The 53,112-nt window shown below is 69.6% G+C and carries 59 protein-coding genes and 1 tRNA gene (1 of these 60 only partly in view); 25 read left to right on the top strand and 35 right to left on the bottom strand.

Annotated elements, in window-relative coordinates:
* Positions 1-320, top strand: partial view of a hypothetical protein gene (locus tag ACFKCF_RS52235; protein WP_394503675.1) — the final stretch only. Its footprint begins 1,249 nt before the window's first position; the window shows 320 of its 1,569 coding nt (coding positions 1,250-1,569); its start codon lies off the left edge, out of view; its stop codon occupies positions 318-320.
* Positions 321-356: 36 nt separating this feature from the next.
* Here the strand turns inward: ACFKCF_RS52235 and ACFKCF_RS52230 are convergent, their stop codons facing one another.
* Positions 357-1,604: a hypothetical protein gene (locus ACFKCF_RS52230; RefSeq protein WP_394503673.1), complete on the bottom strand. Its 1,248-nt coding sequence runs from the start codon at positions 1,602-1,604 to the stop codon at positions 357-359.
* 215 nt (positions 1,605-1,819) lie between these two features.
* Here ACFKCF_RS52230 and ACFKCF_RS52225 point away from each other — a divergent pair, with 215 nt between their 5' ends.
* Positions 1,820-2,368 carry a helix-turn-helix domain-containing protein gene (locus ACFKCF_RS52225; protein WP_394503671.1) on the top strand — a complete coding sequence of 183 codons (549 nt, stop codon included), beginning with the start codon at positions 1,820-1,822 and terminating at the stop codon, positions 2,366-2,368.
* Here the strand turns inward: ACFKCF_RS52225 and ACFKCF_RS52220 are convergent.
* The 10 genes from ACFKCF_RS52220 to ACFKCF_RS52175 form a co-directional block, all read right to left on the bottom strand.
* The gene (locus tag ACFKCF_RS52220; protein WP_394503669.1) at positions 2,365-3,102 is read right to left on the bottom strand and encodes a methylated-DNA--[protein]-cysteine S-methyltransferase; all 738 of its coding nucleotides are present in this window, start codon (positions 3,100-3,102) and stop codon (positions 2,365-2,367) included. The genes ACFKCF_RS52225 and ACFKCF_RS52220 overlap by 4 nt on opposite strands.
* A complete protein-coding gene (locus ACFKCF_RS52215) occupies positions 3,099-3,659 on the bottom strand; it encodes an RNA polymerase sigma factor (protein WP_394503667.1) in 561 nt (186 codons plus the stop codon). Before ACFKCF_RS52215 ends, ACFKCF_RS52220 begins: the two co-directional genes overlap by 4 nt.
* An 86-nt stretch (positions 3,660-3,745) precedes the next feature.
* A complete protein-coding gene (locus ACFKCF_RS52210; protein WP_192789757.1) occupies positions 3,746-4,048 on the bottom strand; it encodes a DUF1416 domain-containing protein in 303 nt (100 codons plus the stop codon).
* Positions 4,048-4,887, bottom strand: coding sequence for a sulfurtransferase (locus ACFKCF_RS52205; RefSeq protein WP_364850206.1), 840 nt, complete (start codon positions 4,885-4,887; stop codon positions 4,048-4,050). Before ACFKCF_RS52205 ends, ACFKCF_RS52210 begins: the two co-directional genes overlap by 1 nt.
* Positions 4,884-5,297: a DUF4395 domain-containing protein gene (locus ACFKCF_RS52200; RefSeq protein WP_394503665.1), complete on the bottom strand. Its 414-nt coding sequence runs from the start codon at positions 5,295-5,297 to the stop codon at positions 4,884-4,886. Before ACFKCF_RS52200 ends, ACFKCF_RS52205 begins: the two co-directional genes overlap by 4 nt.
* 171 nt (positions 5,298-5,468) lie before the next feature.
* The gene (locus tag ACFKCF_RS52195) at positions 5,469-5,918 is read right to left on the bottom strand and encodes a thioredoxin family protein (protein ID WP_394503663.1); all 450 of its coding nucleotides are present in this window, start codon (positions 5,916-5,918) and stop codon (positions 5,469-5,471) included.
* A 28-nt stretch (positions 5,919-5,946) separates the two neighbouring features.
* A complete protein-coding gene (locus ACFKCF_RS52190) occupies positions 5,947-6,783 on the bottom strand; it encodes an anti-sigma factor family protein (protein ID WP_394503661.1) in 837 nt (278 codons plus the stop codon).
* Entirely contained in the window at positions 6,780-7,292 is a 513-nt protein-coding gene (locus ACFKCF_RS52185) for a sigma-70 family RNA polymerase sigma factor (protein ID WP_192789752.1), read from the bottom strand. The genes ACFKCF_RS52190 and ACFKCF_RS52185 overlap by 4 nt, the downstream gene beginning before the upstream one ends.
* Positions 7,293-7,329: 37 nt before the next feature.
* Positions 7,330-7,995 (bottom strand): DUF2993 domain-containing protein, encoded by a 666-nt coding sequence (locus tag ACFKCF_RS52180; protein ID WP_394503659.1) that lies wholly within the window; start codon positions 7,993-7,995, stop codon positions 7,330-7,332.
* A gap of 85 nt (positions 7,996-8,080) precedes the next feature.
* Positions 8,081-8,332, bottom strand: coding sequence for a MoaD/ThiS family protein (locus ACFKCF_RS52175; protein WP_394503657.1), 252 nt, complete (start codon positions 8,330-8,332; stop codon positions 8,081-8,083).
* Between the two features lie 176 nt (positions 8,333-8,508).
* Here ACFKCF_RS52175 and ACFKCF_RS52170 point away from each other — a divergent pair, with 176 nt between their 5' ends.
* From ACFKCF_RS52170 to ACFKCF_RS52160, 3 genes are all read left to right on the top strand, one after another.
* A complete protein-coding gene (locus ACFKCF_RS52170; RefSeq protein ID WP_185070386.1) occupies positions 8,509-9,201 on the top strand; it encodes a response regulator transcription factor in 693 nt (230 codons plus the stop codon).
* Positions 9,202-9,300: 99 nt separating this feature from the next.
* Positions 9,301-12,762 carry a tetratricopeptide repeat protein gene (locus tag ACFKCF_RS52165; protein ID WP_394503655.1) on the top strand — a complete coding sequence of 1,154 codons (3,462 nt, stop codon included), beginning with the start codon at positions 9,301-9,303 and terminating at the stop codon, positions 12,760-12,762.
* 102 nt (positions 12,763-12,864) lie between these two features.
* Complete coding sequence (locus ACFKCF_RS52160) at positions 12,865-13,233, top strand: hypothetical protein (RefSeq protein ID WP_394503653.1); 369 nt, start codon at positions 12,865-12,867, stop codon at positions 13,231-13,233.
* Between the two features lie 56 nt (positions 13,234-13,289).
* Here the strand turns inward: ACFKCF_RS52160 and ACFKCF_RS52155 are convergent, their stop codons facing one another.
* Positions 13,290-13,958: a 2'-5' RNA ligase family protein gene (locus ACFKCF_RS52155; RefSeq protein ID WP_394503651.1), complete on the bottom strand. Its 669-nt coding sequence runs from the start codon at positions 13,956-13,958 to the stop codon at positions 13,290-13,292.
* Positions 13,959-14,040: 82 nt separating this feature from the next.
* On the opposite strand from ACFKCF_RS52155, the gene ACFKCF_RS52150 reads away from it, so the two are divergent.
* Positions 14,041-14,643: a dienelactone hydrolase family protein gene (locus ACFKCF_RS52150; protein ID WP_394503649.1), complete on the top strand. Its 603-nt coding sequence runs from the start codon at positions 14,041-14,043 to the stop codon at positions 14,641-14,643.
* Positions 14,640-15,008: a VOC family protein gene (locus ACFKCF_RS52145; RefSeq protein WP_394503647.1), complete on the top strand. Its 369-nt coding sequence runs from the start codon at positions 14,640-14,642 to the stop codon at positions 15,006-15,008. The genes ACFKCF_RS52150 and ACFKCF_RS52145 overlap by 4 nt, the downstream gene beginning before the upstream one ends.
* Before the next feature lie 170 nt (positions 15,009-15,178).
* Here ACFKCF_RS52145 and ACFKCF_RS52140 read toward each other — a convergent pair whose 3' ends face one another.
* From ACFKCF_RS52140 to ACFKCF_RS52130, 3 genes are all read right to left on the bottom strand, one after another.
* Positions 15,179-15,874: an anti-sigma factor family protein gene (locus ACFKCF_RS52140; RefSeq protein ID WP_394503646.1), complete on the bottom strand. Its 696-nt coding sequence runs from the start codon at positions 15,872-15,874 to the stop codon at positions 15,179-15,181.
* Positions 15,875-16,023: 149 nt separating this feature from the next.
* Positions 16,024-16,521: a sigma-70 family RNA polymerase sigma factor gene (locus ACFKCF_RS52135; RefSeq protein ID WP_387570666.1), complete on the bottom strand. Its 498-nt coding sequence runs from the start codon at positions 16,519-16,521 to the stop codon at positions 16,024-16,026.
* 196 nt (positions 16,522-16,717) lie between these two features.
* The gene (locus ACFKCF_RS52130; RefSeq protein ID WP_394503644.1) at positions 16,718-17,098 is read right to left on the bottom strand and encodes a VOC family protein; all 381 of its coding nucleotides are present in this window, start codon (positions 17,096-17,098) and stop codon (positions 16,718-16,720) included.
* Between the two features lie 82 nt (positions 17,099-17,180).
* On the opposite strand from ACFKCF_RS52130, the gene ACFKCF_RS52125 reads away from it, so the two are divergent.
* A complete protein-coding gene (locus tag ACFKCF_RS52125) occupies positions 17,181-17,642 on the top strand; it encodes a MarR family winged helix-turn-helix transcriptional regulator (RefSeq protein WP_394503642.1) in 462 nt (153 codons plus the stop codon).
* Positions 17,643-17,654: 12 nt separating this feature from the next.
* On the opposite strand, the gene ACFKCF_RS52120 is transcribed toward ACFKCF_RS52125, so the two are convergent.
* Positions 17,655-18,044 (bottom strand): hypothetical protein, encoded by a 390-nt coding sequence (locus ACFKCF_RS52120; RefSeq protein WP_394503641.1) that lies wholly within the window; start codon positions 18,042-18,044, stop codon positions 17,655-17,657.
* A gap of 376 nt (positions 18,045-18,420) precedes the next feature.
* Between ACFKCF_RS52120 and ACFKCF_RS52115 the strand changes: the two genes are divergently transcribed.
* From ACFKCF_RS52115 to ACFKCF_RS52100, 4 genes are all read left to right on the top strand, one after another.
* Positions 18,421-19,545, top strand: coding sequence for a sensor histidine kinase (locus tag ACFKCF_RS52115; protein WP_394503639.1), 1,125 nt, complete (start codon positions 18,421-18,423; stop codon positions 19,543-19,545).
* Entirely contained in the window at positions 19,542-20,192 is a 651-nt protein-coding gene (locus ACFKCF_RS52110; protein WP_394503637.1) for a response regulator, read from the top strand. Before ACFKCF_RS52115 ends, ACFKCF_RS52110 begins: the two co-directional genes overlap by 4 nt.
* 121 nt (positions 20,193-20,313) lie before the next feature.
* The gene (locus ACFKCF_RS52105; protein WP_394503635.1) at positions 20,314-20,667 is read left to right on the top strand and encodes a hypothetical protein; all 354 of its coding nucleotides are present in this window, start codon (positions 20,314-20,316) and stop codon (positions 20,665-20,667) included.
* Positions 20,664-22,781, top strand: coding sequence for a carbon starvation CstA family protein (locus ACFKCF_RS52100; RefSeq protein WP_394503633.1), 2,118 nt, complete (start codon positions 20,664-20,666; stop codon positions 22,779-22,781). Before ACFKCF_RS52105 ends, ACFKCF_RS52100 begins: the two co-directional genes overlap by 4 nt.
* Positions 22,782-22,813: 32 nt before the next feature.
* On the opposite strand, the gene ACFKCF_RS52095 is transcribed toward ACFKCF_RS52100, so the two are convergent.
* Entirely contained in the window at positions 22,814-23,239 is a 426-nt protein-coding gene (locus tag ACFKCF_RS52095; protein ID WP_394503632.1) for a MarR family winged helix-turn-helix transcriptional regulator, read from the bottom strand.
* Positions 23,240-23,301: 62 nt separating this feature from the next.
* Between ACFKCF_RS52095 and ACFKCF_RS52090 the strand changes: the two genes are divergently transcribed.
* Positions 23,302-23,919: a maleylpyruvate isomerase family mycothiol-dependent enzyme gene (locus ACFKCF_RS52090; protein ID WP_394503630.1), complete on the top strand. Its 618-nt coding sequence runs from the start codon at positions 23,302-23,304 to the stop codon at positions 23,917-23,919.
* Here ACFKCF_RS52090 and ACFKCF_RS52085 read toward each other — a convergent pair.
* Positions 23,914-24,510, bottom strand: a complete 597-nt coding sequence (locus tag ACFKCF_RS52085) for a histidine phosphatase family protein (protein WP_394503628.1) — start codon at positions 24,508-24,510, stop codon at positions 23,914-23,916. The two genes, ACFKCF_RS52090 and ACFKCF_RS52085, sit on opposite strands and share 6 nt — an antisense overlap.
* A gap of 50 nt (positions 24,511-24,560) precedes the next feature.
* On the opposite strand from ACFKCF_RS52085, the gene ACFKCF_RS52080 reads away from it, so the two are divergent.
* The 3 genes from ACFKCF_RS52080 to ACFKCF_RS52070 all read left to right on the top strand — a co-directional run bounded on the left by ACFKCF_RS52080 (position 24,561) and on the right by ACFKCF_RS52070 (position 28,761).
* Positions 24,561-25,508, top strand: coding sequence for a DNA polymerase domain-containing protein (locus ACFKCF_RS52080; protein WP_394503626.1), 948 nt, complete (start codon positions 24,561-24,563; stop codon positions 25,506-25,508).
* Between the two features lie 120 nt (positions 25,509-25,628).
* Entirely contained in the window at positions 25,629-27,131 is a 1,503-nt protein-coding gene (locus tag ACFKCF_RS52075; RefSeq protein WP_394503624.1) for a M28 family metallopeptidase, read from the top strand.
* 133 nt (positions 27,132-27,264) lie between these two features.
* A complete protein-coding gene (locus ACFKCF_RS52070) occupies positions 27,265-28,761 on the top strand; it encodes a M28 family peptidase (protein WP_394503622.1) in 1,497 nt (498 codons plus the stop codon).
* Positions 28,762-28,934: 173 nt separating this feature from the next.
* Here the strand turns inward: ACFKCF_RS52070 and ACFKCF_RS52065 are convergent, their stop codons facing one another.
* Positions 28,935-29,546 carry a hypothetical protein gene (locus tag ACFKCF_RS52065; RefSeq protein ID WP_394503620.1) on the bottom strand — a complete coding sequence of 204 codons (612 nt, stop codon included), beginning with the start codon at positions 29,544-29,546 and terminating at the stop codon, positions 28,935-28,937.
* A gap of 86 nt (positions 29,547-29,632) precedes the next feature.
* Positions 29,633-30,853 carry an MFS transporter gene (locus ACFKCF_RS52060; protein ID WP_394503618.1) on the bottom strand — a complete coding sequence of 407 codons (1,221 nt, stop codon included), beginning with the start codon at positions 30,851-30,853 and terminating at the stop codon, positions 29,633-29,635.
* 259 nt (positions 30,854-31,112) lie between these two features.
* Between ACFKCF_RS52060 and ACFKCF_RS52055 the strand changes: the two genes are divergently transcribed.
* The 3 genes from ACFKCF_RS52055 (at position 31,113) to ACFKCF_RS52045 (ending at position 33,944) form a co-directional block, all read left to right on the top strand.
* A complete protein-coding gene (locus tag ACFKCF_RS52055) occupies positions 31,113-31,661 on the top strand; it encodes a hypothetical protein (protein ID WP_394503617.1) in 549 nt (182 codons plus the stop codon).
* A 146-nt stretch (positions 31,662-31,807) separates the two neighbouring features.
* Positions 31,808-32,140, top strand: a complete 333-nt coding sequence (locus ACFKCF_RS52050; RefSeq protein ID WP_394503615.1) for a hypothetical protein — start codon at positions 31,808-31,810, stop codon at positions 32,138-32,140.
* Positions 32,141-32,291: 151 nt separating this feature from the next.
* The gene (locus ACFKCF_RS52045; protein WP_394503613.1) at positions 32,292-33,944 is read left to right on the top strand and encodes an FAD-binding dehydrogenase; all 1,653 of its coding nucleotides are present in this window, start codon (positions 32,292-32,294) and stop codon (positions 33,942-33,944) included.
* A gap of 63 nt (positions 33,945-34,007) precedes the next feature.
* Here the strand turns inward: ACFKCF_RS52045 and ACFKCF_RS52040 are convergent, their stop codons facing one another.
* Both ACFKCF_RS52040 and ACFKCF_RS52035 read right to left on the bottom strand, forming a co-directional pair.
* Positions 34,008-34,349 carry a hypothetical protein gene (locus ACFKCF_RS52040; RefSeq protein ID WP_394503611.1) on the bottom strand — a complete coding sequence of 114 codons (342 nt, stop codon included), beginning with the start codon at positions 34,347-34,349 and terminating at the stop codon, positions 34,008-34,010.
* Between the two features lie 166 nt (positions 34,350-34,515).
* Positions 34,516-35,499, bottom strand: a complete 984-nt coding sequence (locus tag ACFKCF_RS52035; RefSeq protein ID WP_394503609.1) for an NAD-dependent epimerase/dehydratase family protein — start codon at positions 35,497-35,499, stop codon at positions 34,516-34,518.
* 149 nt (positions 35,500-35,648) lie between these two features.
* On the opposite strand from ACFKCF_RS52035, the gene ACFKCF_RS52030 reads away from it, so the two are divergent.
* Together ACFKCF_RS52030 and ACFKCF_RS52025 are read left to right on the top strand one after the other, a co-directional pair.
* Positions 35,649-37,016 (top strand): sensor histidine kinase, encoded by a 1,368-nt coding sequence (locus tag ACFKCF_RS52030; RefSeq protein ID WP_394503607.1) that lies wholly within the window; start codon positions 35,649-35,651, stop codon positions 37,014-37,016.
* A 30-nt stretch (positions 37,017-37,046) separates the two neighbouring features.
* Positions 37,047-37,352, top strand: coding sequence for a pyrophosphatase (locus ACFKCF_RS52025; protein WP_394503605.1), 306 nt, complete (start codon positions 37,047-37,049; stop codon positions 37,350-37,352).
* Positions 37,353-37,570: 218 nt separating this feature from the next.
* On the opposite strand, the gene ACFKCF_RS52020 is transcribed toward ACFKCF_RS52025, so the two are convergent.
* A complete protein-coding gene (locus ACFKCF_RS52020; RefSeq protein ID WP_394503603.1) occupies positions 37,571-39,358 on the bottom strand; it encodes a bifunctional metallophosphatase/5'-nucleotidase in 1,788 nt (595 codons plus the stop codon).
* A gap of 164 nt (positions 39,359-39,522) precedes the next feature.
* Here ACFKCF_RS52020 and mshD point away from each other — a divergent pair, with 164 nt between their 5' ends.
* A complete protein-coding gene (gene mshD / locus ACFKCF_RS52015) occupies positions 39,523-40,461 on the top strand; it encodes a mycothiol synthase (protein WP_394503601.1) in 939 nt (312 codons plus the stop codon).
* Here the strand turns inward: mshD and ACFKCF_RS52010 are convergent.
* The 3 genes from ACFKCF_RS52010 to dcd form a co-directional block, all read right to left on the bottom strand.
* The gene (locus ACFKCF_RS52010; RefSeq protein ID WP_394503599.1) at positions 40,436-41,440 is read right to left on the bottom strand and encodes an inorganic phosphate transporter; all 1,005 of its coding nucleotides are present in this window, start codon (positions 41,438-41,440) and stop codon (positions 40,436-40,438) included. The two genes, mshD and ACFKCF_RS52010, sit on opposite strands and share 26 nt — an antisense overlap.
* Before the next feature lie 8 nt (positions 41,441-41,448).
* A complete protein-coding gene (locus ACFKCF_RS52005; RefSeq protein ID WP_106243913.1) occupies positions 41,449-42,066 on the bottom strand; it encodes a DUF47 domain-containing protein in 618 nt (205 codons plus the stop codon).
* Between the two features lie 167 nt (positions 42,067-42,233).
* The gene (gene dcd / locus ACFKCF_RS52000) at positions 42,234-42,809 is read right to left on the bottom strand and encodes a dCTP deaminase (protein WP_394503704.1); all 576 of its coding nucleotides are present in this window, start codon (positions 42,807-42,809) and stop codon (positions 42,234-42,236) included.
* Between the two features lie 99 nt (positions 42,810-42,908).
* Here dcd and ACFKCF_RS51995 point away from each other — a divergent pair.
* Positions 42,909-42,979: transfer RNA gene (locus ACFKCF_RS51995), tRNA-Gly, on the top strand.
* Positions 42,980-43,062: 83 nt separating this feature from the next.
* On the opposite strand, the gene ACFKCF_RS51990 is transcribed toward ACFKCF_RS51995, so the two are convergent.
* The 7 genes from ACFKCF_RS51990 to ACFKCF_RS51960 all read right to left on the bottom strand — a co-directional run bounded on the left by ACFKCF_RS51990 (position 43,063) and on the right by ACFKCF_RS51960 (position 48,392).
* Positions 43,063-44,211: a tyrosine-type recombinase/integrase gene (locus ACFKCF_RS51990; protein ID WP_394503597.1), complete on the bottom strand. Its 1,149-nt coding sequence runs from the start codon at positions 44,209-44,211 to the stop codon at positions 43,063-43,065.
* The gene (locus ACFKCF_RS51985) at positions 44,208-44,432 is read right to left on the bottom strand and encodes an excisionase family DNA-binding protein (RefSeq protein ID WP_394503595.1); all 225 of its coding nucleotides are present in this window, start codon (positions 44,430-44,432) and stop codon (positions 44,208-44,210) included. Before ACFKCF_RS51985 ends, ACFKCF_RS51990 begins: the two co-directional genes overlap by 4 nt.
* Positions 44,429-46,039 carry a replication initiator gene (locus ACFKCF_RS51980; protein WP_394503593.1) on the bottom strand — a complete coding sequence of 537 codons (1,611 nt, stop codon included), beginning with the start codon at positions 46,037-46,039 and terminating at the stop codon, positions 44,429-44,431. Before ACFKCF_RS51980 ends, ACFKCF_RS51985 begins: the two co-directional genes overlap by 4 nt.
* Entirely contained in the window at positions 46,036-46,191 is a 156-nt protein-coding gene (locus tag ACFKCF_RS51975; protein WP_394503591.1) for a hypothetical protein, read from the bottom strand. Before ACFKCF_RS51975 ends, ACFKCF_RS51980 begins: the two co-directional genes overlap by 4 nt.
* Positions 46,188-47,606: an FtsK/SpoIIIE domain-containing protein gene (locus ACFKCF_RS51970; protein WP_394503589.1), complete on the bottom strand. Its 1,419-nt coding sequence runs from the start codon at positions 47,604-47,606 to the stop codon at positions 46,188-46,190. Before ACFKCF_RS51970 ends, ACFKCF_RS51975 begins: the two co-directional genes overlap by 4 nt.
* 82 nt (positions 47,607-47,688) lie before the next feature.
* Positions 47,689-47,982, bottom strand: a complete 294-nt coding sequence (locus ACFKCF_RS51965; RefSeq protein ID WP_394503587.1) for a hypothetical protein — start codon at positions 47,980-47,982, stop codon at positions 47,689-47,691.
* The gene (locus ACFKCF_RS51960; RefSeq protein ID WP_394503585.1) at positions 47,979-48,392 is read right to left on the bottom strand and encodes a plasmid replication, integration and excision activator; all 414 of its coding nucleotides are present in this window, start codon (positions 48,390-48,392) and stop codon (positions 47,979-47,981) included. The genes ACFKCF_RS51965 and ACFKCF_RS51960 overlap by 4 nt, the downstream gene beginning before the upstream one ends.
* Before the next feature lie 263 nt (positions 48,393-48,655).
* Between ACFKCF_RS51960 and ACFKCF_RS51955 the strand changes: the two genes are divergently transcribed.
* A complete protein-coding gene (locus tag ACFKCF_RS51955; protein ID WP_394503583.1) occupies positions 48,656-50,071 on the top strand; it encodes a DUF4041 domain-containing protein in 1,416 nt (471 codons plus the stop codon).
* A gap of 11 nt (positions 50,072-50,082) precedes the next feature.
* Here ACFKCF_RS51955 and ACFKCF_RS51950 read toward each other — a convergent pair whose 3' ends face one another.
* A complete protein-coding gene (locus ACFKCF_RS51950; protein ID WP_394503581.1) occupies positions 50,083-50,814 on the bottom strand; it encodes a GntR family transcriptional regulator in 732 nt (243 codons plus the stop codon).
* Positions 50,815-50,957: 143 nt separating this feature from the next.
* On the bottom strand, positions 50,958-51,188 hold the full coding sequence (locus ACFKCF_RS51945) for a hypothetical protein (RefSeq protein WP_394503579.1): 231 nt from the start codon (positions 51,186-51,188) through the stop codon (positions 50,958-50,960).
* Positions 51,189-51,625: 437 nt separating this feature from the next.
* On the opposite strand from ACFKCF_RS51945, the gene ACFKCF_RS51940 reads away from it, so the two are divergent.
* A complete protein-coding gene (locus ACFKCF_RS51940) occupies positions 51,626-53,038 on the top strand; it encodes a helix-turn-helix domain-containing protein (protein ID WP_394503578.1) in 1,413 nt (470 codons plus the stop codon).
* Positions 53,039-53,112 lie beyond the last annotated feature (74 nt).

The raw sequence follows: 53,112 nt of genomic DNA, 5'->3' as shown, positions 1-53,112 counted from the left end.
TCACCAAGAAGATCCTCGACGAGGGCAGCGCCACCAAGACCGGCCTGTTCGAGGACGCCAAGCTGGAGGACCGCGCCGGCCGCAGCTGGGTCGTGAGCGTCGACCCGCAGAGCGACCGGCCGACGGACCGGCTGGAGGTCGGCAAGGAGTACAAGATCCTGGCGGCGGCGGTGGTGCCGACCGCGGTGGCGGACGAGGTCGAGCTGTCCTTCAGGCCGAGCAACTACCGTTCTGACACGCCCACGGCGGACCTCTTCAAGCGCGACACCGTGGCCAAGCTCGAGGACGACGTCGACGTCCTGCGGTTCAGGCGGCGCTGAGCGGTCGCGGCCGGCGACCGCCCGGGTGCCGCCGGCTCAGACGTCCTCGAACGGCTCGCCCCTGAGGCGCGCCCTGGTGGCCGCGAGGTCGTACGTGGCCGCCAGCAGCGCCATCGTGAGCACGGCCACGACCGTCTCGCGCAGGAAGCTCAGCGGCGGCCCTTGGAACTCCCACACCCATTCCCGCTGGGTGCCGATGAGCCACCGCAGCCCCCGCTCGGCGTACTCTCCGCCGACCAGCAGGCCCACGTAGCACAGGCACATCATGCCGAACAGCGGGAGGCCGGCCTTGCCCACCATCCGCAGGGAGTTGGCCAGCGGCAGCCAGCGGTCCCTGAACCCGCCGGTGAGCTGGTCGAACGACTTCTGCGTGAGGTCGTGGGCGCCCTCCAGCCGGTCCACGCTCTTCTCCAGGCGGGTGCCCTTGACCAGGGCGCGGGTCTCGTCGGAGTAGGAACCGAAGACGAGCATCGCCACGGTGAGCCAGGCCAGCGGAACGGCCACGGCGTCGAGGAAGAACGGCCAGGCGTCGCCGAAGAAGCCGGTGACGGACTCCCACAACGGCACGTTCTTCTGCGCCTCGGCCAAGAGCTCCTCCGTGTCGGCCACCACGTTGCGGTGCTCGACCCAGTCGGAGCGCGCGGTGCCGATGTAGAGGGTGGCGTTCAGGCCGTAGAAGACGAAGGCGAACTCCGAGAAGGCCGCGCAGAAGCCGTAGAACTTGCCGTTGCCCTCGGTCTTCTCGAGGAGCTTGGCGAAGAGCAGCTTCAACCCGAACATGGCGGCCATCGCCCCTAGCGACACCCGCCAGTCGAGGTCCGTGAGTCCATGGCCGACCTGGGACTGCTCCCCGAAGAAGGACGCCTCCGTCTGGTCGTAGATGTGGTGGAACAGATCCATCTGGTAGACGTCCCTGGCATCCTCCGTATGGAATCCCCAGGCCAGGTAGAGCACGGCGAAGGCCGGGGCCACCCGGTCGAGCACCCGGAAGAAGCGCTCGTCCTGCACACCCTCCTCGGTCCTCGCGCGCATCTCCCACAGGGCGTTGCGCAGCGAGTAGAGCATGCCGGCGGTGACCGTCATCGCCGCTAGAATGATCAACGTGAGCAGCGTCATCACGAGGACCAGGCGGACCTGCCTGAAGTCGCCGTAGGCGACCTCCGTGGCTGCGTAGAGCAGGACGAAGCGGGTCAGCTGACCGGCGGCGTACCAGAGGATCAGCGGCAGGGCGCACTTCCCCGCCAGCCGTAGGGCGTGCAGGGGCAGCGAATACGGCGACGGCATCCCCTGAGCCGGCGTAGGCCCAGGTCGGGGAGGCGCCGCCACACCTGTCGAACCGGACATCTGCAGAATCGTATCGGTCTGTCCCATGTGTCGCAGCAGCAACCCCGGAATGCGCGATGCTCCGCGTGCCAGTGCGGGTGTGGTCCCTGGGCAGTGACAAAAGAATTATCGGCGGGGAAATGGCGGTCCCGAAGCGGGGCGCGTGCGATTGTTCTATGGAGCCGCGGCCCGCACTCGACGCCGACCCCCACGTCGTGGGAGATCGCCTCCGGCGGCTGCGGCACGAGCGCGGCGTGTCGCTGTCGGAGCTCGCCAAGCGCGCGGGCATCGACAGGGAGACGCTGTCGGACGTCGAGACCGGCAAGATCGACGCGACGGCGGAGACGCTCTGGGCGATCACCGCGCAGCTCGGGGTGCCGATCGGGGCGATACTCGACGCGCCGCCCGAGCCGCAGATCATGCGGGGCAGGGCGATGGAGGCGGAGCTGCTGGAGGTGTTCGAGGACGACCGGGTCACGTACGAGCTCTACCGCGTGATCGTCCCGCCGGGCCTCACCCAGACCTCGCCCGCCCACCACGAGGGCGTGAGCGAGCACGTCACGGTCTTCACCGGCACGCTCAGCGCGGGCCCCATGCGCGAGCCGCTCACGGCCGGGCCGGGCGACCACATCTCGTGGATCTCCGACGTGCCGCACGGCTACCGCGCGCACGGCCCCGACGTCGTACGCGCCACGCTCCTCATGCGCTACCCGATCAAGCCTTAGGCGCTGGCGGGCCGGCAGGTGCGGCACGGCCGGTAGCCGGCGGCCCTGGCCTGGGCGATGGTGCGGAAGCCGTGCCGGTGCCGCGGCGTGATGCGCCGGGCGTTGTGGCAGGTCGGGAAGCACACCACGCCCGTGGTGTCGCTGGCCAGGTAGAACACCCGGTCCCCGGCCAGCTCCCGGACCCGGTCCAGGTCGACGCCCTCGGCCAGCAGCAGCCGCTCCTTGGCCGCCGAGCCGAACACGTAGTCCCCCACGACGCCGTCCGACCGGGTGACGCGGTGGCACGGAACGAGCAGCGGCACGGGGTTGCGGCCGAGCGCCGTGCCCACCGCGCGCACCGCCCCGGGCCTGCCGATCCGCTCCGCGATCCACGAGTACGGCCTGACCTCGCCGCGCGGGATCGTACGGGCCGTCTCCAGCACGTCACGCTGGAAGTCGCTCATCCCCCGCAGGTCCAGCCGCAGGCGGCCCAGCCGCCCCGTGCGCAGCGCGGGCAGCAGCCCGGCGGGCGGACGTTCGGCGGGCAGCAGCGGGCGGGCGAAGCGCCCCCTGAACGCCTCGGCGAACCCGTCGCCCGGGTGCACGTAGGCCACGCCCTGGTCGGTGAACGCGACGCGCAGCTCCCCGATCGGGCTCGGGACGCGTACCCAGCGGGCCGCGATCCGGTCGAGCAGTCCCTCGGGCGCGTCGGCGGCCAGCGCCGCCAGCCCGGCCAGCAGTGGATCATGGGTCATCGGGCACCTCCCAGTGCGCGCAGCCGCCGCAGTCCCCGCGACACGTGCGACTTGACCGTGCCCTGGGGGATCCTGAGCACGGTGGCGATCTCGCTGACCGGCAGGTCGACGACGTGCCTGAGCACCACCGCGACCCGCTGCTCCTCGGGCAGCAGGCCGAGCAGCCCGGCCAGCTCGTCGCCGGTCTCGCGGCGCACCGCGGCCTCCTCGACGTCCTGACGGGGGTCGGCTTCCTCCACAGGCTGGTCCTGCAGCTCCGGTGGCGGCTTGCGGGACCTGGTCCTGGCGCAGTTGCGCCAGATGTTCATCAGGATCGTCATCAGCCAGGCCCTCGGCTGGAGGGTGGCGATGCGGTCGCGCTCGTATCCGGCCAGCGCCCGGTACGCGCGCAGGAACGCCTCCGCGGTGAGATCCTCGGCGTCGGCCCAGCGACCGCTCAGCCGCAGCGCGGTCGAGAAGACCAGGCCGCGGTAGGCGCCGTACAGCTCGGCGAACCCCTCGTCGAGGTCGTCGAGCAGCGCCTTGCGCACCGGGTCGGGGCAGTCGGTTTCTCTCACGCTGGCTACAACACCGCCGCGTCCGGATCCGTTGCAGCGAAAAGACCCGCGTCCGGAAAGGACGCGGGTCTTTTACGTCAGCAGGCTCAGACGGCGACCGCGAGCGAGGAGACCTCGCCCAGCTTCGCCTCCACCTTGATGTCCCGGGTGACGCCGCCGCCCGCGATGATGCGGACGGTCCAGTCGCCGGGGGCGGCGAAGAAGCGGAAGACGCCCTCGTCGGACACCACGACCTCGCCGGTGAACTCGCCCGAGTGGTCGAGCAGACGCGCGTACGCCGTGCCGGCGCCGGTCACCACGCCCTGGATCACGGCCTGGGTGGACAGGTCGATCCCGGCGGGCAGAGTGATCGTCTGCTCCGGCGCTCCGCAACCCTGTGCAGTAGTCATCAGCGGGCCTCCCCCAGCTCGATCGGCACGCCCACGAGCGAGCCGTACTCGGTCCACGAACCGTCGTAGTTCTTCACGTTGTCCTGCTCGAGCAGCTCGTGCAGCACGAACCAGGTGTGCGCGGAACGCTCGCCGATGCGGCAGTAGGCGATGGTGTCCTTGCCGAAGTCGACCCCGGCCTCGGCGTAGAGCGTGCGCAGGTCGTCGTCGGACTTGAACGTGCCGTCGTCGTTGGCGGCCTTGGACCACGGGATGTTGCGGGCGGTGGGCACGTGGCCGGCGCGCTGCGCCTGCTCCTGCGGGAGGTGCGCGGGAGCGAGCAGCTTGCCGGTGAACTCGTCGGGCGAGCGCACGTCGACCAGGTTGAGCTTGCTGATGGCGGCGACCACGTCGTCGCGGAAGGCGCGGATCTTGGTGTCCTGCTCCTGCGCCACGTACTGCGTCTTGGCCCGCTCCGGCACGTCACGAACCAGCTCGCGGGAGTCGAGCTCCCACTTCTTGCGCCCGCCGTCGAGCAGCTTGACGTTGGAGTGGCCATAGAGCTTGAAGTACCAGTACGCGTAGGCGGCGAACCAGTTGTTGTTGCCGCCGTAGAGCACGACGGTGTCGTCGTTGGAGATGCCGCGGTCCGACAGCAGGGCCTCGAAACCGGTCTTGTCCACGAAGTCGCGGCGCACCGGGTCCTGCAGGTCCTGCCGCCAGTCGACCTTCACGGCGCCACGGATGTGGCCTTTGTCGTAGGCGCTGACGTCTTCGTCGACCTCGACGAGGACGACTCCGGGGGTGTCGAGGTTGGCCTCGACCCAGTCGGCGTCCACCAGGGCGGCGGAGCGGCTCATTTGGAAACCTCCATGTTGGCGGCGGGCAGTAGACGGCGAATGAGCAGGTACATCTCGCAGCCAAGGCAGAATCCGAAGGCTGCGTTGAGGAAAGCGGCGAGGAGAGCCGCAGCCGTGGCCGCGAGGGCCATCGGCGTGATCCCGGTGAGATATCCGACCAGGCCCGCGACCGCGAAGACCAACCCCACCGCCTGGGCGAACCGCGGCGGGCGGGAGTCCTCGGTCTCCTTCGGGGCGCTCTTGACGAGCGCCTTGAAGAGCATCGTGTACGGCGAGCGCGACACGACTCCGAGTGCGAAGACCATCGCCTGGACAGCGAGAAGCCAGGCACTCCCCGTCACCAGGACGAGGGCGAGGACCAGGGTGGTGATGGCCGCGCCGAAGCGCAGCGCTCTAGGGTCGGCACGCATCGCGGGATGCTCCTGAAGGGTCGACGGGGCGGACCGGATGTCCGCGGGATCGTCCTCAGGCAGCGCGACAGAGCGCGGTGGTCACGCGGCAGAAATCAACCGCGCGCCGCTTCGTCAGCAGCTCTGTCGTTGGGTTCATGCCGAAAACACTACTCGGCGTCTCGTCATCTGTCACATCTCGTCCGGTTGGTGAGACGATTCGTGAGACGACAGCGGCGACACGGCCGTGGCGAGGGCGGCCAGGACGTCCGCCTTGCGGGGCAGGCCGGCGGCCCTTTTCACGATCTTTCCGCTGGTGTCGAGCACGAGGACCGTCGGCGTGCGCATGATGTCCAGCCGCCGTACGAGGTCCAGCCGGGACTCGGCGTCGATCTCGACGTGGGTCACGCCCGGCACGATCCCGCTGACGTCGGCCAGGATCCTCCTGGTCGCCCGGCACGGCTGGCAGAACGCGGTGGAGAACTGCACCAGCGTCGCCCGCTCCCCCAGACCGGCGCCGAGGTCGGCCTCGGACAGCCGCTCGCCACCCGTGTCACGCACCCGTCCGTCGCGGCGCAGGCGAACCACCCCGATCACAGAGCCGAGCGCCAGAGTCGCCAGCGCCACCCACCAACCAGTCATCTCCAGATGCAACCACAGGCACCCGCGTTTACTTCCGCACCGGGATCCTGATCAGCACCTTCTCCTTCCGGTCGACCACGTAGAACGCGGTGATCTCGGACATGGGCAGCGTGGTCGACCGCTTGAAGACGGCCTTGTCCTGGTACGCCTCGCGGCTGACCGTCCAGCTCTCCGTCAGCTCGTGCCGCCCGCCGGTGGCCACGACGAGGAGGCTGCAGGTCGTGTCGACGGGCACGCCCCGCACGCTGACGTCCAGCTCCGTGCCGCTGCCGCCGGGCCAGGCCGACACGGTGGCGGAGTACTTCTCGGCCCTGTTCACGCCGGAGAACTTCAGGCCCTCGGCCATCGCGAACGGCGACGCGGACGGCGCCCTGCTGGGCCGCTTGGCCTGCCTGGTGGGCGTCGCCGACGGCTCGGCCAGACGGCTCAGCGGCGCCTGGTCGCTCTCCGAGGAGGCCGAGTCCTGCATCGTCTTCGGAGCCTCGGTGGACACGGGAGCCGCCGCCCCGGCGGTCGCCCTCTCCTGCCGCTGCGCGCTGCTGTTCACGACCGACACGACCGTGCCGCCGAGCCCCAGCAGCGCGACGGAGCCGGCCGCCACCAGCAGCAGCCGGCCGCGCCTGTTCCGTTTGGCGCGGGCGTTCAGCAGCCGGTCGAGCACCTGCCGCGGCGGGCTTGCCACCAGCTCCACGTCGCGTTCGGACACCTTGCCAAGAAAGGAGGCCACGCCTTCGAGGTCGAGCAGCTCGCGGCCGCACTCCTCGCAGGTCGCCAGGTGGTTGTCGATCTCCAGCGCCTCGTCGGGGTCGAGCGCGCCCAGCGCGTGCGCTCCCAGGGCGAGCCTTACCTCCTCGCACGTCATCATGGCGCCAACCCCCGCTCCTCGAGGGCCAGTTTGAGCGCCCGCAACGCGTAGTAGGTGCGCGATTTGACCGTGCCCGGCGGTATGCCCAGCGTCGCCGACGCCTCCTTCACCGATCGCCCCCGATAGTAGACCTCCAGCAGCACCTCACGGTGCTCCTGCCTGAGCGCGGCCAGCGCCTCGGCCACCGCCCACGACTCGACGGCGCGCTCCAGGTCGTCGTCCGCCGGCATGACGGCCAGCGCCTCGTCCCCGGTCTCCTGCGGTCTGGCCTTCTTGGCCCGATGCTGGTCGACAACAAGATTGCGGGCCACCGTGAACAGCCACGCGCGCACCGGCCGCCCCGAGAGGGCGTCGGGATGTCGCCAGGCCCGCAACAGGGTCTCCTGCACGACATCCTCAGCCCGCCCGGAGTCTCCGGTCAGCCGCAGGACGTAGCCGTAGAGTGGCCCGGCATGCTCGTCGAAGAGGGTCCTCACGAGTTCCTCGTCCGCGGTGCCGGCTGCGCTCACACCCTCTTCACGTACGTCGGGCCGGTCCGGTTCAGCGTCATCCACGGATCGGCACGTCAGACGCTTCGGCCGAGATCTCCAATCCTTCGGCCACGCTCTTGACTCCGGTCACCTTCACGTCGAAGGGCAGCTTTCCCTTGAACTTGATGGTGTAGGAGACGAGCGACGCGAGCTGGTCGGGCACTCCCTCGATCTTCTCGGCCTGGATCTTGATGCCGCCGTCGACCAGCTCGACCCGCATCTCGGCGTTGAACTTCACCTTCTGCACCCCGACCGTCACCTCGCCCGACGCCGTGAGCCGGTCACCGTTGCCGCCGATCTTGACGCCGCTGGGGGCGTACTTGTCGATCGTCGCCCTGGTCAGGGTGCCGCTGATGGCCACGCGCCCGGCCTTGATGTTGGCTCTGTTCTGCAGGACGTCCGCCAGGGGAGCCGTCACGTCGTAGGCGGCGCCCCGGAGGTTCTTGATCGGCACGCCACCGTAGGTGAGCGTGCCGAGATCGAACCGTACCTCCGGATAGTGCCCGGAGATGGCCTGAGTGAGAAAAGGGATGCCCTCAATTGTCACGGTCGGCTTGTCGGAGAGGTCGGTCGCGGCCGCGATCCGGTTCGAGAGATCGCGCTCCACGCCGGCCACGGCGACCCGGTCGACGGCGACAAGGAGAATGACCAGCACGATCAGGAAAATGATCAGCTTCCGCATGGGGCTCCCTGTCTGAGGCGGGGGTCAAGAGCCTATCGACTGGCCTCACTCATTCCCCCACACCGTGCCAAATCACTGGGCCCCATCACCCGCCCGCGAACGGCGGCAGCACCTCCACGGTCGCCCCGTCGGCCAGAACGACCTCGTCATGAGGGCGTTTGCCGACCGGGGTGCCGTCCACGAGGAACGAGCAACGTCTCACCACACGCGCCAGATCCGCACGATTCTGTGTGATTTTCGTCATGAGTTCACCAAGAGTGACCGCGTCGAACGGCTCCTCCGCCACTCCGGCCGCCTCCTTCGCCGCAGCCCAATAACGTACCTTTCCCGTGGCCATGGGCACCTCACTATCGCTTTCCGGTCTATTGTGCGCCGCCCTTAACAAGGTTGTTTCGGGAGACGCGCTGTTCACCTGGTGGACGCGCAATGGACGCGACCTACTCGTGGGATATCCTCACCTACGGGACCTGGGCGACGTAGCCCCCGGGTCCTTGCGTGTTTGAGGAGGCCGTAATGAGCAACCTGCTCCTGCTGACCAACGCCCTCGAGCCGTCCGCCGAGGTGCTTCCGGCGCTGGGCTTGCTGCTCCACTCGGTCCGGGTCTCGCCCGCGGAGGCGTCCGCGCTGATCGACACGCCTCCGGCCGACGCGGTCCTCGTCGACGCGCGGAAGGAGCTCGTGCAGGCCAAGAGCCTGTGCCGGCTGATCCGCACGACCGGCATCGACTGCCCGCTGCTGGTGATCGTCACCGAGGGCGGGCTGGCCGCGATGACGGCCGAGTGGGGCGTGGACGACGTGCTGCTCGACAGCGCGGGCCCGGCAGAGGTGGAGGCGCGCCTGCGCATGGCCACGGGCCGCATCTCCCAGGCCGCGACCGAGGAGGTCCCCGACGAGATCCGCAGCGGCGACCTGTCGATCGACGAGGCCACCTACACCGCGCGGCTGCGCGGCCGGGTGCTCGACCTCACGTTCAAGGAGTTCGAGCTGCTGAAATACCTCGCCCAGCACCCGGGTCGGGTCTTCACCCGGGCCCAGCTGCTGCAGGAGGTGTGGGGCTACGACTACTTCGGCGGCACCAGGACGGTCGACGTCCACGTGCGACGCCTGCGCGCCAAGCTCGGCACCGAGTACGAATCCCTCATCGGAACGGTCCGCAACGTCGGCTACCGCTTCGTCCCCGACCGGCAGGACACCGCCGCCGTCTGATCATTGACAGAGCCACCCGCCGATGTGACAAATTGTCGTTGAGGCTGTTTCACATCTGTCATACGAGGACACCGCCGTCCCCAGATTGGTGGTGTCGGGGTGGGTCTGTTCCGGTCGTTGGTGGACGAGGGCGCCAGGCCCCGCGTCTTCCGGCGTAACGAGACCATCTGCTCGCCGTTGCGGCCCGCCCACCAGGTTCACCTCATCGACCACGGCTACGCCCGCGAATACACCCCGGCGGGCGAGCGCGAGGCCATCCACGACCTGCGCGGCGCCGGCGACCTCGTCGGCGAGCTCGCCTTCTGGAACCCCGCCGAGCGCGCCAAGGTGGACGCGCTGACCGAGGTGCGGGCCTGGCCCATCGACATGCGCCGGCTGCGCGAGCACGCCGCCGCCGGCCCGGCCGTGGCCACGACGCTGGTGCAGGAGCTGTTCGCCAGGAACGTGGCCGCCCGCAGGCACGAGTCGCTGGCCCGCGCCCCCGTCGCCGCCCGGCTGGCCGTGTGGCTGCTGCACCTGGACGAGCGTTACGCGCTGGCCTCGGAGTCCGCGCCGCCGCTGTCCATGGAGACGCTGGCCGACCTCGTGGGCAGCTCCCCCGACGTGGTCCAGCGCCAGCTCACGCAGTGGGTCCAGCGGGGCTGGCTGGTACGGCCCGGCTACCGGCGGCTGCGCATCGAGGACCCGTCCGCGCTGCGCGACCTGGCGGGCGGCTGGGAGCACCTGTCGCAGCCGTGGCAGGGACGGGTGACGCCGTTCCTGACCAGGCCGGGGGCGCTCGCCGAGCCGCTGCCCCTCGGCGAGGTGCCGAAGCCGCGCCAGCTCCCCGCCGACGTGTCCGACTTCACCGGGCGCCAGCAGAGCCTGGACCTGCTCACCGCCTGGCTGGAGCGGCCCAGGCGGACGAACACCATGATCGTGCAGGGTCTGCCCGGCGTGGGCAAGACCGCGCTGGTGACGCACTGGGGGCACCTGAACGCCGGCCGCTTCCCCGACGGCCAGATCGTGATCGACCTGCGCGGGCAGTCGCCGAGCCAGCCGCCGATGACCCCGGCCGAGGCGCTCGGGCAGATCCTGCGCTCGCTCGGGGTCGGCGAGCACATGCCCGCCGACGACGAGGCCGAGCTGACGCTGCTCTACCGCAGCAGGATCGCCGGGCGCAGGCTGCTGCTCATCCTCGACAACGCCGCCGACCCGGCGCAGGTGCGGGCGCTGCTGCCGGGTGGCAAGGACTGCGTGGTGCTGGTGACCAGCCGCACGCGGATGGCGCCGTTGCGGGCCACCGGGCACGCCGACCTCATGGACCTGCCGGTCCTCGACCCGGGCAACGCGGTGGCGCTGCTGGTGGCCGTGCTCGGAGAGCACTCGCCGCGGGCCGCCGACCGGGACGCGCTGGCCGAGCTGGCCAGGGTGTGCACGTACCATCCGTTCGCGCTGCGGATCTCGGCGGCCAAGCTGGCCGAGAACCCCGGGCTGAGCGTGCAGAAGCGGGTCCAGGAGCTGCGCAGGCCGGGCACGCTCCTGGTGGGCGATCCGGAGGAGGCGTTCAGGTCGGCGCTCGACCTGGCGTACGAGTCGCTGAGCCCGGGGCAGCGGCGGGCGTTCCGGCACGTGGGGCTGCTGCCGGGCCGGGACTTCACGCCCGAGGTGCTGGCCGCGGCGCTCGGCGTCCCGGTCAGCGAGGCCGTGGTGGCGGTGGAGGGGCTGCACCGGGCGTATCTCGTCGAACCGCTGGCCGGCCCGCGCTACCGGGTGCACGACCTGGTCAAGCGGCTGGCCAGGGAGCTGGGCAGGCACGCCGAGGCAGGCGTGCGGGAGGCCAGGGCCCGGCTGCTCGACCACTACCTGGCGGTGGCGACGGACCCCGCGACGGCGCCCGAGTGGTTCGAGGCCGAGCGGCGCTCGCTGGTCTCGGCCGTGCGGCTGGCCGAGGAGAGCGGCGCCCAGGGGATGGCCTGGCGGCTGGCCGAGGCCGTGTTCGAGCCGTTCAGGAAGCTGCGGTACAACGAGATCAACCTGGAGATCCAGCAGGCCGGGCTGACCTCGGCGATGCAGGTGAGCAACCGGCGGGCGATCGCGCGCATGCGCAGCAACCTGGGCTCGATCCACCGGGACATCGGGCCGTCGACGCTCGCGGCCAGGTTCATCGGGGAGGCGCTGGAGGAGTTCGCCTCGCTCGGCGACGCCGAGGGGCGGGCCCGCGCGCTCGATGACCTGGCCGAGGTGCACGGCATCGCGGGCCACAACGAGGAGGCCCTGCGGTGCGCGGACGAGGCGCTCGGCCTCTATCGCGAGATCGGCGACCTGGCCGGGGTGGCGAGCTGCCTGCACACGCTCTCGCGCCTGCACGTGTCCCAGGAGCGCTACGAGCTGGCGTTGCAGCACGCGGGGCAGGCCCTGGAGGTGCGGGAGGAGCTCGGCGACCGCAGGGGCACGGCGCAGAGCCTGATCATCCTGGCCACGGTGCAGCGGAACCTGGGCGAGCCGAACGCGGCGCTGTCCGAGGGCCTGGAGGCGCTGTCGATCTGCCACGAGCTGGGCGACGAGCACGCCGAGGCCGAGACGCTGCTCTGCCTGGCCGAGATCTACGACCTGCTGCGGTTGCCGCACGACGCGCAGCGGGACGCCGAGCGGGCCCTGGCCGGGTACACGGCGACGGGCGACCAGCACGGCTGCGGGCGCGCCCTGTGCGCGCTCGGCCGGATCGCGCGCAACGGCTCCCGGTACGACGAGGCCCTCGCCTACTACGAGCAGGCGCTGGCCGTGCAGGTGGAGCTCCACCACGAGCAGGGCAAGGCGGAGACGCTCGGGGACATCGGGCTGGTGCACTGGCGGCTGTCCGACTACCTGCGGGCCGACGACTACCTCAACCAGGCGCTGGCGATCAGCCGGGTGATCCGCGACGAGCCGGTGGAGGCCCGCATGCTCAACCGGCTCGCCAGGGTGCGGCGGCGGCAGGGGCTGCCGCACGTGGCGTTCGTGTACGCGCTCGAAGCCCTGGACATCGTGCAGGGCATGGGCAACCGGCGGGCCGAGGCGGACGTGCAGGAGACGCTGGCGAACACGTACCTGTCGCTGGGGCAGCACCAGCCCGCGCTGCGGGCGGCCAAGGCGTCGCTGGCGATCAGGGAGGAGCTGCGGGACAACCGGGCCAGCGCGCTGCTGTCGATGGCGCAGGCGCTGCACACGGCGGGCGAGCCGCAGGAGGCGCTGAAGCTCGCGTGGGAGACGGTCGAGCTGCAGAACGAGACCGGCACGAAGGACCGGTGGGCGGCGGCGCTCACGACGCTGGCCATGGTGCTGCTGGACCTGGGCCTGGCCGGGGAGGCGCTGGTCCACGCGCGCCAGGCCAGGGACGTCCATCTGGAGTGCGGGACGAGGCGGGATCTGGGGTGCGCGCTGCGGGCGCTGGGCCTGATCTCGGCCAGGCTGGGCAACCGGGGCCCGGCCGGCGGCTATCTGCGGGAGGCGCTGCGGCTGCTGGAGGAGGTGGGGGACGTCTTCGAGGTACGGCGGGTGTCGGAGGATCTTCGCGAGCTCGGGACCAGCCCCACGTCCTGAAATATCGCTAAAAGTCGTGAAATCTCGGAAGTGAGGTCGCAGATCTTCTCCGGAAATTTCCGTTAGCTGGTGCTACCAGCTACTCCAACGGGGGTGATCCGGATGCTCAAGAACCATCTGCGTCGAGACCTTCAGTGGCTCAAGCGCCAGGCGCGCAAGGACAGGCGGATCACGGTTGTCCTGCTCACCGGCGTGCTGGCCGCCTGGGTCCGCCAGCTTCCGCCGTCGGACCTGCTCGGCGGGTCCCCGACCCTGCTGGCCCTCTCGCTGGGGCTGCTCGCCGGCTCGGGGGCGGCCTGGCTGATGTCGGCGTACCTCGTCACCAGGACCCTCAAGGCGCGCAGGGAGCCGGCGGAAGAGCTCCGGTGGATCTCCAGGATCAGCCGGGGCAAGGAGTGGGCCTTCTGCTCGCTGAGCGCTTATATGGCCTGGCACCTGCTGCAGTTCGTCACCGCGGTGGTGCTGGGCTGACCTGGACCGGCGGCGGGGTGTCACCCTCGGAATGGGGCCCGGGTGGCACCCTGCCGTCACGCCCGGCCCAGCCGGGCCTCTTCCAGCGCCTTGACGTGGATGCCCGCGTCCGCGAGCACGAACTGCACGATCTCCGCCGTGTCCAGCTCGGCCAGGCCGAAGTCGACGTCGGCGTGGGCGTCGCACCAGTCGACGATCGGGCGGGGGTCGGCGAGCGGGCCGGCGAAGTGGACGAGGCTGACGTACCAGCGGTCGCGTACGCGTCCGTGCTCCAGGTCCCGCACGCCGCGCGAGGCCATCGCGCGGGCGAACCGCCTCCACAGCCTGGCCAGCGTGTCGTCCTCGGGATGGCCGCAGACCAGGACGCCGCCGGGATGGGGGCTCACGCCCGCCAGCCGCACCCGCGCGGGCCCGACGCCCTTCGCGGCCTCGGCCAGGGCGTCCCGGTAGACCGCGCGGAGCCGGTCGCCGGCCGGGATCCGATCGCGATAGGGCTCCAGGGACCTCAGCGTGACGTGCAGGGTCCGCCTGCCGTGCACCCAGTGCCCCGGCGCCTCTATGGTCGCGGCCAGTGCCGCCAGCCGGTCCAGCACCTCACCCCAGGGGCGGAGCACGGCCGCCGCGCCCCACCGCCTCGCGCCCTCCACCATGGGGCTGTCGTGGGTCGCCCGGCCCGCCAGCAGAGCCGCTCGCCCCTCGATTCGGAAGTCGGCGAAATCGGACATCCGTGCAGTATGCCTGATCCCGCCACGGATAGAGCCGGGTTTGTGCGGGCAGTGGCAGGTGAATGGCAGGGAGGTGGGGCACGTGTCCGGCGATCTGGTCGTTCCTGACGGCGCTCATGGAGTGGTGGTGTTCGCGCACGGCAGCGGCAGCAGCCGGCTCAGCCCGCGTAACCGCTACGTGGCCGGGGCGCTCAACAAGGCGGGGCTGGGCACGCTGCTGTTCGACCTGCTCACGCCCCAGGAGGAGGCCGACAGGGCGAACGTCTTCGACATCGGCCTCCTCGCCGAGCGGCTGCTGGAACGTACGCGACGGCTGCGCGAGCAGGAGGAGGAGGCGGCGGGGCTGCCCATCGGCTACTTCGGGGCCAGCACCGGCGCGGCGGCGGCGCTGTGGGCGGCGGCCGAGCCGGACAACGCGATCTCCGCGATCGTCTCGCGCGGCGGGCGCCCCGACCTGGCGGGGCCTCGACTCGCGGCGGTGCGCGCGCCTACGCTGCTCATCGTGGGCGGCCGGGATCCGATCGTGGTGAAGCTCAACGAGGAGGCTCAGCAGCGCCTGCGCGCCGAGAGCCGCATCACCGTGGTGCCCGGGGCCACCCACCTGTTCGAGGAGCCCGGCGCGCTGGAGACCGTGGCCGAGCACGCCAGAAACTGGTTCACGACTCATTTGAGAGGTCCCGCATGAGCTTCCGGTGGTCGACCGTGTGCCTGGAGGCGCTCGACGGGCCGGCGCTGGCCGCCTTCTACCGCGAGCTGCTCGGCTGGCGGGTCAAGGAAGAGGAGCCCGACTGGGTGGTGCTCGTCCCGCCGGAAGGCGGCACCGGGCTGGCCTTCCAGAGCGACCCCGGCTTCGTCCGCCCGGCCTGGCCCGCGTCGCCGGGCAGGCAGCAGATGATGATGCACCTCGACATCGAGGTCGACGATCTCGACGCGAGCAGCGCCCGCGCCGTCGAGCTGGGCGCGACCGTGGCCGACTTCCAGCCGCAGGACGACGTACGCGTGCACTTCGACCCGGCCGGGCACCCGTTCTGCCTCTATGTGAGCGGGTAAGTCGATTGCCCCTGCCCCCGACGGGGGTGAGTACGGCGCCGGCCCACCTCCACCTGGCCCGGTTGCGGGCCGGGAGCGCCGCCGAGCACCGTACGGCGGGGCCGGCGGCGCTCCCTGGGACGGGATCCGCTGAGCCGCGGCAGGTCCGCGAGCCTGCCGCGGCTGTGAGCTCACACTGGGATCGTGGCCAGGCTCCTGCCGTCGAAGGTCTCGACCGTGAAGTGGTTCAGCTCGGACTCCGGGAGGCTGGTGCCGCCGTGCAGCAGCAGGGGGTCGGGGGCCCCGGGCACGCCGTACCCCTTGTCGGGCACGCCCCAGCTCGCCACCACCTCGGAGCGGCCGTCATTGCCCACCGCCATGAGGCGGCACTGCAGCGGACCCTTGACGCCCTTGAGCTCCAGCGCGACGTGGGTGCCCCAGCCCTTGTCCTCCAGTCCGACGAGAGCGGATACCCCGGTGCCCTTGTCGGTGGCGGAGTAGGTGTGGCCGGTCATGAGGAGCGCGCGGGCCGGGCTGTGGATGCTGTCGGGGTTCGGGCCGCCGGTGACCGAGTTGACGGCGAGGAAGACGCCGGCCGCGACGAGCACGCAGGCGGCGGCGGACATGAACGTGCGGTGCAGGCTCCGGCGGCGGCGTTCGGTGGCGGCGCGGCGCACCAGGAGCGATTCGACCTCGGGGTCGGGCGGGCTGGGCAGGAGGTCGTCCGGGTGGACGGTCTTGATCAGCTGCCCCATCTCGGCGAACGCCCCGGCCTCTTCCGCGCAGCTCGGGCAGCCCCTCAGATGGCGCTCGAACTCGGCCTTCTCCTCCCCGCGGAGCAGGCCGAGCGCGTACGCGGCCACGTCTTCGTGACGCACCTCGGTCATGAGAGCGTCACCCCCCTTTCCTCGTGACGCATCTCCATCATGAGCGCGTCACCCCCCTTTCGCGGTGGCTTCCGTAGTGACGCGCCTCCCACGTCATGGCAACGTCACCCCCCTTTCGGTGTGACTCTCGTAGTGACGCGCCTCCCACGTCATGGCAGCGTCACCCCCCTTTCCTCGAGCGCCACGCGTAACGCGCGCATGGCGTAGTACACGCGGGACTTCACGGTGCCCACGGGGACCCCGATGATCTCCGCCGCCTCCTGGACCGTGCGGTCCAGGAGGAACGTCTCCGTGAGCACCTGGCGATGGGCAGGCGAGAGCGACATCATCGCGTCGGTCACGACGATCTCGCGTAACAGCTGCTCGTCCTCCGCGGCCACCGAGTTGAGGCGTTCCGGGACGTCCTCGACGGTGTCGAGCGGGCGCGAGCCGGAGCGGCGCCTGTTGTCGATGACCACGCGGCGGGCGACGGTCGCCAGCCAGGGCATCAGGGAGCCGGACTCGGTACGCAGGTCGGGGAGGTTGCGCCAGGCGCGCACCAGGGTCTCCTGCACGACGTCCTCGGCCCAGCGCCGATCGCCACCCGTCAGCCGGACGGCGAAGGCCATCAGGGGGGCGCCGTATTCGCGGTACAGGGCTCGGACCATGGCCTCGTCGGTCACGCGGTGATTCACCCGCGACTCCTCGCGCTGCGGATACCAGGAAATATCCCGCCGATATTGGAACCATCACTCTAGCCACCCGAGGGGGCCAGATGCTGGCACTTTGCCCTTCTCTCCGCTTCGCTGGATTTACCGGCTATATCGTGCTTTGCCCACCTGCGGCGCCCGATGAACCGATGACTTAATGATCTTCAGGCTCGGCGGTGAACAGCTCGTAGCTGTGGCCGTTGGGGTCGCGCACGTACACGCCGCGACCGCCCGCCAGGTGGTTGATCTCGCGGTCCCAGCCGTTCATCGGGCCGGAGCCGTAGTCGATCGCCGGGTCCCCCTTGAGCCGCTCCATGAGCGCGTCGAAGGTGTCGTCGTCGACCAGGAAGGCGTAGTGGCCGGGCTGGGGCGCGCGGCGGTCGTCGAAGTCGAGGGTGAGGTCGTCGTTGACGCTGACGGGCGCGAACGGCCCGGCGGGCGGGCCGACCCGCAGCCCCAGCAGGCCGGCGAAGAACGCGGCCGCCGCCTCGCGGTCGGCGGCCGGGACGATCAGGTGGTTCATGACGATGGCCATGACGGCATCCCTTTCCGAAGATGTATGTGAATCGCACATAATCATACGTGCGTATCGCATGCAACTGTCGTAGGGTGAGGGCATGAGCGAGGAGGCCGACGGAGGGCCGGCGCTGTTCCACCTGGTGCGGTTCTGGTCCCGCCGATGGGCCGGGCGGGCGTCGGAGGAGCTGACCGGGGAGCTGCGTCACGTGCAGCACATCCTGGTGGTGGAGGCCGTGCACACCAACACGCGCGCCGGCGGGCAGGCGCTCGAGCCGCCCACGGTGGGCACGGTGGCGCACCAGCTCGGCCTCGATCATTCGGGCGCCAGCCGCATGGTCAAGGACGCCGTCGAGGCGGGCTATCTCGCCCGCGACACCTCCGAGCACGACCGGCGCCGCGCCTCCCTGCGGCTCACGGACAGCGGGCACGCGCTGCTGGACGGGGCGAGGCAGTGGCAGCGCCGGGCCTTCGAGGAGCTGACCGCCTCCTGGGACGAGCGCGACCGGCGGCAGTTCGCGACCTACCTGCGCCGGCTGGCCGACGACCTCGGCGCCCCCTGACGCCCGGCGGTCTCAGGCGCCGCCCGGCTCCATCAACCGGTCGAGCCTGAGGCCGAGGTCGATCATCTCGCAGCGCAGCGAGTCGATCTTCCCGAGCAGGTCCGAGTGGACGGCCTTGAAGCTCTGGTTCATCTGCACGCGGAGCCCGGCGACCTCCACGATCAGAGCCTCGAAGTCCTGGCTCACCTCGGTGCGGACGTCCGCGACCTCGGCCCTCAGCTCGGACACGTTGATCGACACCTGCGCGACGAGGGCCGGCAGGTCGGACCGGTACGGGCCGGGCTGGGCGGGGACGATGTCGTTGTGCCGGGGGCGTCGGTCAAGGCTGCCGCTGGAGCGCAGGGTCGCTTCGAGAGCTTCCACCCGGAGCTTCAGATCGAGGATCTCCGCCTCTACGTTCACGCACACCTACCTTCGCCGGGATTACTGCTTTGCGTGAGCACATGATGGCAAGCCGTTCATGATCAGGAGCGATCGATCGTTGAAGCGGGTACGGATTTTTCTCCGCCCGCAGGCGTGCTGTCCTCCCGGGACGTGCAGATTCGACCCCGGACCGGATGCCGGAATGGTGACGGCCATCGCATGGACGCTCCTGCGAAAGAGCCACGCTTCACGTTTCGCAGGAGAACTGGCGATGGCCGCGGGAACAGTCTGCTGGCCGGTCGATCGCCGGTGAAGCCCCATCGCGATCGGTGACTCCTACTTGTTCGGCTCAGGGCCGCATGACCGTACTTTCGGCCGGTGTGGCGGGCGGGCGGCGGCTCCTAGCCTGGGCGGTGTGCGGGTGCGGGAGTGGCGGGCCGGGATCGCGGCCGACGTGGTGATCGGCGCGGTGTCCGCGGCGGTGCTCGCCTTCTACGGCTACCGGATCAGCACGAGCTGGGGTGGCGCGTACTGGGTGTCCGGGTGCACCGCCGGGGCGGTGGTCTGCGCGCTCGCGCTCGTCCGCCGGCGGAGCCGGTTGTGGACGGCGGTCGCGGGGCTGGGCGTCGCGGCGGCCGCCATCGTGGTCGCGAAGGCCGCCCACCTGCCCACCGAGCCCGGTCCCGGCGTGATCTTGGGGCTGTCCGTGCTCGTCGGGTCCGCCGTCCGGGTGCTTGCGCCCCGTCCGGCCTGCGCCGTGGCCGGTGGCGGGCTCGTGGTGGTGGCGGGGGCCTTCGCCGCCGCCGCCCAGCCGGCCATGGGGACGATGAGCGCCGTGGGCTGGGCGGGCGCCGTCGTGGCCGGGCTGTGGCCGCGGCTGCTGGCCGCCCGCCGCCGGGCCGTCGAGGAGCGCGTACGCCGTGGCGAGCGCCTGGAGCTGGCCAGGGAGCTGCACGACGTCGTCGCCCACCACGTCACGTGCGTCGTGCTCCAGGCGCAGACCGCGCGGCTGCTCGCCCACAAGCAGCCGGAGCGGCTGGCGACCTCTCTGGCGGACATCGAGGCGGCCGGCTCCGACGCCCTGGCCGCCACCCGCCGCGTCGTCGGCCTGCTCCGCGACCCGGCCCGGGGCCTGCCCGCCCTTGAGGGCCTCGACGAGCTGGTCAGGCGCTTCGGCGGCCACGGACCCGCCGTACGGCTGCGGCTCCCCGACGACGAGGACACCGCACTCTGGCCGCCCGAGGTGGCCACCACCGTCTACCGGATCGTCCAGGAGTCGCTGACCAACGTCTCCCGCCACGCCCCGCAGGCCCGCTCGGTCACCGTCACCGTCACGCGAGCCCGGGACTCGGTCACCGTCGAGGTCGCCGACGACGCCCCTCCCGGCCCGGCCCGCCGGCGCGGACGCGGCGGATACGGCCTGGTCGGGATGCGCGAACGCGTCGAGGCCCTCGGCGGGACGCTGCGCGCGGGCCCCCGTCCCGGCGCCGGCTGGTCCGTGGTCGCCGCCCTCCCCGTCCCGGCGCGGGAGCACCCATGAGCGGCATCACCGTCATGCTGGCCGACGACCAGGCGATGATCCGTGACTGCCTGCGCCTCATCCTGGAGGACCAGCCCGACATCAGCGTCGTCGCCGAGGCCGCCGACGGCGCCGAGGCGGTCGCCCTGGCCCGCCGGCTGCGCCCCGACGTGTGCCTCGTGGACATCCAGATGCCCGGGCTCGACGGCATCGAGGTCACGCGGGCCCTCGCGGGGCCGGAGGTCGCCGACCCGCTGCGGGTGGTCGTCGTCACCACCTTCGACCTCGACGAGTACGTCTACGGCGCCCTGCGCGGCGGGGCGATCGGCTTCGTGCTGAAGGACGTCGGCCCCGACCTGCTCGTCGAGGCGGTCCGGGCCGCGAACGCCGGGGACGCCCTGATCTCCCCCTCGCTCACCCTCCGGTTGCTGCGCCACCTCACGGCCACCGCCCCGGTCCGCCGCGCGCCCGCGCAGCCGCTGTCGGACCGGGAGTTCGAGGTCGTCCGGGCCGTCGCCAGGGGCCGCACCAACCAGGAGATCGCCGCCGAGCTCTTCATCTCGCTGAGCACCGTCAAAGGCCACGTGTCCGGCGTCATGACCAAGCTGGGCCTGCGCAACCGGGTCGAGATCGTCGCCTGGGCCTGGGAGCACCGCCTGGTCGACTGAGCCGCTACTCCGCCTACGGTGCGATGTGGGCGGCGGGCCCCGGCGGGCGGCGTTTCGGGAGGGGCGGCGGCGGGTAAGGCCGTCGATGATTTCTGAGCTACCTGGTTTTCAGGAGCCACAGATGCCCCGTGTCACGCTCACGCCGGCCGCCCGTGAAGCACTGCGCGACGACGAAGTGGTGTTCTTCGACTGGCACGTGACCGGCCTGTGCTGCGCCGACGCGGGAGAGTTCTCGGTCCGGCCGTTATCCCGTTCCCGGCTCCCCCGGCGAGCGCGCCGGCTCGGCGACGAGGACGAGAAGGTGTACGCCCATCCGACCGCCTGGGTGCATCTCGCCGAACTCCCCGTCACGATCGACTGCCGCCCGCTGTGGCGCTGGCGGCGTTTCACGACCGATCTGCCGCCGGACGCCGGACTGCGCTGCTGCCTGGGGCGACCTCTATATGGCCCATCACATGGGGGAGGTAACCGGTGAAGCTGCGTTCCATCATCATCTGGACGGCGGTCGCGCTCGTCGGGGCCGCGGGGTGGGCCGTGCTGGCCCTGTCCCGAGGGGAGAACGTCAACGCGGTCTGGCTGCTGGCCGCCGCGCTCGGTTCGTACGCCATCGCCTACCGGTTCTATGCCCGTTTCATCGTCCGCAAGGTGCTGGGCGCGGACGACCGCAGGGCCACCCCGGCCGAGCGGCTCGACAACGGCATCGACTACCAGCCGACCGACCGCCGGATCCTGTTCGGCCACCACTTCGCCGCCATCGCCGGGGCGGGGCCGCTGGTGGGGCCCGTGCTGGCGGCCCAGATGGGCTACCTCCCCGGGACCATCTGGATCGTCGCAGGAGTGATCTTCGCCGGGGCCGTTCAGGACATGGTGATCCTGTTCTTCTCCATGCGGCGCAACGGCCGCAGCCTCGGTCAGATGGCCCGCGAGGAGATCGGGCCGGTCGGCGGGGTGGCGGCGCTCGTCGCGGTCTTCGCCATCATGATCATCCTGCTCGCCGTGCTGGCGCTGGTCGTGGTCAACGCCCTGGCCAAGTCGCCGTGGGGCGTCTTCTCCATCGCCATGACCATCCCGATCGCCCTGTTCATGGGCTTCTACCTGCGGGTGATCAGGCCGGGCAAGGTCGTCGAGACCACCGTGATCGGGGTCGCGCTGCTGCTGCTGTCGATCGTGGCCGGCGGCTGGGTGCAGGAGTCGAACTGGGCGCCGTTCTTCACGCTGAGCCCGTCCGCGCTGGCGCTGTGGCTCATCGCGTACGGGTTCGTCGCCGCGGTGCTACCCGTCTGGATGCTGCTCGCGCCGCGCGACTACCTGTCGACGTTCATGAAGATCGGCACCATCGTGCTCATCGCGATCGGGATCGCCGTCACCATGCCCACGCTGAAGACGACGGCGTTCACGGACTTCGCGTTCAACGGCAAGGGCCCGGTGTTCGCCGGGTCGCTGTTCCCGTTCGTGTTCATCATCATCGCGTGCGGCGCGCTGTCGGGATTCCACTCGCTGATCTCGTCCGGCACGACGCCCAAGATGATCCAGAAGGAGAGCCAGGTCCGGATGATCGGGTACGGCTCCATGCTGATGGAGTCGTTCGTGGCCGTCATGGCCATCACCGCGGCCTGCGTCCTGACCCCCGGGCTCTACTTCGCGATGAACTCCCCGGCCGGCGTCGTCGGGGCCACCGTGCAGAGCGCCTCGCAGGCGGTCACGAACATGGGCTTCGTGATCACGCCGGAGCAGTTGCAGGCCGCGGCGGCGGCCGTACAGGAGCAGACCCTGATCGCCCGGACGGGCGGCGCGCCCACGCTGGCGGTCGGGATCTCGCAGATCTTCTCCGGGTTCATCGGCGGGGCGGGACTGCAGGCGTTCTGGTACCACTTCGCGATCATGTTCGAGGCGCTGTTCATCCTCACGACGGTCGACGCGGGCACCCGGGTGGGGCGGTTCATGCTGCAGGACACGCTGGGCAACCTGTGGAAGCCGATCTCCAGGGTGAGCTGGTGGCCGGGGCTGGTGGCGGCCAGCGCCGTCGTCGTGGCGGCCTGGGGATACTTCCTGTACGTGGGCGTCAACGACCCGCTGGGCGGGATCAACCAGCTGTTCCCGCTCTTCGGCATCGCCAACCAGCTGCTCGCCGCGGTGGCGCTCACGGTCGCCACGACGTTGCTGATCAAGAGCGGCCGGCTGAAGTGGGCCTGGGTGACGGGGGTGCCGCTGGCCTGGGACGCGGCCGTCACGCTGACGGCCAGCTACCAGAAGGTGTTCTCCCCGGACCCCACGCTCGGCTTCTTCGCCCAGCGCGACCGCTATCAGACGGCGCTGGACCAGGGGAAGCTGCTCGCGCCGGCCAAGACCCGGGACGCGATGGAGCAGATCGTGCTCAACTCCACCGTGGACGGGATCCTGGCGGCGCTGTTCGCGGTCCTGATCGTCATCGTGATCCTCGACGCGCTGCGCGTGTGGGTGAAGGCGGTCAGGTCGCGTGAGCCGCTGCCGACCACGGAGGCGCCGTTCGAGGAGTCGAAGATCCTCGCGCCCGCCGGCCTGATCCCCACCCGCGAGGAACGGGAGACGATGGCCAGGACGACCCCCTAGAAGGACCCACAGAAGGCCCCTCGGAAGGCCCCTCAGAAGGCCTCGATGACGCGGCTCAACGTGGCGTTCAGCTCGGCGAGGCCGTCCTCGCCGAGCAGGGCCGCCAGGCGTCGTTCGACGTCGTCGATCGCGGCGTAGCCGACCCTCAGCGCCTCTTCCCCGCGCTCGGTGAACTCGATGAGCTTGGCGCGGCGGTCGGCCGGATCGGGCACCCGGCGCAGGACGCCCAGCTCCTCCAGGTCGTCGACCAGCGCCCCCATCGCCTGCGGGGTCATCTGTGCCTTCTCCGCGAGCCTGCTCAGCCGGATGCCGTCGTGCTCCATGTGGAAGAACACCGCCGAGTGCGCGGGCCGGATGCGGGCGTCGTACGTCCTGCCGGCGTCGAGCACGACGTCCTGCAGGCGCAGGTACGCCTCGTAGAGCAGGGCTATGACGTGCGGTGGATGCGTGGCGGCCAAGCCCCTTCTCCATTTGCTCAGGAAGCCTTATATTAAGGCTACCTTAGCAAATTGGGGGTGCGATGAACCAGGAAGACATCTGGGCCGCCCTCGAGATCGAGCGGCGCGGCGTGGCCGACCTGCTCGACTCGCTGCCCGCCGCCGACTGGGAGCGGCCGTCGCTCTGCGAGGGCTGGCGCGTCCGCGACGTGGCCGCCCACCTCGCGCTCGCCACCGCGGTGAACGTCCCTCGGGCGATGGTGGACTTCGTCCGGGCGCGCGGGAGCTTCGATCGCTTCATCCGCGACACGGCGGTACGTCATGCCAGGCTGCCGACCGGCGAGATCGTCGCGCAGGTGCGCGAGTCGGCCACCTCGCACCGCCGGGCGCCGACGACCAAGCCGCTCGACCCGCTCTTCGACGTGCTGGTCCACGCCCAGGACATCGCCGTGCCGCTCGGGCTCGACCGGGCCATGCCGCTGGAGGCGGCCCGCACCTGCGCCGTGCACATCTGGGAGCGCGGCTTCCCCTTCCATCCGCAGCGGCGCCTGCGCGGGCTCCGGCTCGTGGCCACGGACGTGGACTGGTCGGTAGGCGAGGGCGACGTGGTCGAAGGGTCCGTACAGGCGCTGCTCCTGCTGCTCAGCGGGCGGCCGGCCGCGCTGCCCGGCCTGCGAGGGGCGGGTACGGCGCGCCTATAGGCGCAGCTCGGGCGGGAATCCGGTCCACCTGAGCTCGGACGGCAGGTGTTCCATGTCGTTGAAGAAGAGCACGGAGGAGGGGCGGCCCGGCGCGTACCGGATGACGGTCAGGGCGGCGTTGCAGTGGTTGAGCCCGAGCCAGCGCCAGCCGGGGGCGTCCATGGCCTCGCGGACCAGCCAGCCGATCAGGAAGTTGTGCGTGACGACGAGCTCGTGGCGCGTCTCCTCCACCGGCCCCGTGAACAGCTCCTCGGCCTGGCGGGCGAGCCGCGCGCCGCCGTCCTCCGGGAAGCCGGCGAGGAAGCCGAGCAACCGGTCCGCGTGTTCTGGGGGCAGCTCGTCCTTCGCCGGCACGTACGGGACGTAGTCACCGGCCGCCTCCGAGACGCGCACGGGCACGCCGGGAAGGTGCTCGGCGATCAGGCGCGCGGTCTGGGCGGCCCTCGGGAGCGGACCGTGGTGGACGGCGGAGAGGGGGACGTCCTTCAGCCGCTCGCCCAGCAGCGCGGCCTGGCGGCGGCCGTTCGCGGTCAGACCGCTCTCGTCCGGCGTGGCCTCGCCGTGGCGGGTGAGGTAGAGGAAGCGAGTCATCGGGCTCCAGTTGTTGACCTCGGACACACGTCATGGGCATCGTAGGGCGGGTGGCCGGCGATGAGACACGCGACGGGGTGGCGCTCACCAACCTCGACCAGCCCCTGTTCGACGGGGCCGGCGCGACCAAGCGCGACCTGGTCGACTACCTCGACGCGGTCAGCGACCGGATCATCCCCGTCCTGCGCGACCGGGCGCTCTCGGTCATCCGCGTACGGCCGGGGCAGGAGCCGTTCATGCAGAAGAACCTGCCCAAGTACGCCCCCGAATGGGTGCAGTCGGTCTCCGTGTGGGCCGAGGCGTCACGCAGGCAGGTGACGTACGCGCTCTGCAACGACCGCAGGACGCTGCTCTGGTTCGCCAACCAGCGGGCGGTGGAGTACCACCCGGGGCTGTTCGTGGGCTCCCATCCCACCCACATGATCCTCGACCTCGACCCGCCCGACGGCAGCGACTCCTTCGAGCTGGCCGTGCGCGGGGCCTTCCTGGTACGCCAGGCCCTGGACGACGCCGGGCTGGCGGGCGCGGTGAAGACCAGCGGGGCGAAGGGCGTGCACGTGTTCGTGCCCGTGGCCGAGGGGACGGGCATGGAGGACCTGGCCGCGGCCACGCGCGCGCTGGCGGCCCGGGCCGAGCGGGTGGATCCGGCGCTGGCCACCACGGCGTTCATCCGCGAGGACCGCGCGGGCAAGGTGTTCATCGACTCGACCAGGGCGGGCGGGGCCACGGTGGCGGCCGCCTACAGCCCTCGCGTACGCCCCGGCGCGCCCGTGTCGTTCCCCGTGGCGTGGGAGTCGCTCGATCAGGTCGCGCCCTCCGACTTCACCGTCCACACGGCGGCCGGGCTGCTCAAGGACGCGGACCCGTGGGCCGAGTCCATGCCCGAGCCGCAGCGGCTGCCCGCCGACCTGGTCGAGGAGGGGCACACGATCCCGGTCGCCCGCGTACAGGCGATGCACGAGGGCAAGCGGCGCGCCCGCGCCCGTCGCGCCGAGTGACCCCAACCGGATATGTCCGGATATTGACGCCCTAGTGGGCCTTCTCAGTGATCCTCTGTCGGGTTACGTTCACGTGGCGGCTCGGGGGAATCATCGCATTCGTCCACCAGGGGAACCCTTATGCGTCGAATCGCCATCGCACTGATCACCGCACTGGCCCTACCACTGGCTCTGACCACCCCGGCCAACGCCGGCGGGCTTGACGACCTCTTCGCCAAGTTGCTCGTCAAGCAGGTGAAGGGCCCGAACGCCAAGAAGCACCTTGACGCCCTGCAGGCGATCGCCAACGCCAACGGCGGCACCCGCGCCGCGGGCACCCCCGGCTACAACGCCTCCCGCGACTACGTGGCGGGCAAACTACGCAAGGCCGGATACAAGGTCACCCTCCAGCCGATCAACTTCGTGGAGAGCTGGACCGAGAACTCCCCGCCCACGCTCAACCTCACCGCGCCGAACTCGAAGACGTACGTGCCGAACGAGGACTTCTTCTCCTTCGAGCCCTCCCCTGCGGGTGACGTGACCGCGCAGGTCCAGGCCGTTGACCTGACCCTGCCGCCGACCCCGACGCCCACCTCGACCAGCGGCTGCGAAGCGTCCGACTTCGCCGGGTTCGTGGCCGGCCGGATCGCGCTCATCCAGCGCGGCACGTGCGCCTTCGCCCTGAAGATCCGCAACGCGGGGCGCGCCGGGGCGTCCGGGATCATCGTGTTCAACGAGGGCCAGCCGGGCCGGACCGACGCGTTCCCGCTCGACATCGGCGAGTGGCGGGCCGGGGTCCCGATGGTCTTCGCCGACTTCGCGGTCGGCAACGAACTGGCGGCCACGGCCGGGGCGACCGTACGGCTCAAGGTGGACTCCACCCTCGTGCTGGGCACCAACGACAACGTGATCGCGGAGTCCCGCTTCGGCGACCCGCGCAACGTGGTGATGGTCGGCGCCCACCTCGACAGCGTGCCCGCCGGTCCCGGCATCAACGACAACGGCTCGGGCTCCGCCTCCATCCTGGAGGTCGCCGAGGAGATGGCGCTCTACCCGGTGAAGAACAAGGTCCGCTTCGGCTTCTGGGCGGGCGAGGAGATCGGGCTGCTCGGGTCCGACCAGTACGTCGCGTCGCTGTCGGAGACGCAGCGCGACCGGATCCGGGTCTACCTGAACTTCGACATGGTGGCCTCGCCGAACTACGCGTACAAGCTGTATGACGGGGACAACTCCGACAACGAGGGCTCCCCGGCCGGTCCGCCCGGATCCGACCGGATCGAGAAGCAGCTTGAAGCCTTCTACGGCTCGCGCAGCCTGCCCACCGTCGGCACCGACTTCGACGGGCGCTCCGACTACGGCCCGTTCATCGACGTCGGCATCCCGGCGGGCGGGATCTTCACGGGCGCCGAGGGCATCAAGACGGCCGAGGAGGCGGCGCTGTTCGGCGGCACGGCGGGGGTCGCGTACGACGCCTGCTACCACCAGGCGTGCGACACGATCGCCAACATCAACGACACCGCGCTGGACGTGGACCTGGACGCGATCGCGGACTCCGTCGCCCGCTTCGCCTTCGACCTGCGCTCCATCCCGCCGCGAACCGCTCCCGCGGCGGCGGTACCCCTGGCCGCCAAGACGGCCGCCTGACGGCTCCCACCGGGTGGGCAGCACCTTCTGTCCACCCGGGCACCACCTTGGCACTACCGCGCTACGGCACCACCGGTTCCAACGAGCACCATCTCGGGATCTCCCACCCTCGACCTCGGATGGAGGCGCCGCAATGCGATCGATCATCGTCGCGGCAACAGCGTTATCCCTGGCCATCACCACCCTGACAGCTGTCCCGGCCCAGGCCGCGGCAGCCCCGAACATCTCCCTCACCAACGTCAAGGCCCACCTCACCCAGCTCCAGTCCATCGCCACCGCCAACGGCGGCAACCGGGCACACGGCCGCCCTGGTTACCTGGCCTCCGCGAACTACGTACGCGGCCAGCTGGACGCCGCCGGCTTCACCACCACGCTCCAGTCGTTCACCTACAACGGCGCAACCGGCTACAACGTGATCGCCGACTGGCCGGGCGGGGACCCCAACGACATCCTCATGGTCGGCGCGCACCTCGACAGCGTCACCGCCGGTCCCGGCATCAACGACAACGGCTCGGGCAGCGCGTCCATCCTGGAGACCGCGCTGGAGGTGTCGCGCCAGGCGCTCCAGCCGGCCAAGCACCTGCGCTTCGCGTGGTGGGGCGCTGAGGAGCTGGGGCTGCGCGGCTCGCAGTTCTACGTGAACAACCTGCCGGCCGCGGACCGGGCGCGGATCAAGGGGTACCTGAACTTCGACATGGTCGGCTCCCCGAACCCCGGATACTTCGTCTACGACGGCGACAACTCCGACGGCACCGGCTCAGGTCCCGGCCCCGCCGGGTCCGCGGAGCTGGAGAAGGTCATCCAGGACTACTTCACGTCGATCGGCGTGCCGACCCGGGGCACCGACTTCGACGGCCGCTCCGACTACGGCCCGTTCATCGCGGTCGGCATCCCGGCGGGCGGCACGTTCACGGGCGCGGAGGGCATCAAGAGCTCGGCCCAGGCGACGCTGTGGGGCGGCACCGCCGGCCAGGCGTTCGACGCCTGCTACCACCGCTCCTGCGACACCGCGTCCAACATCAACGACACCGCGCTCGACCGCAACGCCGACGCGATCGCGTACTCTGTGTGGACGATCGCCACCGCCGTACCGCCCGTCGTGGTCTGGCAGGACACGTTCGAGACGGCCAACGGCTGGACGGTCAACCCGTCGAGCACCGACACCGCCACCACCGGCCAGTGGGAGCGCGGCGACCCCGAGGCCACCACCTCCAGCGGCGCCAAGCAGCTCGGCACCACGGTCAGCGGCACGAACGACCTGGTCACAGGCCGCCTGGCAGGCTCGGCCGCCGGTGACTTCGACATCGACGGCGGCATCACCTCGATCCAGTCGCCCCCGATCACGCTCCCGTCCACGGGCCCGCTCAACCTGTCGTTCTCGTGGTACCTGGCGCACGGCTCCAACGCCTCCAGCGCCGACTACTTCCGGGTCCGCGTGGTCGGCAGCACCACCACCACTGTCCTGAACCAGGCGGGCGCCGCATCCAACCGCAACGGCGCCTGGACCACCGCGACGGCCGGCCTGAACGCGTTCGCGGGCCAGACCGTCCGCATCCTCATCGACGCCGCCGACGCCTCGGGCGCCTCCCTGGTGGAGGCCGGCGTGGACGACATCAAGATCACCCGGTAACCGCTCGGAGGGCCGGGCCCGTCGCGGCCCGGCCCTCAGCCTCCTCACGGCCCCAACTCCGCGGCCCCGGCCCACGACGCCCCCGATCAGGCGCGCTCACCCGTCCGGCCGGTAGGCAGCACTCCCCGATCAGGCGCGCTCACCCCGTCCGGTCAGTACGCAGCACTCCCGGATCAGGCGGCCTCAGCAGTCCGGTCAGTACGCAGCGCCGCCATGACCTTCTCCGGCTCATCGGCGAAGAACCGGATCGACGTGGCCTCCCCCCGGCTGCCGAACGGGCGCACGAAGGCGACCGGCTCGGTCAGCTCGACCGTCATGTTCGTCTGCGAGGAGACCGCCACGCTGAGCCGCCCGTCCTTGACGGCGACCATGCTGCTCTCGTTGTAGTTACGACTGGTCCGCACGGCGGCGATCCGCTCGACCGGTACGCGTACGTCGAGGTACACGCCGAACCGGATGCGCAACTCGTCCGAGGTGATGACGTGCGGCCTGGTGGCGCAGGCGGCGGCCAGCATGACCCCGAACAGGAGCCCGTACACGTCGCCGATCAGCACCGTGAACCGCAGCCACGGCGGCACGTCGAGCGCGACCAGCAGCAGATCGACCACCACGGTCTCGACCGCCATCGCGAACAGCATCAGCGACAGCATGAACGTCTGCGCCTTCGCGTACGTCACGACGGTCGCCCCCGCCGGCACGCCATGACGCCGCCGGACGATCCACTGCCCGATGGCCAGCAGACCTTTCAGCTCGAACACCACGATCCGCAGCGCGGCCCTGACCATCGTTCCCCCACTCTCGGCTCTCTCGGCGCGGTCGCCCCCGATTAGATACGTTGACGTCGCGTCAAGGTCAAGCCGAGAGGTCGAGGTCAGGCGCCCGGGGCGGCGACGGCGTCGGGTGGGAGGCGGTGGGAGAGGCGCAGGAGGGTGAGGCTCGCCAGCGCGAGCAGGACGGTGAGCGTGCCCCACAGCAGCCAGGGCGCGGCGCCCAGCAGGGCCGAGAAGGCGGCCGGGGCGACGACGTTGCCGATGGCCCAGGTCTGCTGGTGGGTCGCCAGGTAGCGGCCGCGGAGGGCGGGCGGTGCCGCTGCCGCGGCCAGGGCCCACGAGGGGGTGGCGTGCATCAGCTCGCCCGCCGTGAAGAGGAGGGTGGCCGCCACCATGGCGATGACGCGCGACGGCCCGGGAGGAAAGGCGGCCGCGGCGGCGTACGCGACGCACGACACGATCAGGACCGCCCCGCCGAGGGCCATGGCGTGGGTACGGCGGGCGGCGCGCTGGCGTCGCCGGACCGCGAGCTGGCCCACCGCCACCAGGATCGTGTTGAGCGTGTACAGCAGGCCCAGCAGCCAGGCGGGGGCGCCGAGCACCGTGACGGCGTACACCGGCAGCGCCACCGGAAGGACCAGGCGCGTCAGCGTGAACGCCTGCTCGGCCGCCACCAGCCCGAGGAACGGCCGGTCCGCCAGCACCCGCCGGTATCCACCTCGCTCCGTGGGCGCCGGTTCCACCGGTGCGCGCCGCCCCGACAGGACCAGGCACACGGTGGCCACGACGAAGCTGGCCGCGTTGACCGACGCGATGAGCACGAAGCCGGTCGTGCCGCCCAGCGACACCACCCCCGCCGACAGCAGCCCGCCCAGGCCGAACGCGACGTTCCTGGCGGTCGACATCAGCGCGTACAGCCGGTCCCGGTCCGCGCCCGTGGCCAGGACCGAGATGTAGCCGCCGGAGGCGGGATAGTAGGCCCGATCTCCGAACGCGACCACCGCGGCGACGACGATCAGCGCCGCGAAGCCGTCCACGAACGGGTACGCGGCGAAGCCCAGCCCGCGCAGCACGTACGTGCCCATCAGCACCCGCCGTGCGTCGAACCGGTCGATGAGCACGCCTGCCACCGGATTGGCGGCCAGCCCCACCGCGGCCGCGGCCGTCACCCCCAGCCCGACCACCGTCATGGGCAGACCGGTGACCCTGTGGATGAACAGCAAGGTGAGCGGGTAGTACAGGCCGCTGCCCAGGGCGTCCACGAACATCCCGACGAGAAACGGCCGCACGCCCGACTGGCGCTGCGTGGAGTCGATCGACATGAGCAGGAGTATCAGCACACGTGGGGGCCGTCCCGGATCGGTCACCGGTCCTAGCCGTTCTACGCCGATGGACCTAGCCCGCGGTCGGCGCCGCGACGGACGTGCCCTCCCTGGAGCCTTGCATGCATGTTCGTCCGATCCACGTAAAAGGCCAGGTCAGGAACCGTACGACACGCTCTTTTGGTGAATGGGGCCTATCGCCCGCGGGTATCGCTCGCATGCATCTCCGGCAACACCACCATGCCTGAAAGGGAATCAGATGACCACGACCGCAGAGCGTACCGAGACGTCTGAGCGCGACACCGAGGAGCGGGAGGCGTTCGAGTCGCTGATGTTCGCCGCACTCGCGGCCCGCCGCGAGGAGACCACCGAGATGGGCATCGAGCACCCGCTTCTCCTCGCCATGCTCATGCGCCGCCGTAAGGAAGGCGGAACGAGCATGATCGAACACCCCCTCATGCTCGCCATGCTCATGCGCCGCCGCACCGAAGGCGGCGAAGAATCCGGCATCGAACACCCCCTCCTCCTCGCCATGCTCATGCGCCGCCGCAAGGAAGGCGGAACGAGCATGATCGAACACCCCCTCATGCTCGCCATGCTCATGCGCCGCCGCACCGAAGGCGGCGAAGAATCCGGCATCGAACACCCCCTCCTCCTCGCCGCGCTCATGCGCCGCCGCAAGGAGAGCGGGATGAACATCTTCGAACACCCCCTCATGCTCGCCGCGCTCATGCGCCGCCGCACCGAAGGCGGCGAGGAAACCGGCATCGAACACCCGCTGATGCTGGCCGCCCTTGCGTCCCGATAACCGCGCCCGCTGGACCGCAAGGAAGAACGCCGTCTCCTGGTTTCCCGGCAAGGGGAACCGGGAGGCGGCTCACACCGACCGTAAAGGAGCACCTCATGGCGCCGGAGCAAACCGGTAACTCATCCGAGCACAACCCTCTGGAGTCCATGATCGACGACCTCATCCGCGACATCCTCAGCGAGTCCGGCCAGACCACCAAGGCCCGCGCCCGCGGCGTGGACCCCATGGCGAGCCTGATCGAATCGGCCCTGTCGTCGACCTCGCGTACGGCGTCGAAGGCCTCGCCGATGGAGAGGCTCCTGCTCACGCAGGTGTTGTCGTCCGCGTTGGCGGACGCCCTCGCGCCCGCGCTGGCGGAAGTCCTGGCACCCGAGATCATGAAGTCTCTGGAGCACCATCTGTCTCCCGGCCCGACCGGCGGCATGGCTTCGACGCGCAGCCCCGCCAAAGGAGGAGCGGCGAGCAGAAGAAAGACGTGAATCTCCGGCCGCGGCGACAGGGCCCGGCCGCCGTCCGGCAGCGGTCCGGCGACGGCGGCCGGGCCCTGCTGTCTGACGGACCGCAGCACGCGCCCGAAATCAGGGCCCAGGCGGCTTATGTCGCGTGCTGATCAGGTGGAATCATCGGCCCATGAACGCTGACGTCATCGTCGTCGGGGCCGGGCTGGCCGGCCTGGTGGCGACCTGCGAACTGACCTCCCGGGGCAAGAAGGTCGCCGTGGTCGACCAGGAGAACGCGGCCAACCTGGGCGGCCAGGCCTTCTGGTCGTTCGGGGGCCTGTTCCTCGTCGACTCCCCGCAGCAGCGGCGGATGGGGGTGAAGGACTCCTTCGAGCTGGCCTGGAACGACTGGCAGGGCAGCGCCCAGTTCGACCGCCTGGAGGACGAGGACTCCTGGGCCGTGCGGTGGGCGCGGGCCTACGTCGAGTTCGCCGCCGGGGAGAAGCGGGCCTGGCTCGACGGCCTGGGCCTCAGGTTCCTGCCCACGGTCGGCTGGGCGGAGCGGGGCGACCTGCGCGCGGACGGTCACGGCAACTCCGTGCCGCGCTTCCACGTCACCTGGGGGACGGGGCCGGGCGTGCTGAAGCCGTTCGTCCGCATGGTCCGGCAGGCGGCCGACAGCGGGCTGGTCACCTTCCACCACCGCCACCAGGTGGACGAGCTGATCGTCAGCGGCGGAGCCGTACAAGGAGTGCGTGGCACGCTGCTGGCCGAGGACGACTCGCCGCGAGGAGTGGCCTCCAACCGCGACAGGATCGGCGAGTTCGAGCTGACGGCACCGGCGGTGATCGTCACCAGCGGCGGCATCGGCGCCAACCACGATCTGGTGCGCCGCTACTGGCCGGAGCGGATGGGCAGCGCGCCGGAGAGCATGGTCACGGGCGTGCCGGCGTACGTGGACGGCCGGATGCTCGACATCAGCGCCGAGGCCGGGGTGCGGCTGGTCAACCGCGACCGCATGTGGCACTACACGGAGGGCCTGCGCAACTGGGACCCGATCTGGCCGGGCCACGGCATCCGGATCCTGCCCGGCCCCTCCTCCATGTGGTTCGACGCGCTGGGACGGCGGCTGCCCGACCCCTGCCTGCCCGGCTACGACACGCTGGGCACGCTGCGGCACCTGCGTGGCACCGGCCACGACCACTCCTGGTTCGTGCTCACCCAGAAGATCATCGAGAAGGAGTTCGCCCTGTCGGGCTCCGAGCAGAACCCCGACATCACCGGCAACGACCGCAAGGCGTTCCTCCGGGAGCGCCTCCTCGGGAAGGGCGCCCCGGCCCCGGTGGATGCGTTCATGCGCAACGGCGCCGACTTCGTCGTGGCCGGCAGCTTGGACGAGTTGGTCGCCAAGATGAACCAGCAGACGCTCGAACCCCTGCTCGACGCCGACCTGATGCGCCGCCAGATCGAGGCCCGCGACCTGCAGGTGGCCAACCCGTTCAGCAAGGACTCCCAGATCCAGGGCATCCGCAACGCCCGCCGCTACCTCGGAGACAAGCTGGGCCGCACCGTCGCCCCGCACCGGATCCTCGATCCCGCCGCCGGGCCGCTGATCGGGGTCATGCTCCACGTGCTCACGCGCAAGACGCTGGGCGGCATCCAGACCGACCTCGACTCCCGCGCCCTGGGGCCGTCGGGCGAGCCCGTCGACGGCCTGTTCGCGGCGGGCGAGATCGCGGGCTTCGGCGGTGGCGGCGTCCACGGCTACAACGCCCTCGAAGGCACCTTCCTCGGCGGCTGCCTCTTCTCCGGCCGCCAGGCCGGCCGCGCCGCGGCCCGCTGACCTATTTCCTCAGATGGCCGCGGCTCGCTGATCCATTTCCCAGATGGCCGCGGCCCGCTTGACCTATTTCCACAGATAGTCGTGACGCGGCGAGGCCCGGCCGACGAGGACGCCGCCGTCGCGGACCTGCCATTCCTGCTGCCCCTCGACCTCGTGGAACACGAGGAAGAGGCCACAGACGCCGTCACCGTCCGCGTCCGCGGGCAGGGCGGCGATCCGGCGGATCCGCGCGAGAACCTCGTCGGCCTCGCTCTCGCGGACGGCGCGCGCGTAGCAGGCGGCATCGAGCCAGCCCCCTTCGGGGAAGGCCCAGCCCTCCGTCTCGCCCTGCCGGATGATCCGCTCCGCTTCGGATCGCTGCCCCGAGAACTCCAGCCAGCCGCGTATGTAGACCAACGTGCTCATAACGACATGATGTCTTGCGGGAAGTCGAGACCATTTGTCGGAATCAGCTGCGGCTGTTACCACTCCGAAGGCAGACTGTTGCCGCGGCCATCACGAGCCTTCCTTCGTTCTCTGACGAGAGCCCGCGGAGGAGGCCGGGGTGGCCGTCACCATTTCCGGCTGATCATTACGTCTGGCTCAGCAACCGGGCCTCCAGCTCCGGGGCGAGGCCGACGCTCGGGCGGTCCGGGCGCATCGGGGGCCGGCCTCCGATGCTCCGCAGCCACTCCCACGTGTCGGCCACCGTCTCCTCCAGCGGGCGGCACCGCAGCCCCGCCGCCACCGCCTTGGACACGTCGGCCCCGTGCATGAAGTCGTAGTCCTCGCCCACCAGCCAGATCGGCAGGTCCATCCACGGTCGCACGCCCGCCGCCAGGATCTGCTCGGCCGCCAGCCAGCGCAGCTCGGCGTCTGATCCGGTCACCTTGACGCAGGTCTCCAGGAGCTGCCTCATCGTCGCGAATCCCGGCGGGCTCACCACGTCATAGGCCCCGCCGAGCCCGCGCTCGGCCGCCGCCAGGCACCAGACGGCCAGGTCGCGGGTGTCGATGTACTGCAGGCCGAGGTCGCGCGGCTCCGGGGCGAGCACCGGGCCGCCGCGGGCGATCCGGCTCAGCCACCAGGGCAGGCGTCCGATGTTCTCGTACGGGCCCAGGATCAGGCCCGCGCGGGCCAGCAGCGCCCGGTCCCCGAACGCCGCGACCGCCCCGAGCTCCGCCCCCGCCTTGTCCTTGGCGTAGTCGCCGTCGGCGTCGTCCGCCGCGACTTCCACGACCGGGGCGCTCTCGTCCGCGGCGAACGGCACCGGCGGCGCGTACACCGACCGGCTGGACACGTAGACGTAATGGCCGGCCCGGCCGGCCAGGAGCGACGCGGCCGCACCGACCGCGGACCGCGCCCACGACCAGGTGTCGACCACCACGTCCCACTCCCCGCGCTCCAGCGCCGCCAGCCCGCCGGGGGCCGTCCGGTCGCCGCGCAGCGCGGTCACGCCGGCCCGCGGCTCGTGGGTGCCGCGGTTGAACGTCGTCACCTCCCAGCCCAGCGCCACCGCCTCGTCGACGAAAGCCCGCCCCACGAACTCCGTGCCGCCCAGCACCAAAAGTTTCATGGCATCCAACATGGCCTGCCGGGATCCAGGGCGGTAGGTGTGCACGCCCTCAGCGGAATCGCCACCAGCGAAAGCCCAGGTTGTGCCGGTGGCCTCGGCCGTGCGCGGGTAAATGTCACAGACAGTGATGCCGTTGGGACGGAATGGGGATGGTGAGACGGCTGTTTCCACGCTCGATCCGCGCACGCCTGACCATGGTCGCGACCTTGATCGCGGCCCTGGTCTTCATCGCGACCGCCGCCATCACGCTCGCCACCGTGCCCGACAACCTGCGGAACATGGTCCAGACGAGGGTCGAGGTGGCCGTACGGCGGGTCGCCGCCGAGGCGCGCACGGGAAACCTCCCCAGGGTGCTGGAGGCGCCGTCACGCGTTCACTTCCTCCAGGTGGTCTCGGCGGACGGCAGGCTGCTCGCGAGCAGCCCCGGACTGGCCCAGAGCCTGCGGCTGCCGGATCTCAAGCCCACCTGGCCCAACGCCGTCCGCTTCGCCGAGCGCACCGTGTCCCGCAGCCCCGACGAGCCCGAGACCCACTACCTCGTCATGGCCCTGGCGGCGCTCACCCCTCTGGGCCCTGTGACGGTCTACGGGGCGTCCTCGCTGGCCGACGTGGACCGAGCCCTCAAATGGATATATGTCCTGGTATTCATTGGCACTCCGCTCATCCTGGTGAGCGTGGCGGGCATCACCTGGATCACGGTCGGGTCCGCGTTGCGCCCCGTGGAACGCATCCGTGCGGAAATGGCCGAGATCACCGGCCAGGACCTCAGCAGGCGCGTGCCCGTCCCCGACACCGGCGACGAGATCAGCGACCTGGCCACCACCACCAACGACACCCTCGACCGCCTCGAACGCTCCGCCGAGACCCAGCGCCGCTTCGTCGCCGACGCCTCCCACGAGCTCCGCAGCCCCATCTCGGCCCTGCGCGCCCAGCTGGAGCTGGCCAACGCCTACCCCGACGAGACGGACTGGCAGGCCACCGGCGAGCAGGCGCTGGCCGCCGCCGACCGCCTGACCGGCATCATCGACGAACTGCTGATGCTGGCCCGGCTGGACGCCGGCGCGGTCGGCGAGCGCCGCGTGGTGGACCTGGTCCGCGTGGCCGAGGACCAGATCCGCCGCCGCGCGGGCAGCCGGGTGCGCATCCTCCCCGACCTGTGCGCCTCGGCGCCGGTCCACGGCTCGCCCATGCAGCTCGACCGCCTGCTGACCAACCTGCTCGACAACGCCACCCGGCACGCCGCCACCCGCATCGACCTGGAAGTGGCCGTGGAGGACGACAAAGTGATCGTCACGGTCACCGACGACGGCGACGGCATCCCGCCCCAGGACCGGGAACGCGTCTTCGAACGCTTCACCCGCCTGGCCCCCGCCAGGGCCAAGGACAAGGGCGGCAGCGGCCTCGGCCTGGCCCTGTCACGCGACATCGCCGCGGCCCACTGCGGCACCCTCACCCTCGCCGACCACTCCCCCGGGGCCCGCTTCGTGGTCACCCTCCCCCTTTACGGGGAGCCCTGATCGGACCCGGTCTGTCGTAGGCTCGCGCCCATGGATCTGCGCCAGCTCGCCGCCGAGATCGAACCCATTTCCAGCCGGTACGCGGACAAGCTCGGGATCGAGCGCGACGACACCTGGTTCCTGCTCAAGCTCCAGGAGGAGATCGGCGAGCTGACCCAGGCGTTCCTCATGCGCTCGGGCCGGGCCAGGACCAAGGGACGCACGGCGGACGAGCTGGACGCGGGCTTCCGGGAGGAGCTGGCCGACGTGCTGTGCCACGTGGTCCTCATGGCCCACCATCACGGGGTGGACCTGGAGGAGGAGGTGGCGCGTAAGTGGCTGGCGTGGAAGGTCTGACGGGGGCGCCGTCGCGGCGGCCGGCCCCGTGCGGGTCAGCGGGCGTCACCCTGGAGGCCGCCCGCCACGTGCGGCGGGTGGTGCGGGCCGTGCTTTGCCGTACGGGATGAAAAAGCGCCACGGACGGCGGGAAGGGCCCCGAGCGAAGAGCGCCACGTGCGGCGGGAAAAGGGCGGCCCGCCCGAGGAGGAGACGGGCGGGCCGGAGGGAAAGAGGCGTCAGTCGACGGCGGTGATCCGGTTGATGGCCGGCGGGGCGATGGGGTTGTCCTTGCCGAGGTGGTCGACGAAGGCGTCGATGTCCAGCGGCCCGCTCCACAGGTCGGTGCCGTCCTTGAAGGCGGCGAACGCGTCACCGCCGCCCACGAGGAAGTTGTTCGCGGCGACCCGGATCGACTGCGTGTCCGTCACCGGCACCCCGTCGATCTTCATGTCCGACACCTTGGAGCCCCAGGCGGCGCTCCGGCTGTAGGTGTAGGTGAAGTTCGACGACGGCTGCAGGATCTTGGTGAACGGCTGGTTGTTGGGTCCGCCGGTGAACTGCTGCTCGAGCACCGTCTTGAGCTGGGCGCCCGTCAGCGTGACGACCTGCATGAGGTTGTTGAACGGCTGCACGGTGAACGCCTCGCCGTAGGTGACGACGCCGTCGCCCTCGTTCGCCGGGGACGTCGCGTACGTCAGGGACGCCCGCACCCCGCCCGGGTTCATCAGGGCGATCTGGGCGTTGCCGCCGGTCTTCGTGGCGGCCAGCTGGCCGTCGGCGATGAGGTCGCCGAGCGCGGACTCGCCGGAGGGCGCGGCCGTGTTGGTGATGTCGGCGGTGATCTTGCCGACGGGCTTGTTCGCGACGGGCGCGACGCGGTCCTTCCACGTCTGCACGAACGCCGAAATTTCGGGATCGGGGGTGACCGTCCGGGTCACGACGTGGTTGTCGGCGACGACCGAGGCGCGGTCGATGTCCCGCGTCTTGACGTTCACGTTCAGGTCGACCTGCGTGATGACCCGCCCGAACGAGCCGCCCTGCGAGTAGACGCGGTCGTTGCCCGCCGGGTCCTTGACCTTGCACAGGTACGCCTGGTGGGAGTGCCCGCTGAGCACGATGTCGACCTCCGGGTCCACCTGCGTGGCGATGCGGTTGCCCGCCCCCGGGATGGCGCTGCACGCGTCGGGCGACTGGCCCGCGTTCACCTGGTCGCCTTCGTGCACCAGCACGACCTGCGCCTTCACCCCGACGAGCTTGAGCAGCTTCGAGGCGACGTTCGCGGCCTTCACCTCGTCCACGAACTTGAGGTCCTTGATCCCCTCGGCCGTGACGATGTTCGGCGTGGTCTGGGTGACGAGGCCGATGAAGCCGATCGGCACGCCGTTCATCCACTTGATGCTGACCGGCGGCAGCGCGGGCACGCCCCAGTCCGACAGGACCTGCTTGACCTGCGGCGAGGTCGAACCGCCGAGGGCGGCGAGCGCGTCGGTCTTCTCGTTGGCGTTCTTGAACAGGACGTTCGCGCCCACGTAGTCGAACTGCGCGCCCTTCCACGGGCCGGCGGGCGAGCAGCCGTCCACCGGGTGGCAGCCGCCCCTCATGATGCGCCGCAGCTCGGTGTAGCCCTCGTCGAACTCGTGGTTGCCCACCGCGGCCACCTTGAGCCCCAGCTTGCCCATGAACTCGACCGACGGCTCGTCGTGGTAGGCCGCCGAGATCAGCGGCGTCGCCCCGATGAGGTCGCCCTGGGCCACGGCGATGGTGTTCTTATCGGCCAGCGCCTTCATGTGCGTGGCGACGTACGCGGCGCCACCGGCGTCCACGGTCTGGCCGTTCTCGTCCACCATGCGACCCGAGGATCCGGTGGGGGGTTCGAGGTTGCCGTGGAAGTCGTTGAGCGCGAGCAGCCGTACGGGCACCGTACGAGGGGCTTTGCTCGCGTCCGCCGGGAGCGTGGCGAGCATGACCGCACCCGAGGCGACGGCTCCGGCCAGCGCCAGCCGGAGGAAGGAACGAGACGTCATGGCCCAAGACGTTACGTCGGGAATCTATGCAGCCAATGGCGCAAAGGTAACGATTTGCCAGGTTGTCACATGGCGTTATTTGCCAGTCATGCGCCTAGAGTTCGTTCTGTGAGCGTACGAGGGAGATTGGCACCGCGTGATCGCTCACAGCGAAGGAGGGCTCTGTGGGCGAGCATGTGAAGGTCAGGGAACGGCTCGATGACACCGAGGTCGCCGCGGTGCTCGGCCTGGTGGAGGCGGCGACGGAGACCGACGGCGTCCGCCCGCTCAACGAGCACGTGATGCTCCATCTCCGCTACGGCGGCGACCCGCAGGCCCGATCCCTCCTCCTGGAGGCGGACGGCACGCTCGTGGGCTACGCCCACATCGACCCGACGGACGAGGTCGAGGGCCCGAGCGCCGAGCTCGTCATCCACCCCGCCCACCGCCGTCAGGGCCACGGCGCGCGCCTGCTGAGCGCCGTCGTGGAGCTGGCGGACGGGCGGCCGCGCCTGTGGGCGCACGGCGACCACGAGGGCGCCGGGGCGCTGGCGGCCGCGTTCGGCTTCGAGCGGGTGCGCTCGCTCTGGCAGATGCGCCGCTCCCTCTTCGCCCCTCTTGAGGCTTCCGCCCTGCCCGACGGGGTGCTGCTGCGCACGTTCGTACCGGGTCAGGACGAGGAGGCCTGGCTCAAGGTCAACGCCGCCGCCTTCGCCCACCACCCCGAGCAGGGCGCCTGGACGATGGACGACCTGCTCCGCCGCGAGCAGGAGCCCTGGTTCGACCCGGAGGGGTTCTTCCTGGCCTTCCGCGGCGACCGGCTGGCCGGCTTCCACTGGACGAAGATCCACGGCTCCTCGTCCCACGGCCACGAGCCCCTGGGAGAGGTGTACGTCGTGGGCGTCGACCCCACGCAGCAGGGCACCGGCCTGGGCAAGACGCTCACCCTGGCCGGGCTGTGCCACCTGCGCTCGCGCGGCCTCGCCCAGGCGATGCTGTACGTGGACGAGGCCAACACGGCGGCGATCAGGTTGTACGAGTCCCTCGGCTTCAACCGCTGGGACGTGGACGTGATGTACGCCCCCTCCGGGGAGGCGGCTACTCCACCACCGCGTGAAGGATGAAGTAGGAGACGGCGGCCACCAGGGCGGCGGCCGGGATGGTCAGGATCCAGGCGGTCACGATGTTCCCGGCGATCCCCCACCGCACGGCGCTGAGCCGCTTGGTGGCCCCCACACCCATGATCGCCGTGGTGATCGTGTGGGTGGTGGAGATGGGTGCCCCGAACCCGATGGCCGCCCCGTACAGGACCGTCGCCGCCGCCGACTCTGCGGCGAAGCCCTGGGGCGGGTCGAGCGCGATGATGCGCCGGCCCAGCGTACGCATGATGCGCCAGCCGCCCGCGTACGTCCCCAGCGAGATCGCCCCGGCGGCGGCCAGGATGACCCACTGCGGGATGGGGTCTGACGGGTTGGCGAACCCGCCCACGGTGAGCGCCAGGAAGATGACACCCATGGTCTTCTGCGCGTCCTGCAGCCCGTGCCCGAGCGCCATGGCGGCGGCCGAGACGGTCTGCGCGTAGCGGAAGCCGCGGTTGGTCTTGCCCGGCTGGCTGTTGCGGAAGATCCAGTAAATTGCGATCATGATCAAGGCCGCCAGGGTGAACCCGATCAGCGGCGACAGCACCATCGGGACGACGACCTTCTCGACCACGCCGTCCCAGTGCACCACGCTGGCCGAGGCCAGGGCGGAGCCGACCAGGCCGCCGATGAGCGCGTGACTGGAGGAGGAGGGCAGGCCGAAGTACCAGGTGATCAGGTTCCAGGAGATCGCACCGATGAGCGCCGAAGCCACCACGACCAGTCCATGGGGGCCGTCCGGAGCGTCGATGATCCCCTTGCCGACCGTCTGCGCGACCTGGGTGCCCAGGTGGGCGCCGATGAAGTTCATGGCCGCGGCCATGAACAGCGCGGCCCTGGGGGTCAGGGCCCGGGTCGAGACGGAGGTTGCGATGGCGTTCGCCGCGTCATGGAACCCGTTGGTGTAGTCGAAGACCAAAGAGATGACGACCACGCCGATGACGAGGGCGAGCGTGAGGTCCATTACTGGGCCTAGCTTTCCTTGACCGCGATCGACTCGACGGTGTTGGCCACGTGCTCGAAGGCGTCGGCCGCCTCTTCGAGGGCGTCGACGACCTCCTTCATCTTCATGACGGTGAGCGCGTCGTACTCGCCGCTGAACAGCTTGGCCAGCAGCCTCCGATAGACCTGGTCACCCTGGTTCTCCAGGCGGTTGACCTCGATCCAGTACTCGTTGAGGTTCTTCATGGACCGCAGCCGCGGCATCGCCTCGGCCGTCAGCTCGGCGGCCCGCTCCAGCACCTCTACCTGCCTGACCACGTCCTTCGGGAGGTGGTCGATCTGGTACAGGACGATGAGGTCGGAGGCCGCCTCCATGGCGTCCATCACGTCGTCGAGGTTGGACGCGAGTCGGTAGATGTCCTCACGGTCGAACGGAGTGATAAAGCTCTCATTGAGCCGGTTCATGATCGCATGGGTGCGTTCGTCCCCGGCGTGCTCGCAAGCACGCATCTTCTCGGCCAGGGCCTCCCTGTCCGATCCGTCACTGATGATCTCTACCAGCAAGCGGGATGCGGTGACCAGGTTGTTCGCGGAGTCTGCGAACAGGTCGTAGTAGCTGTCCTCACGTGGCGTGAGACGCAGGCGCACGTCGTTCTCCAGATGTGCGGGGATGGTCCGTGGAAAGGGTACGGGCTACCAGGCGAAATGCGAACTTCATGTCCCCTTCTCCTACTGGTTACCCTGCGTATGTTGTGCAACACCCGGGACAGAGGCTACTTTGGTGCCTTTTTTGTCACCTTACCGGGGGACCGATATCAAACCTTGGTTCGATGGAAGTCCCGGAACGACCTCGACGGCGTCGGTCCCCGCTGGCCCTGGTACCGCGACCCGTACTTCGCGGACCCGTACGGATGCTCGGCGGGCGAACTGAGCCGGAACACACACAACTGCCCGATCTTCATCCCCGGCCACAGCTTGATCGGCAACGTGGCCACGTTCGACAGCTCCAGCGTGACATGCCCGCTGAACCCCGGATCGATGAACCCCGCGGTCGAATGCGTCAGCAACCCGAGCCGCCCCAGCGAACTCTTCCCCTCCAGCCGCGACGCCAGATCATCCGGCAGCGTCACCACCTCATAGGTGGAGGCCAGCACGAACTCCCCCGGATGCAGGATGAACGGCTCATCCCCATCGGGCTCGACCATCCGCGTCAGATCCGGCTGCTCCACCGAGGGGTCGATGTGCGGGTAGCGGTGGTTCTCGAACACCCGGAAGAACCGGTCCAGCCGTACGTCGATGCTGGAGGGCTGGATCATCTCCGGGTGGAACGGATCAAGCCCGAGCCGGCCGGCTTCGATCTCGGCAAGGATGTCGCGGTCAGATAGCAGCACGGTGAGCAACCTACCGCCCGATCGGAAACTCTGTGGGGTCGGGATTGCTGTTGTACGCCAAGTTTCCGCTACAGTGGGGGACGCGGCTTCGGGTCGCACGCGGGTGTAGTTCAATGGCAGAACATCAGCTTCCCAAGCTGACAGCGCGGGTTCGATTCCCGTCACCCGCTCTCACTATGAAAAGCCAGGTCAGGGATGGTTTCCCGACCTGGCTTTGATCGTTTTCAGAGCGGTTTTCGATCTTCCGTGCCCGTTACGTGCCCGTTACGTTTGGATCTTGCTCGTCAGGCTTGGGCTCTTCCGGCTTCAGGGCCTCCTCGGCGAGCTTGCCGAGAGCGTCTGCGATGGCCCTGTCACGCTCCATGGCGGTGTGCTGGTAGATCAGCGCGGCTCGCGTGGACGAGTGGCCCATACGGGTCATGAGGTCCCGGAGGGTCGCGCCGGACTGGGCAGCGAGGGTGTTTCCGGTGTGGCGGAGATCATGGAAGTGAAATCCGCCGAGCTTCGCCTTCTTGAGCGCCGCCGCCCAGACACGGGTGAAGTTCGCGCGCCGAAGTTTGGCACCCTTGGGCCCGACGAAGACGTGCCCATGCTCACCCTGTTCCGCGTACGTTTCCATGTGCGTGCGGAGGTCCGGGAGCAGCGTCGCCGGAATGCTGACGATGCGCTTGCCCGCCTCCGACTTGGGCGGCCCGATGGTCACCGAGCCGTCCTTGAGTTCGGTCGTGGTCCCAACGACACGGATCGTGCCTGCCTCCAGGTCCACGTTCCTCCGCTGGAGCGCCGCCAGTTCGCCCCACCGCAGGCTCCCGAAGGTAGCGAGCAGGATCAGCATCCGAAACCGTGGATCGATGGCATCGGCCAGGACGAAGACCTGCTTCATGGTCAGCACGGGCCGCTCCGGCGAGTCCTCCTTGCCCGCCCTCTTGATCGTGCAGGGGTTGGCCTTGATCAGCCCGTCCTCCACAGCCGTGTTGAAGATGGCCTTCAGGAGCCGGTACGCCTTCGCCACGGTGACCGCCCCGACGCCGTTGTCCAGGAGCTGCTTGCGCCACTTCCTGATGTGAGCCACCTTGATCTCGCTCATGGCGCAGTTGCCGAAAGTCGGAACGAGGTGGATACGGAAAAGGCCCTCGTAGAGCTGGACCGTCTTCGGCCGCAGTCCCGGACGCTCATCGATCCACGCCCCGCCGTACTCCTTGAAGCTGACCTTCCCGAGATCCGGGTTCAGCCAGTCGCCGGCCAGCAGTTCGGCCTCTTTCTTGGTCAGCCAGACCTCCGCGTCCTTCTTGGTGGCGAAGGTGTGCGGCGCGGTGCGGTCCACGCCGTCCGGTCCTGGGTACCTGGCCTGGAATCGTCCCGACGGGAGTTTCCGAACGCGCCCGAATCGACGCTTACTCATGCCGCCCTCCATGTGCGGGTGGAAGTGGGGTGGACGAGTCCCGCCGCGATGAAGTCGTTGAGCGCGGATTCGGGGATGCGAACCTTGCGCCCTATGCGGACGAAGGCGATCCGGCGTTCTTCGATGAGACGCCGGGGGAACCGCTCGCTGGTGCTGAGCCGTTCCGCTACTTCGGCGACGGTCAGGAGGCGGTCAACGGGCCTCTTGGACCCGCCGCTCATGCCGCCCTCCCTTCAGCTGCCGAAAGATCTTGGCCGTCCGCTCTGGCTTGGAGTTCGGCCATGTGAGCGCGCCAGCGTTGCCGCTCACGAACGGACCGCAGGAGCCGTACCGCCAGCGGAGCCACGTTGGCGTCACCGGCCGGGACAGGCTTCCAGACGTAGCGGTGCGGGTCTATGGGCTCGTCGGCCTTGCCGAGGGCTTCCAGGACCCAGGTACGGCGGTCCTGTTTGTGTTCGGCCAGGGTCTTGTTCGACCACTTGCGGGAGACCAGGACGCGGCGGCCTGCGTAGCCGAGGTGTTCGGGTTTGTGAGCCTTGGACCGGCACCGGCCGGGGGCCATCCCAGCTTTGGCGCCCTTGGGCTGGACGCCGTAGCGAAGCCAGTTCGGACAGGTCGGCGAGCAGGGCTCGTAGCGCAGGGCATCGACGAAGCGGGCCGCGTGCTCCTCCTGGGCCTGGCTGTCGAGCCCGTCGCCGAGGCTCTTGGTCAGGTACTTGGACAGGTAGCGGATGCACTGGTCGGCGTCCTTGGTGCCCGCGAGCACGCCCTTGACGTCCACCTGCTCGCCGAAGCGGATCACATGCAGCGGCTCGGCGTCCTCGTCAGCGTCGAGCTCGTCGAGGGCTTCGTCCCAGGTGGGCAGGACTTCGCCGGTGTGCGGGTCAAGGTAGCCGGCCCCTTCTTGCCAGATGGGCAGGTGCTCGCCCTCGAAGCGCACCTGATCGACCGATGGCCACCACACCTGATGGTAGGTGGCCGCCGCGATCTGCTTGATCTCCGCGCGGGGTAGCGTCCCGCGGATGGCCATGTGCAGGTGTGGAGCGAGCCGCTTCTGTGGCTCCACGGTGGCGAAGTACTGCACGTCGAAGCCCGCAACGCGGCGTAGATTCTGCACGAACCGATCGACCAGCTTGGAGAAGTGCAGCGCGTCGCGAGCCGCCCGTGCGTAGTCATAGGTCTGCGGATCGACGGGAGCGCCGTCGCGTACCTTGCCGTACGAGGGCAAGGTGAGCGTGACAAACAACGAGGGCCGATAGGTCCTGCCGTCCGGGGCTTGGAAGGTCCGGCCCAGCGTGGTGTGCGCCATCTTGCGCTTGGGCAGGTCTGGAGCGTCCTCCCGCCGCCTGGTCGAGCGTGAGCGCTTGGAGGTCGCCCTGCCGAGCACGCTCCCCCGCATGCCCGCCGCGTTGATCTCCTCGTCCAGGCCCTCGATCACCGCGTCCAGGTCGGTGGTGTCGCCGCCGTCGCGTTCGGTGTCGTCGCGCTGGGCCTGGATGTCGGCGCGGAACTCAACGAGCCAGCGTTGTTCCTCGTTGGGCTCGTCCAGTGGGATCGTCGGTTCCTCGTCGAGGTGCCAGCCCTCGCGGCATTGGGCCTTGCGTAGTTGCTTGTTGCGCTTGGCACATGGCGGGCACTTGCTGTCCATCGGCGAGCCACAGGGGACGTCGATGATCTCCCACTTGCCGGTGTGGGTGTCGAGTCGCTTGAGCGGGATGGGCCGGATGCACACGCCGTGGAGCTTGGCGACCTCTTCGACGACGTCTCGCGCGAGTGGCATCGCCAGGCGTACCGCTCGGGGTACTGCACGGTCTTGCGCATGGGTCATAGGGACCTCCCTTCGTCGGTGTCGATGACGTTGAGCGCGGTCTGGCCGCACTCGCGGCACTCGACCAGGGCGCGGGCCAGGTCGAGCCAGAGGGTGTTGGGCGTGCCGCAGGACGCGCAGCGCAGCCCTTCGAGGAGGTGGGCGAGAGTCATGCGGCCTCCCCGAACTGCGCGACCATCGCGCGGATGTCGGCGTCGGAGACGTAGGCGGCGCGAACCCGGATCGGTTCGGGCGAGGTCTCCAACCGCATGTAGGCGACCCCCGCGCCCAGTTCCGGAACTGGTGAGATGCGATCAGCCAAAGCGCCTCGATCGCGTGCACCGTCGCCGAGGACCATGTCCACCTGTTCGGATTCGTCGAGTCGGAGGGCGATCTTGTCGGGGAACAGGTTGCGGATGTTCATGACCTCTTTGCGTGGGTCCTGGAGTGCGGCCATGACGCCGACGCCGACCGCGCGGCCCTGGGTGGTCAGGGTGGCCAGGGCGGCGGAGATTCGTTGCCGGAGTTGTCTGTCGGGTTGGTAGGCGGTCAGGAACGCCACTTCGTCGACGACTACCAGGACGAACGGATCTTCGATCGTCGGGACGTGGGAACGTTGAAGACCGGCGAAGCGTGCTGCCCGCTTCTGCATGACGCTGACGGCCTCGTCGAGCAGGTCGGCGCAGTCGGTTGGGTCGGCGGCGTACCGGCCTTGGAACAGCTCTCGCCCGAACGACAGCTCCATCAGCTTGGGATCCAACGCCCATATCTCGACCAGGCCCGCCCGCATGGCGGGGAGCAGCCCGCGGATCGTGTCCCACAGGAACGACCCTTTGCCGGCCCCGGTCGCGCCCGCGATCAGAATGTGGGTGCCGTGCACTTTGAGCCGGAGCGGTTGGCCATCCTCCTGCTTGCCGATCTCGACTGGCCCGATGGTCGGCTCGTCAGGCACGGGCAGCGCAGGTATCGGCGAGGCCAGTGGATCCCGGCGCGGGAAGATAAGGAGCAGTCGCCCGCCCTTGATGAGCGCGACCCGGCAAGAGGTAGTGCCGAAGCCATGGGCGAGGTTGTCGATGCGGTCGGACCAGTCCTTGACCGCCTGGCCCCGCAGCATGTGGACGGTGATCCGGTCGGCCCAGCCGTCGCACTGGACGCGGGCAAGCCGGGGCAGGTAGCTGCGACCATGGACGCGCTTGCCGAGGCCGGAGACGTCCATGACGGACTGCCAGTGACGGCGGTAGACCGACATCAGCCGCCACCAGGCCAGCAGTCGCCAGCCGACGAGGCGAGCGAATGAGGGCTGGTCGATGAAGACCCAGGAGAGCAGGCTCAGCACGACGACCCCGAACAGGGATGCCGCCAGCGGCCAGCCGTACTGGTACCAGGTGAATCCGAGGGCAGTGGGCGCGGACGTCGCCACCGGGTGCCGCCAGATCGTACGCACCAGCGCGACGACGAGGCGCCACCCGTAGATGACGAGTGTGGCCAGGGCAGGTGTCCGCACGACAGCCGGTTGGAACACGACTGCGGTGTCTGGGGTGGTGGTGACGAGATTGCGCGCCTCGTCACCAGGAAGCCTCTTGAACATTAGGCTGTAGACCTCTCGTGATTCGCGTCAGGGGAGATGAGGGGCCGCCGGAAGGACCAGTTCCAGCGGCCCCGCTTGCTTGTCAGGCCGCCGCCTGCTGTTCGGCGTGGAGGCGCTCGCAGTCGGCGAGGAAGGCCGCCGCCGCGTCGAGCAACTGGCGGGCGAAGGTGATGTGCTCGTTGGTGATCTCGGCGTTGTTCGTGGTGCCGATGGTCACGTCCGCGACGCCGTGGGTGATGTTGATGAAGGCGTGAGAGTTGTCTTTGGCTGGGAAGTACTTCACTTCGGCCAGGGCGTCCGGGTAGATCGAGACCCCGATGTGGGTCTCGACGTCGGGTTGGACGCGGATGACGGTGTAGCTGTAGCCGGCGTTCATGCTGCGACCTCCTTGCTGTTGTTGGACTTGGCGTTGGTACGGGGCGCGAGCATCTGCCGCGCCTTGATCGAGTAGGCGAGCCGCCCGGACCCGTTGACGTACGGCGTGACGGTCAGTCCGTCGAACTCGACCGGCGTGAACGGCAGCCCCGCGACGGGAGCCGGGGCAACCGGCTGCGCGGGGCTGAGGATCTTGACCGCCACGGTCTTCTGAGCCGCCTTGAGCGACGGGTCGGCGTCCATGACGGGGATCTGCCAGACGAGCTCGCCCGTCTGCTTGTCCCGCGCCTGGACGAACCGGCCGTTCGTCGAAGCCTCGAAGTCCTTGACCTGCTCGACCTCCCCGACGGCGTAGCAGCCGTGCGGGAAGACCTGGGCGAACGTCACGGGGATGGGTCCCTGGATTGCCATGCCTGCCAACCTCTCTTCTTGAGCGGTCAGCCATCTTGACTGACCAAGTTGTAAGCCCATTAAGCATGACGTTCACTTGGACAGTCAAGTGCACCAAGTGGACAGGCCGAAGAAAGCTGGAACTCCGACGCGCGAAACTAGGGCGCAATAGAAATTTGGGTGATAACTCCCAAGACGGCTCTGAAAGCTCGCTTCCTGTAACCCTTGTGGGGCTCATAGCTATCTCACCTGTGTGGCTTGTCGTCTGCAGGGGAGGAGCGCACATGCCCGAGTACCAGTTCAATTCGCCCCCTGGCTGGCCGGTCCCGCCTCGCGGGTGGAAACCGCCACAGGGGTGGAAACCGGACCCGTCGTGGCCACCGGCTCCCGCGGGCTGGGAATTCTGGGTTCTGGAAGAAGTGCCGACTGCACCAACAACGAACGCACCACAGCTACCGGAACGCAAGAGCGGTGGACTCTTCGGCGGCAAGAAGCGGCTCGAAGAGGAGAACACCCAGCTACGCCAATGGGTGGAGCGATTGGGTGGGCTGGACGCCATGCGCATCGCGGCAATGACCGAGGCCCTGCACGGAGAGCACGCCGGACTGCAAACCGCTATCGACGACGCCACCCGGCGCCTTCATGAGACGGAGCGACGGGTCGTGCAGACCGAGGAGACCGTTCTGCTCCAGGAGGTGGGTGTCTACGAGTACCGGCATCCGCTGAGCGACGCGGTGGCCTATAAGGACCAACTCACGCGGGTGAAGGCTCGCATCAAGGAGATGGCCAGAGAGGGGCGAGCCGTCGTAGGCGCCACCAACTGGCAGGTGAACGGGTCTGCGGCCGAGGGACGCAAGATGGTGCGCGACTTCTCCAAGCTGATGCTGCGCGCGTACAACGCGGAGGCGGACAACTGTGTGCGTACCATGCGTCCGTACAAGCTGCAATCGGCGATCGATCGGCTGGAAAAGGTCGTGGAGACGATCGTCAAGCTGGGACGGACCATGAACATCCACGTCCACGCTGACTATCACCGAACGCGGATCCACGAACTGGAGTTGACAGCCGACTACCTGGCCAAGCAGGAGGCGGAGAAAGAACTCATCCGGGCGCAGCGCGAGCAGCAGCGTGAGGAGGAGGCCGCGCGCCGCGAGTTCGAGCGTGAGAAGACGCGCCTGCGCAAGGAGGAGGCACACTACCGGTCGGCACTGGCCAAGCTGCTGAAGAACGGTGCCGCGTCCGCGGAGAGCGTGGACGAGTTGAAGGCCAAGCTGGAGGAGATCGGTGCGGCGGTCGCCGACGTAGAGGCGCGCGAGGCGAACACCAGGGCTGGGTACGTGTACGTCATCTCCAACATCGGGGCGTTCGGGGAGAACGTCGTGAAGATCGGCATGACCCGCCGGCTGGAGCCTGAAGACCGCGTGCGTGAACTGGGTGACGCATCAGTGCCGTTCAGGTTCGACACGCATGCGCTGATCTTCAGTGAGGATGCGGTGGGACTGGAGTCGCGACTGCACGCAGAGTTGAGCGATCGCCGACTCAACAAGGTGAACCTGCGGCGAGAGTTCTTCCACGCCACTCCGGCCGAGGTGCGCGACCTACTCCAGAAGATCGCTGGTCAACACCTTCTGGAGTACCGCGACACAGCCGAAGCCCTGGAGTGGCGGCAGTCGGCCGGAGCGACTGAAACCGCCTCGTAGCTCCATCTGGGTCAGCGAATGGGGTACGCGTCCTCCAATTCGTGGCGGTCTCCAGGCAGTACGGACTCGACGACGACCCATGGCTTTCCAGTGGCATCGCAGGCCACCGCGTAGACGGTCAGCAGCGCAGCCGAGCTCTTGACGCCGAGGAGGCCGCACTCCTCCTTGGTCGGATTGCGCGCGGTGATGTGCTCGATGATGTGATCAAGCGAAGCGCCGGCCGCGCTCTCGACGTAACGTCGAACCCCCTGTTTCAACTCCTCCAGCTCGGCGAGCGCCGTTCCCTGTGCGACCTCAACCGGAAGCCACGTCGAAGAGATCTCGGTTGGCTCGCTGTCGTGCTCGACCAGCGTCCGCCGCAGCATGACCGGCGACTTGGGCTTGATCCCGAGATAAGCGGCGGCCCTGTTCGGTGCGGGGACCTCTCCAGCCGAGAGCAGCCGACTGGAGACCTGGGCCTCTTTCCGGTCGAGGAGTTCCCGCCCGGCTCGTACCTGTTGCCCCGTCGGGATCGCAGGGCGACCGCGCACGAACCGGCCTTTGCCCTGGTGGGTGACGATCCAGCCCTGATCCCGGAGGACGCCGAGCGCCTTGACGACGGTCGGCCGCGCCATGGCGAATTCGGCCATGAGCTGGTGTTCGCTCGGCAGCGGGGAGCCGGGCGGATACTCGCCCGAGTCGATGCGCCGCTCAAGTTCCGCGATCAGCTGCGCGTACTTCGGAGGCGTGTACTCAAATGACATCAGGGCTCCACATTCAACATGCCTGTCTAGCCAAGCAGGCTATCAGCGCATGCTGCTTAGGCAACCCCTTCTTCCGACAGATAGACGTACCCCAAAGAGCGACGGCGCGGCCCCGTTTCAGGGAACCGCGCCGTCGAACCGACCTACACCGCCTGACCTTCAAGCAAGGCGGCCCAGACCTCCGCAGCCTCCTTGAAGGACCACCGGTAGGTCTCGAAGACCGACTCCCCGTTGTCGTCATATTCCGTCCGGCGGATGTACGACTGACCGGCCGCACGGCACAGCTCGTAGACGATCGTCCGGCAGTGGCACGACCAGGCCACCACCCGGGCACGCTCCTCCGCTTTGGACGGCTTGCGCCAGGCCAACTGCATGTGCCCCTCCTGAACCCCTTCGACGTGTGGACTCATGCAGTCCGTGATGATCTCCACTACGACACCCGCCTCCTTCCGACACCCGAGCACTCGAAGCAGTCCACCCGCACAAGCTCGACCGCCGTCCCGTCGAGACGACGCAGCGCATCAGCACGGCTCTTGCGCACCCAGCGCCATCCCTTGGCCCGGCAGGCCCGGCACCTCTCACTTGTCGGTTGATCGCTCCGAGTCATGGGGACAAGCGTGTTCACCTGCGCGAAGGCAACCCATCCCGAGCCGGAATCCTCGGACGGGATCAGCAATATCCCTTGACGGGATAACTCCGAACGGTGAGCGTGGAGTCACCGGCAGTCCAAGGACACAAGGGGATACCGCAGATGCCCGCAGACGGGGCCGAACCGGTCGTAGTACCGGCTGACCTCTGGGAACGCCCCGAAATGCGCACTGCCCTCATAAAGCGGGATATCGGCCACCTCTTCCGACTCGTCCGCCAGTACGCAGGCGTCAGCCAAACCCGCATCGGTGTCGCCGTGGGCTTCAGCCAGGGCAAAGTCAGCGAGTACATGAAGGACAAGGCCCAAGTCACCGCGCTCGACGTGTTCGAGCGCATCGCCGAGGGCCTGGGCATGCCCGACCCTGCCCGCATGACACTCGGCCTCGCCCCGCGCATCCTCACCGGCGTTCCACTCCCACCAACACCCATCCCGACGCGGGATGGAACACCAGCAAGTGGCCTTCTTAACGTGGAACAAGTTGTTGTCGGCTCGCGCCAGCCTGACGACGCTTGCGACGTTGACGTGCTGACGCTGGCCTGGATCGTGGGAAGGCTGGATGGCCACATGGACCGCCGCACGATGCTGCTCCTCGCAGCCGGACTTACCGCCGAAAGCGCCGCCTCGATCGCCAACCCATGGGAGCGCCTCACCCTGGCCCTCACCGGCTCGCGAGCCGATCAGGAAGACACGGTCGAACGGCTAGAGGCCCGCACCATCGGGTTCCACCGCCTCGAAGAGGTCATGCCCGCCCGTTCCCTCTATCAGGGCCTCACCGCACACCTCAACGAGCTGAGCACCCTCCTCCAAGCCGGACTCCCCGACCGCCTACGCCGCCGGCTAGCCGCCACCACAGGGGAGGCAGCGGTTCTGGCCTCCTGGATCGCCTGGGAAATCAAACAGCCGAAACAGTCCACAGCCTTCGACCGCATCGCCACTCTGGCCGCTCAGGAGAGCGGACACCCCATCATCCAAGCCTGCACCTACGGCTACCGCTCGTACGCCGTCCGAGGCGCCCCCGCAGTCCAGAACATCCGCCTCGCCCAGCAGTACCTACCAGCCCAGGGCGATGACGCCACCAGAGCCTGGCTCTTGGCCCGCGAAGCCGAAGAACTTGCCAGTCTCGGCGACCGGCAGGCACTCATCCGCCTGGAACAGGCGAAGGACGCCTACGGCGACGCACGCCCTCAACGCGAACGGGCCTGGACTCGATTCCTGGATCCGGGCCGCATGGCCGCCTACCGGCTATCGACCTATGTACATCTCGGCGACGAACAGCGCGTCATCGCCGAAGGCCAGGCCGCCCTCAACGCCCTGTCACACGAGACCGACCACAAGAAGATCGCCGCTGTTTACGCCGACATCGCCGCCGCCCAACTCCGCATCGGCGACCTCAACGAAGGCATCGCCAGCGGACGCCTGGCCCTGGAAACCGCACAACGCACCGAATCCCGCTGGGCCTTCCAGCAACTCGCCGGAGTAGAGAACGCACTCACCGGCAAGCGGGACGCCACAGCCCGTGAACTCCTGCTCGCCATCAACTCGGCACATCGAAGCCTGAGCGAATCGTCCGCGTGACCACATCAGGCATGCAGCCCTGCACTGCCGAATTGTTCTTGTAGGTATCAAGGCGGCGGCGCACGCGCCGCCGC

It is taken from the genome of Nonomuraea sp. JJY05, from assembly GCF_043496855.1.
Lineage (GTDB): Bacteria > Actinomycetota > Actinomycetes > Streptosporangiales > Streptosporangiaceae > Nonomuraea.
The sequence above is the reverse complement of the archived record's forward strand: the minus strand, read 5'-3'. Positions and strand labels throughout refer to the sequence as shown.

What these genes read in the sequence shown, in the direction of transcription:
- ACFKCF_RS52230 (WP_394503673.1), bottom strand. Translation starts at nt 1,604, where the DNA reads ATGCCGTCGCCGTATTCGCTGCCCCTGCACGCCCTACGGCTGGCGGGG.
- ACFKCF_RS52225 (WP_394503671.1), top strand. Translation starts at nt 1,820, where the DNA reads ATGGAGCCGCGGCCCGCACTCGACGCCGACCCCCACGTCGTGGGAGAT.
- ACFKCF_RS52220 (WP_394503669.1), bottom strand. Translation starts at nt 3,102, where the DNA reads ATGACCCATGATCCACTGCTGGCCGGGCTGGCGGCGCTGGCCGCCGAC.
- ACFKCF_RS52210 (WP_192789757.1), bottom strand. Translation starts at nt 4,048, where the DNA reads ATGACTACTGCACAGGGTTGCGGAGCGCCGGAGCAGACGATCACTCTG.
- ACFKCF_RS52205 (WP_364850206.1), bottom strand. Translation starts at nt 4,887, where the DNA reads ATGAGCCGCTCCGCCGCCCTGGTGGACGCCGACTGGGTCGAGGCCAAC.
- ACFKCF_RS52200 (WP_394503665.1), bottom strand. Translation starts at nt 5,297, where the DNA reads ATGCGTGCCGACCCTAGAGCGCTGCGCTTCGGCGCGGCCATCACCACC.
- ACFKCF_RS52195 (WP_394503663.1), bottom strand. Translation starts at nt 5,918, where the DNA reads ATGACTGGTTGGTGGGTGGCGCTGGCGACTCTGGCGCTCGGCTCTGTG.
- ACFKCF_RS52190 (WP_394503661.1), bottom strand. Translation starts at nt 6,783, where the DNA reads ATGATGACGTGCGAGGAGGTAAGGCTCGCCCTGGGAGCGCACGCGCTG.
- ACFKCF_RS52180 (WP_394503659.1), bottom strand. Translation starts at nt 7,995, where the DNA reads ATGCGGAAGCTGATCATTTTCCTGATCGTGCTGGTCATTCTCCTTGTC.
- ACFKCF_RS52175 (WP_394503657.1), bottom strand. Translation starts at nt 8,332, where the DNA reads ATGGCCACGGGAAAGGTACGTTATTGGGCTGCGGCGAAGGAGGCGGCC.
- ACFKCF_RS52170 (WP_185070386.1), top strand. Translation starts at nt 8,509, where the DNA reads ATGAGCAACCTGCTCCTGCTGACCAACGCCCTCGAGCCGTCCGCCGAG.
- ACFKCF_RS52160 (WP_394503653.1), top strand. Translation starts at nt 12,865, where the DNA reads ATGCTCAAGAACCATCTGCGTCGAGACCTTCAGTGGCTCAAGCGCCAG.
- ACFKCF_RS52155 (WP_394503651.1), bottom strand. Translation starts at nt 13,958, where the DNA reads ATGTCCGATTTCGCCGACTTCCGAATCGAGGGGCGAGCGGCTCTGCTG.
- ACFKCF_RS52145 (WP_394503647.1), top strand. Translation starts at nt 14,640, where the DNA reads ATGAGCTTCCGGTGGTCGACCGTGTGCCTGGAGGCGCTCGACGGGCCG.
- ACFKCF_RS52140 (WP_394503646.1), bottom strand. Translation starts at nt 15,874, where the DNA reads ATGACCGAGGTGCGTCACGAAGACGTGGCCGCGTACGCGCTCGGCCTG.
- ACFKCF_RS52135 (WP_387570666.1), bottom strand. Translation starts at nt 16,521, where the DNA reads ATGGTCCGAGCCCTGTACCGCGAATACGGCGCCCCCCTGATGGCCTTC.
- ACFKCF_RS52130 (WP_394503644.1), bottom strand. Translation starts at nt 17,098, where the DNA reads ATGGCCATCGTCATGAACCACCTGATCGTCCCGGCCGCCGACCGCGAG.
- ACFKCF_RS52125 (WP_394503642.1), top strand. Translation starts at nt 17,181, where the DNA reads ATGAGCGAGGAGGCCGACGGAGGGCCGGCGCTGTTCCACCTGGTGCGG.
- ACFKCF_RS52110 (WP_394503637.1), top strand. Translation starts at nt 19,542, where the DNA reads ATGAGCGGCATCACCGTCATGCTGGCCGACGACCAGGCGATGATCCGT.
- ACFKCF_RS52105 (WP_394503635.1), top strand. Translation starts at nt 20,314, where the DNA reads ATGCCCCGTGTCACGCTCACGCCGGCCGCCCGTGAAGCACTGCGCGAC.
- ACFKCF_RS52090 (WP_394503630.1), top strand. Translation starts at nt 23,302, where the DNA reads ATGAACCAGGAAGACATCTGGGCCGCCCTCGAGATCGAGCGGCGCGGC.
- ACFKCF_RS52085 (WP_394503628.1), bottom strand. Translation starts at nt 24,510, where the DNA reads ATGACTCGCTTCCTCTACCTCACCCGCCACGGCGAGGCCACGCCGGAC.
- ACFKCF_RS52075 (WP_394503624.1), top strand. Translation starts at nt 25,629, where the DNA reads ATGCGTCGAATCGCCATCGCACTGATCACCGCACTGGCCCTACCACTG.
- ACFKCF_RS52070 (WP_394503622.1), top strand. Translation starts at nt 27,265, where the DNA reads ATGCGATCGATCATCGTCGCGGCAACAGCGTTATCCCTGGCCATCACC.
- ACFKCF_RS52065 (WP_394503620.1), bottom strand. Translation starts at nt 29,546, where the DNA reads ATGGTCAGGGCCGCGCTGCGGATCGTGGTGTTCGAGCTGAAAGGTCTG.
- ACFKCF_RS52060 (WP_394503618.1), bottom strand. Translation starts at nt 30,853, where the DNA reads ATGTCGATCGACTCCACGCAGCGCCAGTCGGGCGTGCGGCCGTTTCTC.
- ACFKCF_RS52055 (WP_394503617.1), top strand. Translation starts at nt 31,113, where the DNA reads ATGACCACGACCGCAGAGCGTACCGAGACGTCTGAGCGCGACACCGAG.
- ACFKCF_RS52050 (WP_394503615.1), top strand. Translation starts at nt 31,808, where the DNA reads ATGATCGACGACCTCATCCGCGACATCCTCAGCGAGTCCGGCCAGACC.
- ACFKCF_RS52045 (WP_394503613.1), top strand. Translation starts at nt 32,292, where the DNA reads ATGAACGCTGACGTCATCGTCGTCGGGGCCGGGCTGGCCGGCCTGGTG.
- ACFKCF_RS52040 (WP_394503611.1), bottom strand. Translation starts at nt 34,349, where the DNA reads ATGAGCACGTTGGTCTACATACGCGGCTGGCTGGAGTTCTCGGGGCAG.
- ACFKCF_RS52035 (WP_394503609.1), bottom strand. Translation starts at nt 35,499, where the DNA reads ATGAAACTTTTGGTGCTGGGCGGCACGGAGTTCGTGGGGCGGGCTTTC.
- ACFKCF_RS52030 (WP_394503607.1), top strand. Translation starts at nt 35,649, where the DNA reads ATGGTGAGACGGCTGTTTCCACGCTCGATCCGCGCACGCCTGACCATG.
- ACFKCF_RS52025 (WP_394503605.1), top strand. Translation starts at nt 37,047, where the DNA reads ATGGATCTGCGCCAGCTCGCCGCCGAGATCGAACCCATTTCCAGCCGG.
- ACFKCF_RS52020 (WP_394503603.1), bottom strand. Translation starts at nt 39,358, where the DNA reads ATGACGTCTCGTTCCTTCCTCCGGCTGGCGCTGGCCGGAGCCGTCGCC.
- ACFKCF_RS52010 (WP_394503599.1), bottom strand. Translation starts at nt 41,440, where the DNA reads ATGGACCTCACGCTCGCCCTCGTCATCGGCGTGGTCGTCATCTCTTTG.
- ACFKCF_RS51990 (WP_394503597.1), bottom strand. Translation starts at nt 44,211, where the DNA reads ATGAGTAAGCGTCGATTCGGGCGCGTTCGGAAACTCCCGTCGGGACGA.
- ACFKCF_RS51985 (WP_394503595.1), bottom strand. Translation starts at nt 44,432, where the DNA reads ATGAGCGGCGGGTCCAAGAGGCCCGTTGACCGCCTCCTGACCGTCGCC.
- ACFKCF_RS51980 (WP_394503593.1), bottom strand. Translation starts at nt 46,039, where the DNA reads ATGACCCATGCGCAAGACCGTGCAGTACCCCGAGCGGTACGCCTGGCG.
- ACFKCF_RS51975 (WP_394503591.1), bottom strand. Translation starts at nt 46,191, where the DNA reads ATGACTCTCGCCCACCTCCTCGAAGGGCTGCGCTGCGCGTCCTGCGGC.
- ACFKCF_RS51970 (WP_394503589.1), bottom strand. Translation starts at nt 47,606, where the DNA reads ATGTTCAAGAGGCTTCCTGGTGACGAGGCGCGCAATCTCGTCACCACC.
- ACFKCF_RS51965 (WP_394503587.1), bottom strand. Translation starts at nt 47,982, where the DNA reads ATGAACGCCGGCTACAGCTACACCGTCATCCGCGTCCAACCCGACGTC.
- ACFKCF_RS51960 (WP_394503585.1), bottom strand. Translation starts at nt 48,392, where the DNA reads ATGGCAATCCAGGGACCCATCCCCGTGACGTTCGCCCAGGTCTTCCCG.
- ACFKCF_RS51955 (WP_394503583.1), top strand. Translation starts at nt 48,656, where the DNA reads ATGCCCGAGTACCAGTTCAATTCGCCCCCTGGCTGGCCGGTCCCGCCT.
- ACFKCF_RS51950 (WP_394503581.1), bottom strand. Translation starts at nt 50,814, where the DNA reads ATGTCATTTGAGTACACGCCTCCGAAGTACGCGCAGCTGATCGCGGAA.
- ACFKCF_RS51945 (WP_394503579.1), bottom strand. Translation starts at nt 51,188, where the DNA reads ATGCAGTTGGCCTGGCGCAAGCCGTCCAAAGCGGAGGAGCGTGCCCGG.
- ACFKCF_RS51940 (WP_394503578.1), top strand. Translation starts at nt 51,626, where the DNA reads ATGCGCACTGCCCTCATAAAGCGGGATATCGGCCACCTCTTCCGACTC.